Origin of the sequence: Foetidibacter luteolus, assembly GCF_009650435.1 — a bacterium.
GTDB classification, from domain to species: domain Bacteria; phylum Bacteroidota; class Bacteroidia; order Chitinophagales; family Chitinophagaceae; genus Foetidibacter; species Foetidibacter luteolus.
Genome location: NZ_VVIP01000069.1, coordinates 1 through 57,671 on the forward strand (window position 1 = coordinate 1; position 57,671 = coordinate 57,671).

Genomic DNA, 57,671 nt, shown 5'->3' on the forward strand with positions numbered 1-57,671 from the left:
AGGATGATATATAACGGCAAGATGAACGGGCCCTGATGCAAAAGGCTGCTTAACATGCCGCCTCTACGAGCCTTTACAAAATTGGCCGCGATTACCTTTTTGCCACTAACATACCGCTCCTACGGAGCTTTGCAATGGGTTGTGGGGGAGACCCGAAAGGCGGTTACCGGTTACAAGTTGCAGGTTACCGGTCTGTTGAATGTGTAGAAGGCTGATAATTTGTTTCGCTACAGAAGCGCAAAACACTACCCGCTAGTAACAGTAAACTTTAAACAAACGAACATTGAACAGTTGCCGGTTGCCGGTGAAGAGAATTTTTTTGTAAAGCTGCTGAATTTGCAGGTACAAATCGGTTCATTGCATAAACAAAATTGAACAATAGAACATTGAACAATAGTTGCTACGCATTGGTCGCCATCATTTTCACCACCAGCTCTTTCAGCAAATCGGCATCGTCGGTGCCTGCATCATTAATGCCAATGCTGCGCAGGTTGTATTGGTGAAGCAGCAGCAATACCCTTTCCACACCGGCATAACCATAAGCCTGCGTAGCCTGCAGCCCGGTTCGGGCCGCAAAAGGGTTGCGGTTAAACAGCGGAATTAAAGCCTGCTCACTTTTATTATCCATGCCAAAAATGGAGTACACCTTACTAAAAAAGCCGTAGATGGTGGGTAAAATCAATTGTATGGGTGCAGCTTTTGGGTTGGCCTTAAAATATTGTATTATTCGTATGGCTTTGGCAATGTCTTTTTTGGCAATGGCATCCTGCAGCTCAAACACATTAAACTCCTTGCTAACGCCAATATATTCCTCAATATCGTCCTCATTAATATTCTTTCGGTTGCCCAGGTTTACCGCCAGTTTCTCAATTTCGTTCTGCAGCCGGTTAAGATCATTGCCAATATGGTCAACCAGCAGGGCCAGCGCCTTTTGCTGTATCGTTAAGCCATGCCGTTCTACCATACGCTGGGCCCACTCCGGCAATTGGTTTTCGTAAAGCTTTTTGGTGCTTAGTATTTCCCCCTTTTTTTTAACCAGGCCGGCAAATTTGGTGCGGCCATCCAGCTTTTTGTCTTTGTAGCTAACCACAAAAACGGTAGAAGGCAGCGGGTTATCAATGTAACCTTCCAGCTTTTCTATATCCCGCATTTGCTGGGCTTCTTTTAAAAGTACTACCTGCCTCTCGGCAAACATGGGGTACCGCCTGCAGGCATTTACCACCGATGCCCAATCTGCATCCCGGCCATAAAAAACGGTAAGGTTAAAACCGGCTTCGCTTTCGGTAAGAATGCTGTGCTCTGCATAATGCATTACCTGGTCAATAAAGTAGGGCTCCTCTCCTTCCAGCCAGTAAACGGGCTTGTAGGTTTTATTTTTCCAGTCGGTAATAATTTTTTCGGCAGACATGCGGCAAATATAAAAATCCGGTTTAAGGTATGCGCCGTTTATCTTTTGGTGAAGTTTAAAAAATTGAGGGCGGCCCCGGCCTGTTTTTAAAGAAAAATCAGTATTTTCAGGTTACGAACCGGCGCAAAAAGCAATTATCAACCACCAAATCCATGTAAAATACCTAAACTGTTCAATTATCTACCCCCCAAGTACCCTGCAAAACATCAATAATATTCCCGATTGTTTGCAGTGGTTTTGCATCCATCAATTGGTTACAAAACTTTACGGAATGCTTTGGCATTCAAGGCATAGGTACAGCTTTACGGGGCGGTATGGATAAATAAACAGGCTTAAAGAGGAAAAGATTTTGCATTTTTGCAACGGCACATATTAAAATTTTGCATGAAGAATACGCTATACCAACAACTTACAGAAAGAAAAAGGCAGGGGCGTAAATCATTTTCAGTACTGATAGACCCGGATAAAATTGAGGTTTCGGCTATTGATCAACTGGTTTCGCTGGCTGTAAATGCTAATGTGGACTACTTTTTTGTGGGCGGCAGCCTTGTAATTGCCGATAACCTGGATGAAAGCATACAAATTATCAAGTCTTCCTGTAATATACCTGTTATACTTTTTCCCGGATCACCTTCCCAGCTAAGCAAATATGCCGACGCATTGCTGTACCTGTCATTAATCTCCGGCCGCAACCCTGAGTTACTCATTGGCCAGCATGTTATAAGCGCACCTTTTGTAAAACACAGCGGCCTTGAAATTATACCAACAGGTTATATGGTAATTGATGGCGGGGCCCCCACCACGGTTTCTTATATATCCAATGCGGCGCCCATACCGGCTGATAAAAATGAAATTGCCATGTGTACAGCGCTGGCCGGGGAAATGCTGGGCATGAAGCTGATTTATATGGATGCCGGCAGTGGCGCCAAAAGGCCCATTACTGAGCACATGATAGAAAAAGTTGCCCGCCATATAGAAGTGCCCCTGGTAATTGGGGGGGGTATAACAGACCCTGAAAAAGCTTACCTGAATTGTAAGGCCGGTGCAGACATAATTGTAGTAGGCAACGCTATTGAAAAAGACCCTTCCTTAATTGCTGAGATGAGCAATGCCGTACACTCTGTACCGGTAATAGTATAAGCACAAACAATAGTTGTATAAAGCAATAAACCCGGCCATCAAGCCGGGTTTGTTTTTAATAAGCAGTTAGTTTTAGTTTAAGGTGAGTTTTGGGTGCCGCACAGACCTGTATTGAATACCCTTATTTACTTTTTTGTACCCGGAACAAGTCCGGAACAGGCTCGACACAAAAAGGCAACAAAAAAGGTCAAGGAAAGAAACGATATACAGCACGTTTTAAAAGATCCAAAACTTGAGTTAGTTTACTTTCTAATGGTTACTTTGGTACCCACAGGTACCAGCGAAAACAACTCCTGTACATCTTCGTTTTTCATGCTTATGCAGCCCAGTGTCCAGTTTTCATAACGGTCAACAGCATAATCTTCGTGCGGCCAAACGCCATGTATGCCAACGCCGCCCCCAATTTTTGCATTGGCCGGAATAACACCTTGCGCCTTACGCTGGTTAAATTTGGCATAACTGTCTTGTGTAGGATAATCAAGCAGCATAAACCTGTTCCATTTAGTATGCACTTTTTTATTAATAATGGTAAACGTGCCTTCCGGTGTACGGCGGTCTCCCTCCATCATTTTATCGCCCATGTCTTTGCTTCCAAACACCACGGGAAATGTAACCAGCCATCCCTGCCTGTCAAAAACATGCAGCTCAAAATCGCTCTTGTCAATAACAATGTAATAGTTGGATGCTTCCGGTTTACCGGGTATGTAAGAGGTATTGCATAGTAATATTGCGCAAAGTATCACCGTTGTGATAAGCCTGTTCATAACCACAGAATGTTTGTATAAAGTAAACGCAAAACAAAACAGAACAGGTATGTAACAGGGCAAAAAAATTATGCACGATGGTTAATAACCCTTTGCGTATTTATTTGGCAACTATAGGTTTATGCTGGCCGCTAAGATGAACTTTGGACAAAAGAGGATACAACATTCGAAGCCCGCTGCACATTGCTGCATAGCGAACCCAGCCGTACAAGTGAGTGACAGAACGATGCCTCATAGTAGCATTACCGTTAAGTCCATAATAAAAAAACAAAGGCCCCGAAGGGCTTTTGCCTGAAGCATTTATACATTTACCGTTTTCCATTTGCCACGCATAAATAACACGATGGCTATAAGGGTAATAAAGCTTTCCGCGGTTACAATGGCTATGAATACGCCTTTGGGGCCAAGCCCTAACACCATGGCCAGCAGGTAGGCCAGCGGTATTTGCAATGCCCAGAAACCCACCAGGTTAATATAAGTGGGTGTTTTGGTATCGCCGGCACCGTTAAAGGCGCTTACCATTACCATGCCTACTCCATAAAACACGTAACCCATGCTTACTATGCCCAATGCGCTGATGGCAATTTTTTCAGCGGCAGGATCTTTATTAATGAAATTGACAATGGGCGTTGCAAACAGGTAAAACAACACTGTTACCAACGCCATGAATATGGCATTGTACTTGGCCGTTTGCCAAACGCTTTTTTCTGCACGTGCCGGTTGCTGCGCCCCCAGGTTTTGGCCTACCAACGTTGCCGCGGCATTGCTTAAGCCCCAGGCAGGCAACAAAAAGAACAACAAAATGCGTATAGAGACCTGGTAGCCTGCCACGATGGAATCATCTTTAAACTTCGCTATTATCATTGCCAGCACAATCCAGCTTGCAGAACCGATAAGAAACTGTAAGGTACCCGTCCACGCAATGTTTAACAGCGATTTGATTACCGTGAAATCCGGCACAAAATGCTTCTTTTTGATATGCAGCACCCCATTGCCCCTAAACAGGTGAAAACACTGGTACAGCACACCTACAGACCTGCCGGTAGTGGTGGCCACCGCCGCGCCGATAAGCCCCATTTGCGGAAAAGGGCCCCAGCCGTTAATAAGCATGGGGCAAAGAATAATGTTGCAGATGTTGGCTATCCACAGGCTTTTCATGGCCATGGCCGCATCGCCTGCGCCGCGAAAAATACCGTTGATAAGAAACAGCAGCATTACCGCCGCGCTGCCGCCAAAAATGATGCGGGTATAGGATGTTCCTTCGGCAATTACTTTGTCTGTACCGCCCATCAGCCGCAATACATCATCTGCAAAAATCATCCCTGCCAGGCTGATGAGAACTGTAAAAGCAAGCCCTATTAATATGGACTGCATGCCGGCTTTGGACGCTTCTTCAGGATTCTTTTCACCCACACGCCGTGCTACAGTAGCGGTAGCAGCCATGCTTAGGCCTATGGCAACAGAATACACCAGCGTAAGCACAGATTCCGTTAAGCCTACAGTGGCCACGGCGGCATTGCCCAGCCGGCCTACAAAATAAATATCCACCACAGCAAATACCGATTCCATCATCATTTCAAGAATCATGGGTACGGCCAGCAGGAAAACAGCTTTGCTGATGCTGCCCTGCGTAAAATCCTGCGGCGGGCCGCTTACAGACTGTTTAATAAGCGATAGTATATCCCCAATACGTTTGGGTATAGAAGTAGTAGTCATTACTAAAATGAATAAATGTTGAAAAATACAGAACGTGAAAAAATCAGCCGGTGTTGGCTGACAACGAATAATCCGGAAAATGTGCGTTTACATCCGTACGATGATAAACGCGGCAAAGCTTTTCATAAAAAGAAAGTTTGATACTAAATAACGCTTTTTACAGAAGATGTGAAGCGATAAACACGGCAGCAAAAGTAGAGATATTTTTAAACGATGCAAGAGCAGAGGGAATTTAAGCCGCTTTTTTATGATGAGCGGCGAAATGGGGTAACCACGGCCACAGAGGCACGGAAATATTAAGGAGGAAAAAGCAGATTACCAGTGAGGCATGCAAGAGGAAAAGTATTACCAGCGTACTTTTATTTTTCCTCTGTGTTTGCGTGGCAATCTCTCTTTTACAAATTGCGATTGGATGCTAAGCTTTAACGGCTGCATCAAAACACAATCATTTCCACAATAGCTTCCAGGTACTGGCGGTCTGTTTCATTAAATTCCTCCAGGTTTATGCTGTCTGCATCCAGCACGGCTACTACTTCTCCGTGGCGGATAACCGGCACCACAATTTCGCTTTTGGATAAACTGCTGCAGGTTATATGTCCGGGAAATTGCTCTACATCGGGTACAATCAATGTTTGTGCTTTTTCCCAGGCCGTGCCGCATACACCTTTGCCTTTGCGTATACGGGTGCAGGCTACCGGCCCCTGGAACGGGCCGAGTACCAGCTCGTTGTTTTTAACCAGGTAAAAACCAATCCACAGCCAGCCGAATTGTTCCTTTAAAGCGCCGGTAATGTTGGCAAGGTTGGCTATAAGGTCGGGTTCACCTTCAATTAAAGCGTTTATCTGTGGTATTAAAGATTGGTATTGCTCTTCTTTAGTGCCTTGTTGTATCAACAGGTCTTCTGCCATAGTCTGCTCCGTTTATGCTTTAAAAAATTGTTTCCAGTTCTTTAAGGTGTTGCACAGTGTAGGTTGCCTTTATATGAGGCTGTATTTTAAGGTGGTTTACAAAAACCGTTTCAAGGCCTGCATTGGTGGCGCCCTGTATATCCGCATCCAGGTTATCACCAATCATTATGCTGTGTTCTTTCAGGGCATCGGCTTCCCGCAGGGCAAATTCAAAAATGTCTTTATGCGGTTTAAGGCTGTTGCTTCTTTCTGATGTTATCACTTCCCTAAAGTATCCTTTAAGGTTGCTGTGCTGCAGCTTAAGGTGCTGTACAGATTCAAAGCCATTGGTTACCAGGTGCAGCACATATCCCTTACGGGTAAGGTATTCCAGTATTTCGATGGTATAAGGAAAGAGGCTCTTTTTATACGGCAGCCTTTCCAAAAACTGCAGCGACATTTGCCTTGCCAGCGGCTCGTTGGCCACTTTAAAATCCAGCAAAGCCAGCCACATTCTTTTCCAACGCAACTCGTCCTGTTTAATAAAGCCCTTGGTGTACCTGTCCCATAACCGCTCGTTGTGAAAACTATACCGCGAAAAAAACGCTTCAAAATCCTGCACACCCAATGTATGTAAGGCATTAAGCCCGTGTAAATCCAGCAGGGTTTCTTTGGCATTGGCCTCAAAATCCCAAAGGGTATGGTCAAGATCAAAAAAGAGATGGCGGTATTTCATCAGGCAAATGTACGAAGTACTTGTGCCACATTGTGTATCATTGGGCAAGTGGTGAGTGGCGAATGGCGAGGGGGGCGTTGTTATTTACATCGCTCATCCATGATATCTCTAACATAAAAAAGTACTTCGTACTTCAAACTTCGTGTTTGTTTTTGGGGGTGCCCCCAAGCTATCGCAAGGGGTCGGCCTTTCCGCTATTACTCCGGCACAGAAGCCCTGCTGCAATGGCCTCACCGGGGTAACCGCTTCAATCCCTCACCCGAAAGACAGTTGCCGGTTACCAGTTGCCGATTACCGGTCTGTTGAAGTGAAAAAGGCTGATAGCTTTTTTAGCTAATGACGTGCAGTAGCTTCTTGATACCCGTTAAAGATGGTAAGATACGGTTGCCGGACACAATGCTGACATTAAACATTGAACAAACGAACATTGAACAGTTGGCGGTTGCAGGTTACCGGCATCTGTGTGTAACAAATGGTATTCATTACAAATCACCCAACTGTGGCCGTAAAACAATGTCTTCCACACAAGCCTGTGGTGAAAGTGCCGCGGTGGCAAAAACCATTTCTGCTACGTCATTGGCCTGCATAATGCGGTTAGGGTCAACGCCACTGCCGCTCCAGCTATCAGTATATGCCGCACCGGGATACACAGCCGTTACCTTAATGTTATAGGGTTTCATTTCCTCCCTCAGGTTTTTACTAAAACCAGCCAGTGCAAACTTGCTGATGCTGTAAGCGCCACCATTAGCATACGCCTGCAGGGATGCGATAGAGCAGATATTAAAGATGTGGCCGCTGCGTGCCTGCATCATTGGTGGCAGCAGGTAACGTGTAAGGTGGTAAGCGCTGTAGAGGTTTACCTCAATCATTTTTTCCAGCACACCTTGTTTCTCGTTATGCACACTGCCGGGTATAAACTGGCCGGCATTGTTGACAATAATATCGGGGGTGAAGCCACTGTCGAGCACCCATTGTGCAAATGCTTTAACCTCACCAGCAACACTCATATCAACCGGACGAAAGTTGATGGTACAAAACGGGTAGGTGCGCAATAATTCCTCCGAGGTTTGCTTTAGCTGCTGCTCATTGCGGCTGCATATAAAAAGGTTATGGCCCGGGGCGGCAAACTTTTCAGCTATGGCCCTGCCCAGCCCTTTGGAAGCCCCTGTTATAATGATGTTCATGTAGCATTAGAAATTAGGTATCTGCGAAGTAAAGGAATAACAAGCTAAAACTGCCTAAGTACGAGTTACGAAGTACTTTTTTATGTAAGATGTTAGATGTGGGATGTACGATGTAAAACAATGTAAGATGTTAGATGTGGGATGTACGATGTAAAACAATGTAAGATGTTAGGTGGGTGATGTACGATGTAAATAAAATGACCAGCCTGTTACACCTTCGGGTGAGGGATTGAAGCGGTTACCCCGGTGAAGCCATCGCAGCCGGGCCTTGTGCCGGAGTAATAGCGGAAAGCCCGACCCGAGGCACGAGGGACACCCCCTAAAATGTTAGATGTACGATGTGGGATGTACGATGTAAAAAGTACGAGTTACGAAGTACGAAGTACATCTAACATCGTACACCTTACATCACACATTTTTAAGTGCCTGCATTACTTCTTCCTTACGGCGGCGGGAGACTTCTACCACAGAATTATCTTTCATAATAAGCCCGCTTTCGTTTTTATAGCTTATTACATGCTGGCAGTTTACCATGTGTGATTTATGGATGCGGATGAAATTGTGGCCTGACAAAATTTCCTCGTACTCTTTTAATGTTTTGGAAGTAAGCAACGGCTTGCGGTTAATAAAGAAAAATTTGGTGTAATTGCCTTCGCCTTCCAGGCGTATTATGTCATCGGGCTGCAGAAAATAGGTGCCTTCTGTAGTAGATACAGCCAGCCTGAAATCTTTTTTCTGCGCCTGAATGTTGTGAAGAAAATTGTCGTAAAGCGCCTTCCTGTCCTGCTGGGTTTGCTGTTTTTGAATGAACCTTTCTATCGTAGCCCTTAGTTCATCCGCATCAATAGGCTTCAGCAGGTAATCAAGTGCGCTGAAGCGGATGGCCTGAACGGCGTATTGATCGTGGGCAGTGGTAAATACCACTTCAAAGTTAATGGCAGGTAATTTTCTAAGCAGTTCAAAACCGTTGATAACGGGCATTTGTATATCCAGGAACAAAATATCCGGCTGGTATTCGGCAACTAAAGCATTCACGCAGTCAAAGTCTGCGCCGTTGCTTGCCTTTACCGATGTAATTTCCGGAACATACCGTTCCAGCAACAGTTGCATGGTGGTTATGGCAGAAGGTTCATCATCAATTACCAGTGCCTTAATCATGCAACTAATTTAATGATACATTTTGGGAGTTGAATTTAAATTTTGAAGAATGCGTTGCCGCATCAATGGCAACAGGTTGGGGTAGTTTTAGTTGCCCGTATGCATAACAAGCTTTACGGAAGTGCCCAGGGTGTTGCCGCCAATATCCCGCATGTCTGATATAGAGGCTTCAAAGGTTTGGCGGTAATGTTTTTGCAGTACATCCAGCCTTTCCAATACCAGTGCAAGGCCTTTGGACTTATGGATGCTGCCGTTGTGGCCGGGTATAAGCTGCTTAAGTTTTGCCGAAGCTTCGCGGCCAATACCATTGTCTTTAATGGTGCAAACAACCAGGTCATCTTCCTGCAGCATAAAGTCAATAGCAATTTCCTTGTCGCCCTTTTTGGGCATAAGGCCGTGCCAGATGGCATTTTCCACAAAAGGCTGCAGCATCATGGGCGGTATCTTTATTTCGGATGGGTCAATATCATCGCTGAACCTAATGTTGTAAACAAAGTTGTCATTAAAGCGCAGTTGCTCCAGTTGCAGGTACAGGTTCAGCATTTCAATTTCTTTTTCCAGCGAAATAAAGTTCTGGTCGCAATGTTGCAGCACCTCTCTTTGCAGGCGGGAGAATTTGGAGAGGTAACGGTTGGCTTCGTCCACATCGCCTTTTAAAATGTATTGCTGCACAGAGTTAAGGGCATTAAAAATAAAATGCGGGTTCATCTGGCTGCGCAGGGCGGTAAGCCGGCTGGTGGCCAGGTCCTGGCTAAGTTTAATCAGTTCTATTTCTTTTTGGTGGGTTTGTTCTTCCGCTATCAGTTTGTCAATCTTATCAGCGCAGAGCGATGCGATGGTAGACAAAATTTGCTGGTGGCGCTGGGTGTAAAAATTCTTTTTAGGGTGCTCACTGTCTATAACGCCCAGTATTTTGCCGTTAATAACAATGGGCAGCGTTATTTCAGATAGTCTTCTTTTGTCATCAATGATGTAGCGTTTATCCGTTGAGGTATCGTTGATGATTTCTGGTTTTCCCGTTACGGCCACAGTGCCAACAATGCCCTTGCCTGCGGGTATTTCAATAGGGTTTACTATTTTGTTTTGTTCCGTTGTTTTGGGGCCCCATGCTGCTTTTTGTACCAGTACCCGGCGCTGTTCGTCCAGCATATAAATAACACAGTCTTCAAAGCCCAGTTTCGAAATGCAGTTTTTGGCTACGCCCCATAAAATGCCGTCAATGGTTTTCTGTTCCGAAATGTTGGAAACAAAGTAATTGATGACCTGTTCAATTTCCAACTGGTGCTGGTAACCGAGAGCTTTCAGTTTTTCAATTTCTGTTTTTTGTGCTTCCCGCAGTTTTATTTCATTCACAATACGCCGCAACAGAAAATAGATGATCAGGGCTAATATCAGTACCACCGCCACAATCAATAACAATTCTTCCCCGAAATCAATTTTCAGTAATGTACAGGCTAAGGGGATATTTGTAGTAGTGCTTGCCAATCTGCGTGAGTTATATGCCGTAAAAAAAGTAAACCTAATTTATACCCCGTTATCATAAAAAAATAAACCGATTACTTAACGGTTATTTTGCTTTATCTATAAAAGTAAATTCTGGGTGCAAAGGGCTGGCTGTACAACGTAACCACATTTGCTTATCTTCGCCGCATGGAACAATTGCTGCAAAGAATACAGGAGTTAAAACAGGAAATAAGCGGCTTTGAAGCAACAGATGCAGCGGCTGCAGAGAACTTCAGGATTAAATACCTGGGCACAAAAGGTGTAGTTAAGGCCATGATGGGCGAAATGAAGAATGTGCCTGCGGAACAACGTAAGGAGTTTGGCCTGGTGCTGAATGATTTTAAGCAGTTTGCCGAAGCACGGTACGAATCGTTTGCACAACGCAACGGTACTCAAAAAGCGGCTTCTGCAGGTATAGACCTTAGCCTGCCCGGCGATGCCATACCTGTAGGTTCCCGCCACCCCTTAAGCCTGGTACGTAACCAGGTGGTTTCCATCTTTAAACGCCTGGGTTTTGCCGTGGCTGAAGGCCCTGAAATAGAAGACGACTGGCACAACTTTGGCGCCATGAATTTGCCCGAAGACCACCCTGCACGTGATATGCAGGATACATTCTATATCAATCAAAACCCTTCCTGGTTGTTGCGCACACATACCAGCAGCGTGCAGGCAAGGGTAATGGAAAAGCAAAAGCCGCCTATACGCGTTATATGCCCCGGCCGTGTGTACCGCAACGAAACGGTAAGTGCCAGGGCGCATTGCTTTTTTCACCAGGTAGAAGGTTTATATGTAGATGAAAATGTAAGCTTTGCGGATCTTAAACAAACCCTGTACTTTTTTGTGCAGGAAATGTTTGGCAAAGAGGTAAAAGTGCGTTTCCGCCCCTCCTATTTTCCTTTTACAGAGCCCAGTGCCGAAATGGATATCAGTTGCCTTATCTGTGGCGGCGATGGCTGCACGGTTTGCAAACATACCGGCTGGGTAGAAATACTTGGCAGCGGAATGGTACACCCCAAAGTGCTGGACAACTTTGGTATAGACAGCAACAAGTACACAGGCTTTGCGTTTGGTATGGGTGTTGAACGCATTACCCAGCTAAAATACCAGGTGAACGACCTGCGTCTCTATTCCCAAAACGATATCCGGTTTCTTAAGCAATTTACTGGTGCTGTATAATCCTTGTTGCTATAAGGGTATAATTAGCTACGCTAATTATACGAGCATTTTTATGGCCCCGGCTTTAGAACAAGCATGAGGCTTCCGTTGCGTCGCACTCTTGTACTGCTGTAATTCTCTTCAACAATTGCAGCAGTAGCCTGCCCTGAGCAATGCGAAGGGTTCTGTACATTATTCGGCTTTTCAGCCCGGGTAGGTTTTAGCCCGCTATCACCAATAGCTCATAACTCATAGCTCATAGCTAAAGGCTCACAGCTCGTTACCTGTTGCTTCACTGCTAATTCTTGGCTTTCCTCTGCCAACCCTTTACCTTCGCCGCTTTATTTTTTAAATTTTCTTATATGGTCAAAAAAATCACCTGGGTACTTGCCGCGCTTGCGTGGTATGGTACGGATGCCGCAGCGCAGGACAACCTTGTAAATTCCCTTAGTAAAAACAACAGCGACAGTGCCAAAGCCAAGTTCACCTTTACGCCTGTCATCAATATTGAAACCACCTCCATTAAAAACCAGGGCAGCAGCGGTACCTGCTGGAGTTATTCCGGCAACTCTTTCCTGGAAACAGAAATGATACGCACCGGCAAACAACCTGTTGACATTAGTGAAATTTACACTGCCCGTTGTGTGTACATTGAAAAAGCCAAAAATTATGTGCGTATGCATGGCGCTGTAAGCTGGGGCGATGGCGGCGAACTGCATGATGTTATCAATATCTATAAAACTTACGGAGCATTACCACAATCTGTGTACAGCGGCTTAAACTATGGTACCAGCATTAATAAGTTTGGAGAAATGCAGGACGCTTTAAAAGGTATGCTGGATGGCATTATTAAAAATGCCAATGGCAAACTTACCCCCAACTGGATTAATGCCTTTACCGCCGCGCTGGATGCTTACCTGGGCAAAGTGCCGGAAACATTTGAATACAAAGGCAAAACATACACGCCGCAAAGCTTTGCCAAAGAAGTGGTGGGGCTTAACCCGGCCGATTATGTAGAAATGACTTCACTTACAGACCAGCCTTATTACAGCAAAGTGTTTTTGCCCGTACCGGATAACTGGAGTTTTGACTATGCCTGGAACATACCGTTGAACGATATTATTACTGTTATAGACAACGCTTTGCAAAAGGGATATTCCGTTGGCTGGGCTACCGATGTAAGTGAAAAATACTTTAGCTGGAAGAATGGCGTGGCTTATGTGCCGGAAAAAGATTTTGATGACATGACGGAGGAAGAAAAAAAGGATATGTTTAATGGCCCCAAACCCGAAAGAGCTATTACACCGGAACTAAGGCAACAAGGGCTTGACAACTACAGCACTACCGACGACCATGGCATGCAGATAGTTGGCCTTGCCAAAGACCAGGGCGGAAGAGAGTATTACATCATCAAAAATTCCTGGGGCGAAAAGAACGATTACAAAGGCTACCTGTATGTAACAAAAAATTTTGTGCTGTACAAAACGACCGGGTTAATGGTTCATAAAAATGCTCTGCCTACATCAGTAAAGCTCAATTCCTGATTCAGTATACAAGCTTATAAAAATAAAACCGTGGAGCCATCCGCGGTTTTATTTTTTATAGTTAGCCGGCAATACAATTGTTGGTGCTTTAGTGTAACACTACTCACCAAAAAGTTTACGGTAAATAGTCTTTTCCGGCAACTCAATCATGTCGCCTGGCTGCATGTTGTCAAGCGTAATTTGCCCGATGCGGTAACGTATAAGCCTTAGTGTTGCAAAGCCAACTTTAGCGGTCATTTTTCTCACCTGCCTGTTCTTACCTTCAGTAAGTACCAGCTTTATCCATGGCGCAGGTATATTGGCCCTGTAACGTATTGGCGGCACCCTTAACGCTACTGCCGGCTCTGCCTGAAAAAGCGATGCTTTACACGGCCTTGTTTTGTAAGCTTTGCCTTCAATATTTATGTCAACACCTTTGCTTAATGCATTAATAGCGGCGGCAGTAATGTTGCCGTCAACCTGTGCCCAATACTCCCGCTCATGTGCAAAAGATGGGTTTAGTAAACGATGATTAAGCCTGCTGTCATTGGTTAATATCAGCAGGCCTTCACTATCGTTATCCAGCCTGCCAACAGGATATACATCCACCGGCACGGTAAAGAAATCTTTTAGCGTTGGCTTACCTTCCTGCGATGTAAACTGTGATAAAACAAGATATGGTTTGTAGATAATAAAGTAGCGATGCATAACAATCAAAAATCCCGCCGAAGCGGGACTTTGTTATATGGATGGGTTAGTAAGTACCGGGAAACAAAATTCCCGACACAATATTAAAAAGAGTTTTCACCAATACAAAAAAAAATTCAAACATTTTTATTCACATTTTTTGTGCTGATGTGAATTAGCTGATGACAACAACAGCAAACGCTTAATGCGCATTGCTCAATTGCATAGCGTACAGTTTGTGCAGCCTGTTGGCAAGCATGGCTGAAACATTGATGAATAAAGGGTTTCAGGCGTTATGGTCAGAAGCGCCTTGTATGTACAGTGCATCAGCGTGTTTGCCAATGTAGCGATTGTGCTACATGCATGCATGGAATGCAAGGCTATATTAAATTTTACAAAGCATGTATGCACTTGTTAACTTTGACCGCGAAAAAATCTGAATCGTTATGCAGTTCACGTCTCCTGTAACGTTGCAAACAATAGCTGAAATGATAGGCGCTGAAGTTATTGGTGATAAGCATGCGCTTGCCCGTGGTATTAATGAGCTGCATAAAGTGCAGGAGTATGACCTTTGCTTTGTTGACCACCCCAAATATTACGATACCTGTTTAAACAGCGCGGCTACACACATCATCATCAATACAAAAGATGTTACTGTTCCTGCGGGTAAAAACCTGTTGTATGTAGACGACCCTTTTGAAGCTTACCTGGCTATCGTTAAGCACTACCGTCCTTTTACCCCCGCTGTTAAGCCTGTAAATGATTCAGCCATTATCGGCAGTGGCACTGTTGTTATGCCGAATGTGTTTATCGGGAAAGATGTTGTTATTGGGGATAACTGCATCATTTACCCTAACGTAAGCATTATGGACTATACGCAGATTGGCAACAATGTAGTTATACAGGCCGGGAGCGTAATAGGCAGCGATGCTTTTTACTACAATACCAAAAAGAACCGTGATGTATGGTACAAACGTATGCAAAGCTGCGGCAATGTTATTATTGAAGATGATGTGGAAATAGGTGCAGGATGTACGATAGACAGGGGCGTTACGGCCTCAACCTTTATAGGCCGCGGTACCAAGATGGATAACATGGTACATATTGGTCATGATACGCATGTAGGCCGCAACTGTTTGTTTGCGGCGCAGGTGGGTATTGCCGGCGCCTGTGTAATTGAAGATGGCGTTACGCTATGGGGCCAGGTAGGTGTAAGCAAAACATTGACGATTGGTGAGAATGCCGTTGTACTGGCGCAAAGCGGTGTGCCTTCTACGCTTAAAGGCGGCAAAACATATTTTGGCTACCCGGCGGAAGATGCTTCTGTTAAGAGAAGGGAGCTTGTGTGGGTTAAGCGCATCCCTGAAATGTGGGAGAAGTTGAAGAAGATGTGAGTGGCCTGATGGCTTAAGTAGGTAGTTCATTAGAGCTTTAATATTTTATAACATGCAATGTGTTGTAAAATTATTGAAGCTCATTTTTTTGGGTTAAGCTTTAATTCCATGTTTTTATGCTCAAGCCGCATGGCTTCGTCCTTGCAGCGGCGCTGTACCGGCTTCTTTGCTCCGATAACGCTGCGCTATCGTCGCAATTCCACCTTACGGTGGAACCGAAACCGCTAAGGCGCCTTCCCGCAACAAGTGCGGGACAAGTTATGCAAGGACTGGTGTAAAACGTACGAGACACAGGAACTGGTAAAAGCTTTTGTCTATTTTGTGCTGTTGTTATGTAATTTTTGTACCTATTCTTTATAGCATGATGCAATGCGTGTTCCGGCGGAACACATGGTGGGTAGAACATTTCAGGATGCTGCCAGCGTTCCAGGGGAACGCCTTGTGACTGTATTATGAGCATGGGCACAAAATGTTCCTCCGGAACATAGCAGAACGTACATGCCTGTTCTACCCATAACATGTCCCTCAGGGACATATCCTTGTTCAATATTCTCTATCCGGGTCTGAAAAGACGCCCAATGAACCGAACGATGAACGTAGTGCGACGCAACAGGCGATGCCACGAAGCATCTGCAGCCGGCCACCAAAAAATGTTCAGTTGTTGGATGTTCAATTGTTTAATGCTGGTTATTGCCTGCATTAGATTTTTTCCATATCCATTTAAATATTTCCATTACCAGCAATATACCTGCGGCGGCAGGCAACAATACCAGCCATTCATTGAATGTTATAGGCTCTAACTGCAATGTGTTATTGAGGCCGGGTATAAACGCGGCGGATATATGCACCAGTTGCGCCAACACAATGCCCACCAGCAACACATAATTGTTTTTAAGTGGCAGCTTAAAAAGACTTTTTGTTTCTGACCGGCAATTGAGCACATGAAAATTTTGCAGTAACACCATTAACATCATTACCACGGTACGTGCATGTTTTTCGTTGTAACCCGCGTGGTTAATAAGGTAATACCAAACACCAAAAGCCGCGGCCGCGATAAATACGCCTGACACAATTATCTGGCTGTTCATCAGTTTATCAAAGATGCTTTCATCGGGTTTGCGGGGCGGTTTTTGCATTACCGCTTTATCGCCTTTTTCAAATGCAAGGGCTATATCCTGTATGCCGTTGGTTACCAGGTTTAGCCATAACAACTGAACAGCCAGGAAAGGTTGCGCCACATTTAAAATAATGGCCAGCGCTACAGCCAGCAGTTCAGCCACGCCGGTTGATATGAGCAGGTAGATAATCTTGCGCAGGTTATCGAAAGTAAAGCGGCCCTCTTCAACACCGGCGGCGATGGATGCGAAATTGTTATCGGTAATAATAATAGAGGAAGCCTCTTTGGCAAGATCTGTACCGGCGCCCATAGCTACGCCGATATGTGCAGACTTTAAGGCAGGCGCATCGTTGGCGCCATCCCCTGTTACCGCTACAAAATGCCCCAGCGATTTCATGGCTTCTACAATGCGTTGCTTTTGCAGCGGCGCCACACGGGCAAATACCCTCTTGTCTTTAATGTTGGCTGCGAGGCTCTTAACGTCCAGCTCTTCCATGCCGGAAAGCTGAGTGCCGGTAATAATTTCTTCTTTTGTTTTTGCAATGCCTAACGAGGTAGCGATAGCCAGCGCCGTTGCCGGATGATCGCCGGTTACCATTACCACCCGTATGCCCGCCCGCTGGCATTCCTGCACGGCATCCTTAGCTTCTGGCCGTAAAGGGTCAATCATTCCTATTAACCCGAACAATTGCAGTGGCGGTAATTTATCTATGCCTGTGGCTTCAACATCCACACCTGCAAGGGCCAGTACCCTAAAACCTTCTGCCGCCATTTGCTCTGATACTTCATTTACTTTTTCCCGCTCATTTTCCGGTAAATGCTTCAATACAACTTCCACAGCACCCTTCATGGCAAACTGAAGCCGGCCATCCTGTTTGAAATACACGGCGGAATATTTTCTTTCCGATTCATAAGGTATCATCTCCACCACTTCGGCCTGCTCTTTAAAAAACTTTGGCTCCTTGCCAATTTTATACGCCAGTGCCCTGAAAGCTACATCCACAGCATCGCCGGAATGCTCCCATCCGTCAGCCGTTTTGCGCAGTATGCCCTCGTTGCTAAGTATGCTGGCCAGCATAAAGCGCTGCATTTGCCCATTCATTTCAGTAATCCTGGCGCCGCCGTCTAAAATATCACCTTCGCCATTGTAACCCTGGCCGGTAACCTCATAAAACTTGCCATCGGGCAGGTAAAGCTTTTGAACAGACTGCTGGTCCATGGTAAGCGTGCCCGTTTTGTCAGACGCTACCAGCGTACAGCTTCCCAATCCTTCCACGGCCGGCAGCTTGCGTACAATTACATTGCGTTTGGCCATGCGCCGGGTACCTATGGATAAGGCCACTGTTAACGCCACGGGCAAGCCTTCCGGGATGGCGGATACGCCTACGGCCACCATTAGAAAAAATATTTCACCAGCGGGCATGCCTTCCAGGTATCCTATTATGCCCAACACCACGCAAACGCCCAATACGATGATGCTTATTTTTTTGGAGAATGATTCCATACGGCGTACAAGCGGTGGCTTTTCAGACTCCGTGGTACGCAGCGAATCTGCAATGCGGCCTATTTGTGTGTTTTGCGCTGTAGCAGTAACAACGCCAATACCACGGCCTTTTTGTACGGTAGTTGCCGCAAACACCATATTCAGCCTGTCGCCAAGAGATAGCTCATTGCCGCCCTGCAGCGGATTTGTATTCTTGTTAACAGCTACAGATTCCCCGGTAAGCAGCGCTTCTTCCACAGAAAGTTCGTTTACTTCAATAAGACGTAAATCGGCGGGCACTTTAAAGCCAGATTCCAGCAACACTATATCGCCGGGCACCAGTTCTTCCGAGTCAATTTCGTTAATGTGGTTACCACGCTTTACACGGCATTTAACCTTTACCATATTGCGCAAGGCCTGGGCGCTGTTTTCGGCACGCCACTCCTGGTAGGTGCCCAGCACAGCATTAATAACAATAATGGCGGTAATAAAAATAGCATCCTTTACATCGCCGGTGGCAACAGATATAGCCGCTGCGGCTATCAGTACATAAATGAGGGGGTTTAAAAACTGTTGAAAAAATATAACTGCCAGCGATTTTGACCTGGGCTGTGGTATGCTGTTCTTTCCATATTGCTGCAACCGCTTCTGCACTTCTTCGCCGCTTAAGCCCTGCCTGCTGGTTTGCAGTTGCGCAATTACTTCCTCAACCGGCAACTGGTGGTAGATTGCATCCATAGATTATGTTGTGTGGTTAAACATACTGCCAACAAAAGAAAGGCCAGATAGTTGGCAGGTTGTATGTTTACGAATGTAAACATTTAACGGGCAGGAGGGACAGTGGGTAGCTATTACCCGGGTTTTATTTTTATGGGCCGGGCAGTGGTGCTACTATGAGGCCCAGTTGTGTCACTCACTTGTACGTTCGGGAATACTATGGAGCAAAGCGAAGGGTATTTGCAAATGTGGTTGTATGCTACGATTTCCAATCTTTAAAAGGCAGGATTGTCAAATTAGAATTATAATATTTTTCTTCTCCGGTAACTTCTTTACCCACCCAAACGGGAACGTAAAACTGTTCATCTTCACTTGTTAATTCAATTTCAGCTATAATAAGCCCAGTGTTATTCCCGAGAAATTCGTCAACCTCCCAAACTTTGTTGTCAACCTCAAGTTTGTACCTGATTTTTGATAATTCAGTAGCTGAAAAATTATCTATTAACTCCTTTGCTTCATCAACAGGAATTTCATATTCGTATTCTGGTCGTGTAGCGCCGATTGAAAGTCCTTTGATAGTGAGGAAGCCCTTTGTTGGCGTAATTCTTACCCGAATTGCTTTGTTAGGATCTGTCAACAAATATCCTTGCCTGTAAAGCTGTCCTTCGGGCTTACTTAGTTGTTGCCATCTATAGTGGTCAACTAAATATCTTCTTTCTATTTCCTGTGCCATAATAAGGTTGTTATGTATTTACTCGATTCAGCATAAGCTCAACACCAAGATAAGACCTTAAACATTTTTTCACAATCTACCGGGGCCTGAAAAGCCGCCCAATGAGCCAAACGATGAAGTGCTTGCGACGCAACAGACGATGCCATAGAATACCATCGCTGGTATCAAAAATATCTGTAAAAAACAAAGGCTGCCACCGGCAGCCTTTGTTGCAAGTAATAGTTAATAGTTGTATGCTTTATTCTTTTACAAATTTGATGGTTTTAGCGCCATCGTCTGTTACTACCTGCAGGTAGTAAACACCTTTGGACAGGCCGGCTACGTTGATGCGTTGCTGGTTGCCAGCATTGTTAAGTTTTTGCAGGTAAACGGGCTTGCCGGAAATATCGGTAATGCGTAGTGACAGGCTTTTTGCACCGGCGTTGCTTAATGAAATATTGAGTACATCTTTTGCCGGGTTGGGCGACAGCCTTGCCTCTACCACCAGGTTGTTAAGCCGTACATCCGCAATTGGGGATAGCTTGCTGCTGCCGTCTTTATCAACCATCAGCAAGCGGTAGTACAACCTGTTAACGCCTGTTTGCAGGGCTTTGCCATCAGTAAATGTATAGTGGCGGGCTATGGTGCTGTTGCCGGCGGCGGTTACTTTGCCAATGGTTTCGAAACTTTGTCCATCGGTACTGCGCTGAACAGTAAAGTGGCTGCTGTTTATTTCGGTGCTGGTGCTCCAGCCGAGGTTTACAGATTTACCTTCGAGAGTGGCCTTGAAGGAGAGGAGGGTGATGGGTAGTGTTTCTTCATCGCCATCGGTGCGAAAGAGGTCGCCATCGGTATCTGTTACATTATCTGCATCGCGGGCCATAAAGTAGAGTTTGCTGTTGTAGATAAACAGAAACTGGGGTCCGGAATCTTCCGCACCGGTATGAATATCTTTTACAATCTGGGTGCCTGCAGAAGTACCGTCAGACTTCCAGGGTTCTACACCGGTAGTGCCGTTGGTGGCGGAAAAATACAGCCCGGATTTAGTATAGAAATAACTCAGGCTGCTCATGCCATCTTCCGTACCTGGATTAATATCTTTTACCAATACAGTACCTGCGCTGGTGCCATCGGTAATCCAAAGTTCCTGGCCATTAGCAGCGGTGGTTGCCTGTATAAACATTTTGCCATTAAAGAGGGTTTGATGCTGCTGATCCTGGAAGAAGCTGGAAAAGTTAGGTAATACAAATGCGTCAGAAGATTGTGTGCCGGGGTTGATGTCTTTCAACAGCGTGGTACCGGCGGCAGTACCGTCTGAACACCATAATTCAGCGCCATGGTCTGCATCTGTTGCGGTAAAGAAAAACTTGCCATTGATTACAGGTGGAAAAAGCAGGTATGGCATGGAAGATTCACCATCTGGATTTATGTCTTTAAGCAGGTTAGTGCCAGCGGTTGTACCATCCGTTACCCAAAGTTCGCTGCCATTGATGCCATCATCGTAAGAGTAATAAATTTTATTGTTGAATTTGTACATGAGGTTCGGGAAGAAGGAAGGTATAAGTGAAGTGTTTGCATCTTTCACCATACTGGTGCCTGCATTGCTGCCATCAGACTTCCATAACTCAAGCCCATTGGTGCCGTTGTCTGCAAAAAAGAAAACGTTATTGGCCAGCGATTCAAACGAGAAATAAGAGGAAATAAGAGATGTAGAACCTGCCGGGCCGGGGTTAATATCTTTTACTAAAGCCGTACCGGCCGTGGTGCCGTCTGTCTTCCAAAGCTCAATACCGTTGGCGCCATTGTCAGCGGTAAAAAAAGCAATACCGTTTAATTTATAAGTCTGCAGGCCAGAATTGGAAATACTGCTGGGGGCGCCTGGGTTAATGTCCTTGACTAACGTAGTGCCAGCGTTGGTTCCGTCAGTTTTCCATAACTCTTTGCCGTTTGCGCCGTTATCCGCCCAAAAGAACAATGTACCGTTTAATTCAAAAAAGCTTTCGGGGGAAGAGCTGGCAGCACCCGCGTTGATGTTTTTAATAAGGGCGGTACCGGCATCAGTGCCATCGGTAACCCAAAGTTCATTGCCCTCGGCAACGGTAGAACCACCAAAGAAAAGTTTGTTTTGAAAAAGGTAGCTTTCCGGTGAATCGCCATCTGGTGAAACCACTTTGGTAGTGTACCTGGCAGTGCCGCCGGGTGTGCCGTCGGTAGTCCAGAACTCGCCGGTTAACTGGGTTACCAAAATGGGCTTGCCATTAACCACCACGCCTGAAAGGCCTGTATTGTTGGAGAGCTTGGTAACCTGTGCCCCCGCCTGTAAAGCGCCTGTTGTAAATAAAGCAAACAAGGGAAGTAAATGTTTTTTCATATAAGGTGTTTTTGGTGTTTATATCAAATGCGGCTGTTAAAGTACAAAATAGAACCTTTGAGAGGTAGCGGTTAAATTTTTTTCCGGATGAATTGCAGAAAACCGTGGTTGAATTGTAGGCCCGGTGCATAGCGGCCAACCTTGATGTTTTGCTGTTAAGATGCAGAAAGTCAGTTACTTGTTTTGGTTAGGGTGGCTGCCCGGGGTTAATAAAAGAAAAAAACGGTGATTAGAAAATCACCGTCGTGTGTCAGCATATAACCCCCAATGAAAAAATTGTTATTGTTATACAAGCATATCGCTTGCTATAACAGTACAAAATTGCGGCAAGGCAAAAGCGTAAACAATGTGAAAAAGAACGGGGTGGGGTGTGATTTTTCACGGAGGGGTTATTTACTTTTGAAAATGTTATAGGTAAGGCCGATAAAGAAGTGTGATTTATATAAATTGTCATAATTAATAGTGTTGTTGCCGGTGTTGCTGAAGGCAAATTGATATGGCCCATTATCAGAGTCGGGAATAGGCTTTAAATTACCTGTATTAAGTGTTTTTGTCTGGATAAAGGATATGCCTGCGGAAAAAGCAAGCCGGTTTTTTTCAAGGAAGAGAAGGCTGGGGCCAAAATAAAATCCAACAGTGCCGGTATTGGTGATGCTTATGCCCCCGGATAATGCCACATTAACGTCTTTGTCAGACCTAACATATACATGCCCCAATGCGCCTATGGCATGTGTTATTTTGTTGGTGGCCTGTTTTTTTACGCCTAATACTGTATCGCCATCTGTGTATATGGCGTAATTATCATCGCCCGCAAAAGACATCAGGTAGCCGGAAGAGAAGTTTACCTTGATGCCTCCTTGGGAACGAAATGTTACCTTGTTAAACTCCTTTACGGTTTTTCCGTTGCTGTCTTTCAACACGGGTGACAGCTCCATAAAGTCATCGTTTATCTGTTCGGCATCAGTATATACTTCAAAATGGCTGTTGCAGATAAGTGTGTAAAGGTTTACAGCCAGGTTGGCCTTGTTTATCAGTTCTGTGCGTGTCTTGGGCTCCGATAATTCTTTCTGAAGTTTGCTGGCAAAAGCAAATTCCTCTTCAAAGAATTTCTTCCGTTTAAACTCAAGTTTGGCGTCGGTTATTTTTATGGATATTTCCCCGCCTTTTGTTTTTAACTCACCGGAAACTGTACTGTTTTCATTGTCAACAAGTTTTGAAAGCGTTTCGTACGTTTCTTTGAGGATGGTGTATGAACTGTTGACCCTGTTAAAAACATCTATTACCTCTTTAGCACATGCAGAATCATCAGGGCTACCAAAAACAGCATCTATATAATTTTTGACGCTACGCTTTAATGCGGCAGTGTCAGCAATAAAAAGCGGGGGTACCATGCTGTCAATATGCTCCTCTGCTTTTACGTATAACGATATCTTCTGAATATCAGCTATAAAAGCGCTGAACTCTTTTTTGAATACCTGCCGCAATGAATCCTCCTTTTTTTCTTTCTGTTGCTGCTCAATAGCTTTTGTGAGTTGTTCTATTTTTTTATTGATGGCATCTATAGCCTCTATAACTGTATTGAGCTTTTTTTGAAGGGCCGTAATGGCAGATGACTGTTTGTTGGATTTTTTAGCAAGCTCGTTTATTTTTTGCACCAGTGAATCTTCCTCTTGTCTAACGCCTTCGGCCTCATTTATAGCAGCTTTTTTTTGTTCTTCCAAAAGTTTAGTATCAGCCCAGGCGGATACCGCGTTTTTGGAAATACCGGATGTTTTTTTTTCGGCATCTTCCTTTCCGGCTGTTTCTTGTTGTCCTGCTTCTGAAAACTGAGTAGGAATAGTAAAATCTATGGTAATAGGTTTGCTTGTAACATAGCCACCCAGTTTCAGGCTGTTTACATTTTTGATGCGGAATTTTACTGTTTCCCCAAACCGGACACTTGTTTTATTGTTTTTTTCTTCGCCCACCGGGTTAATGTTATAAACAGTTTGTGAGTAGCCAGCAAGACTCAAAACGGCCGCCAGAATGATAAAGGTTGCTTTTTTCATAGTAAGAGTTGTTTGATAGCGAAGTTTGGAAATTGCTCCATCAGGGGCAAGCGTTGTTTGACTGGGAAGTGGCTTGTGTAAAGAAGGATTGGCATACCGTGTTTTTCACGTATTTGGTGAGGGAAACACCAAACTTACATCTTAGTAAAAAGATGCAAACCCCTTGACTGCGAAGGTTTAATGCAAACAAGCATAGTTTAATTTTGCTTCATCTGCTGTTGACCATATTGCAAATGACAGTATCGCATCCTACATTGTATGAGATAACCATTTTTAATTTAAAAAAATAACAATGTCAATCAACAAAAAATTTGCTGAAGTTAACAGCTTGCAAGGCTGCGATATTGAGTATCTATCGTCACAAAACCTTGCTTATGTCAAGGATTTGAAGCAAGCCCGAAAGGAAATTGAGGACTACCGGACTACTATCAAAGATATTTCCGATTTTCCTTTTTCTAAGGATCAAAAAGGGTATTTTATTCCTAAGGATTCTATTGATGAATTATTTGCTCAGGATCAAGGAGTGGGATTTACTGGCCTAAAGGTTTACTTTGGAAAGTCTGATGATACAGGCGATGATGGAAAAGCTTTGTTAGACATTATCGTAATAGCCACAATTAAAGAGGAGCAATACGAGGCAACTGACTATAAAGTTCCAGGAGAGTTGCCTGAAAATCCTGGCGCCAATGAGCCCAAAATTGCTAAAGCACGCCCATGCCCCTCTCAATGCGGTAAAGAAAATGCGCTAAACAAGCCTATATCAATTTAGCTTATCGAGGAATGAATATTCAATTAATCCTTGACTACTCAGATACATATGCTCCAGGAATTACATTGGTAATGTATGTATGGCGGAGAAGTTACGTGCCAAAAAAATTCAATTTTTTATATAGTTATTTTATCATAGCATTACTAACATTTGCCTATAGTAATTATTTAGCAGAAAAAAAATGCTACAATTTGTTTTTGTATCATTTTTTTATAGTCTTTGATTTTTATGCATATTCATTCCTTGTTTTTCATATTCTGGAAAGTAATAAAAAAAGGAGATATATTATCTATGGGGCATGTTTTTTCTTGGTCTTTTTAATTTTTGATTATACTTTTTGGGAAAATTTAAGCAGGATTAACAGGATAGGTTTTGTGACAAGCGGGTTATTACTGTCTCTTTATAGTATTCTTTTTTTTATAGAGTTAATCGAAAGTGATTTACCCATTGATATTAAATCGAATTTTTCTTTCTGGCTCGTAGCAGGTTTTTTTGTGTATGCCACAAGCTGTTTTTTTGTTTTTTATTTTTATGATCAAGGATACTTTAAGTCACAGAAGATAAAAAACATACTCTGGTTAATTCAGGACGTTGCTTTAATCATAAAATATACATTCATTGTTAAAGCCTTACTATGCCAGCGGAAGAACTTGAGACCTCCTGGTTAGCGATATCGCTGATACTCTTAATGATACTCTTCGCTTGGGGCATCATCTCTTTATTCATGCGCTATCAAATCAAAAAGAATCAATTAATACAGAAGAATGCCCTCCTCCAATCCCAATATCAACAGGAACTCCTCAAAACCCAACTCGAAATACAGGAACAAACCTTCAAAAACATCAGCCAGGAAATTCACGACAATATAGGACAGGCCCTCAGTTTTGTTAAGCTCAACATCAACACCATCAACGTTTATCAGCCCGAAGACACCAAAGAAAAACTGCTGGAATCAAAAAAACTCATCACCAAAACCATACAAGACCTGCGGGACCTTTCCAAAACCCTCAACACAGATTTCATTGGCGATATCGGCCTCGTGGCCGCCATAGAGCAGCAACTCTTCTTCCTGCAAAAAACCGGCCTTTACCAAACACGCTTCCTGGTAGATGGGGAGGCATCTAAGCAACCCATGCAAACACAAATTGTGCTCTTCCGCATTGTGCAGGAGCTGCTCAACAATACCGTAAAACATGCTGAAGCTACCGAAGTAGCTGTAGAAATTCGTTTTCTGCCGCAGAAAATGAGTATATTGGTTAGCGATAACGGTAAAGGCTTCCATGTGGCAGAAACCACTAACGGCAATAATACCCCGGGCCTGGGCTTCCGCAACATGCAAAACCGTATGGCAATGGTGCGTGGCTTTATCACAATCAATAGCGAACCTGGCAAAGGCACCCTTGCCCTTATCGAATTACACAAATAATCCCATTCATAAATGAAACCCTTTTCTGTTGCGCTTGCAGACGATCATGTTCTTATCCGTAACGGGCTGGCCGGCCTTATCAACACCTTCGATGGGTACCATGTATCCATGCAGGCAATAAACGGCCAGGAACTGGCTGATAAAATAAAAGCCGGCCAGGTGCCCGATGTTATCCTGCTGGACATCAACATGCCCAAAAAAGACGGCTACGAAACCGCCCACTGGCTTAAAAACAATTACCCGGATGTTAAGGTGCTGGCCCTAAGCATGTACGATAACGAAACCGCCATCATACGCATGCTTAAAAACGGCGCCCGGGGCTACGTGCTTAAAGATGCGGAACCGTCAGACCTTAAAAGGGCGCTTGACGATGTGGTGCACAAAGGCTTTTATTATTCCGAGTTGGTTACCGGCCACCTCATCAATACCATCCACAAAATGGGCGATGACAATGGCAACGGCAAAAACATACTGCAGCTTAACGACCGGGAGGTGGATTTTCTCAAGTATGCCTGCACCGAGCTTACGTATAAGGAAATAGCCGATAAAATGTACCTGAGCCCCCGCACCATAGACGGCTACCGCGATGCGCTGTTTGAAAAGCTTAATATCAAAACCCGTGTAGGCCTGGCCATCTACGCCATCAAAAACGGCATCGTAAATATTGACGACATGAACTGAAGCTTTGCTTCAGTTTTTTATGCTGGGGGCGGACTGCAGCCTTTCATGGCATCGCCTGTTGTGTCACTCACTTGTACAGATGGTTTTTCATGGCATCTTTTCAGACCCGGGTAGAAAGCAAATAAAAAGAGGCTGCCCGTTACTTTTGAGACAGCCTCTTCTGTGCAAATAAAAATATATTAAAGCTTAAAAAACAACTTGCTCTTACTGCCGTAAATAGTGGTTACACGCAAGTAATAAGTGGCCGTGGTAAGCCCGGTGGCGGTCATATCCAGGATGTTCACCCCTTCGGTTAAACGTACGCTCTTGTTACGGCGTATGCCGCCAAACGCATCCACAACAGATACTTCGCACTTAATATTATTTATTTTGCTCCATACTACTGCCTTAAATGGCCCGGCTACAGGGTTGGGAAATACTTTCAACAGTTTAACCCAATCGCTGTTGTCGGTGGTACTGTCCCTAATATTCAACACCTGGCAGTATTGCTTTGTGCACCCCTGTGCAGTTCTGATAGTTAAGCAAACATTGTAAGTGCCATTGATAGGCAATTCCTTTACAGGGTTTATGTTGTTACCATCCAGGTAGCTGCTGTCGCCAAAATTCCAATAGCGCTTAACAATTTGGTCTCCGGGTGCTGTTGTGCTGCCGGCGCTGTTAAAGCGGTATTTACCAGGGCCAAGTTTTTCTACAGTAAACACCGGAACACAAGCTATGGAATCAGACACATTAATGTCTATTGTAGTGCAGGTTGTATGGGTACAACCACTGGCCGTGTAAATGGTAAGGCAAACCTTGTAAGTTCCCGGGTAAGCATAATGGTGCACGGGGTTTGCTACGCTTATCTCTGTTAACGCGGTGCTGCTGTCACCAAAATTCCATTTATACATAATGATGCTGTCCCCCAGTGCGGCTGAACTATTGCCGCTGTTAAACCAGGCTGTATCGCTGCGCTGGTAACTGGTAAACGCTGCAACACACTGCGCCTGCCCCGGACGAATAGTGAGGTTAATACAGGTACTGTCTTTACAGCCGCCGGAAGTTTCAATAAATAAACATACCGTATAGTTGCCTGCCTTATAGTAATGGTATGGTTGCGCATCATTGCCGCCAAGTACCGCACCATCCCCAAAATACCAGGTGCGGTATAGGATAGAATCGCCGGAAGGGGGCTGACTGCCATTGCTGTTGAATTGTATTTTTTGCCCTTCTCCATCTGTTAACACCGTATCATAGTACAATGTCGCATCACAATAGGTTTGCGGTATGCTGTCGGCAGCTACCCAACCGCAAACAGTACTTTCACAGCCGCTTGTGGTTTTGATGGACAAGCAGACATAATATGTGCCCGCATGTTTGTACACATGCAAGGGGTTAGGGTCGCCGGTTAGTATGGTACTGTCGCCAAAGCTCCAGGATACATGAACGATGCTGTCACCGGCTCCTGCATAAGAACTGTCGGCGCTATAAAACTGTATAGAGGTACCCCTGGCTTTGTAAGAGAATGCTGCCCTGCAGTTTACCTGTATCGGCGGTATAGTAATAATCCTGCAAATGCTATCCACACAACCACCGGAAGATTGTATGGCCAGGCAAACATTGTATTGCCCCGGCTGGTTATAGTAATGCACAGGCTCAATAGTATTGCCGTAACCGGCAGTGCCATCTCCAAAGTGCCAGGTGCGGTAAATAACAGAATCTCCATTATAAGCATAGCTGTAGCTGCTGTTGAATTTAACAGCGTAACCTTGCTGTGATTGCTGCCACAGCGTATCAGTGAAGGCTGCATGGCATTCGCCGGGGGTTTGCTGATGATTAACCCTTACAACATTGCAAAAGGTATTGGTGCAGCCTGATGCGGTTGTAATAGTAATGCATGTATTATACCAGCCTGTATCGATATAATGATGTGAGGGAGTAACAATATTACCATCAAGATAGCTGCTGTCGCCAAAGCTCCATTGCCGGTTAATGATACTGTCGTAAGTGCCTCCATGGCTCGCCGAACTGTTGAAGTACACCATACTGCTATCAGCGGTATAAACAAAGTTAGCGTAGCACTGAAAACCGTTTACAGGTACTGGTACATCCATGCGTGCAGTATCACTGCATCCTCTCTTTGTTTTTATAACCAGTGCTATATTATAAGTGCCTGTTTTGTTGTAATAGTGCGTGGCATTGATGCTGTCTTTGCTTTCGCTTTTAGTTCCATCGCCCCATAGCCATATTCTCTTTACAATGCCGTCGCCCGGCGGGGCAAAACTTTGCTGGCTAAATGTTCTGACGCCGTAACCATTTGACGAATCGGCCAATGAAGTATAATAAAATTTGGCCCTGCATTTTGAATAAATCTCTACAGAATCACAGGCATAGCTGCTACAACCTTTTACAGTTTTTATTCTCAGGCATACGGAATAGCTGCCATCCTGCTTATATGTGTGCGATGCCTGTGCAGCCTGGGTTTTGGTGCTATCGCCATCACCCCATATCCACAGGTATTGCTTGATGGAGTCACCGACGGAGGTGTTTGCAACAGCATGTGCAACAATACGTTTTGGTTTAGAAGAATCCTTAGTCATATAGAATGCTGCATAGCACACAGGGGCAGCAACACATATTGTAAAATTACTTTGAACAACATTATTGCCGTTTGGTTTTTCAACATGAAAAAGTGATTGATAGTTACAGTCATAAGTAGAGATGAAGACCTGCTGAATAGTATTACTGCAGCTTATAGTATCCGCATAGTGTCCGGAAGAATCGGTATAAACCGTATGATGGCCGATGCAGTTGGCGTTAAGGGTTGAGTCTACAGAAATGGTTACAGGCCACCAGGCTTTTGCGGCGCCTTCTTTGTCTTTTATACGGCCCTTTACAATAACGGTATTGGCGAATAGCTGCAGGCAAAATAATAGCAATGAAAGCAGCATCAAAGGTTTCGGCAAATGTTTCACAATACAGATTTTAGGTACAGTTAATTAGAGATGACAATAACTGCAACCGTTGCCTGTATGCAAAAAATTATTTTTTGTTGTTGCTGTCTTCCAACATCCGCATTTGCTTGGCATCCTGCAAAAACTCTGATGCGAAGATGAAGTCGTTAAGCTTTTCGTCTTTGCTGTAGATGATTTCTTTATTGTTGCCTTCCCACTGCTTATAGCCCTGGTGCATGAAGAGAATGTTATCGCCGATTTCCATTACACTGTTCATATCGTGGGTTACCACGATGGTAGTAATGTTGTATTCTGTAGTTATCTCCTTGATGAGTTTATCTATAAGAAGAGATGTTTGCGGATCAAGGCCGGAGTTGGGTTCATCGCAAAACAGGTATTTGGGGTTTAATACAATAGCCCGTGCAATGCCCACACGTTTTTTCATGCCGCCGCTTATTTCGGCGGGAAATTTTTTGTTGGCATCCTTCAGGTTTACTTTTTCCAGCACTTCATTTACCCGCTCTTTGCGCTCTCTGTAACTGAGTTTTGAAAACATATCCAGTGGAAACATCACGTTTTCTTCCACAGTCATAGAATCGAATAAGGCAGAGCCCTGGAACAGCATGCCAATTTGCTGCCGCAGTTCTTTGCGATGGTCTTCATCCATGTTCAGCATGCTTTCGCCTTCGTAAAGTATATCGCCCTCGTCTGGCTGAAAAAGACCAACCATGCATTTGGTGAGCACGGTTTTACCACTGCCGCTGGCGCCAATAATGAGGTTGCACTTGCCGGTTTCCATCACCGCGCTGATATCGTGCAGGATGGTTTTTTCGCCAAACGATTTTTTGATATTCTTTATTTCAATCATGAATGCTCGGTTCTAAATGTGATGATTCGATGTTCAAAGTAGCACAAATCTTTTGTAACACTAATTAAACCAGGTTTGATGTTTGTTAAAAGGTTGCCCCTGATCAAGAGGCGGTAAGGTGTGCCCCATAATGTTGCGGGACAATGTGGCTAAGTTAAGCTCTGAATGTCAGGTTGAGCTTGTCGAAACCGGGTTATGCAAGTCGCTTTTTCATGAATCCGCCTTCGACAGGCTCAGGCTGACAGCTTAACTTGATGCTTTATGCTGCCGGATGCTGTATTTGCTGCTCAGTAAAGTGATACAGTACAAGTGAGTGACACAACGAAGTTCAATAGTAGCAGTGGACGATCGTCCCATAACCTTGAACATTAACTTTTGTGCAGCTCAACTTTACTACAACACTTCCACCTGGTTTTTTAGCAAATCTTCAAACACATCACGTTTCCTTATCAGGTGTGCTTCGCCTTCTTTTATCAAAACCTCGGCGGGTTTTAGCCGTGAGTTAAAATTGCTGCTCATTTCAAAACCATAGGCGCCGGCATTATAGAACACCAGCAAATCACCTTCACGTACTTCATTAAGCTTACGGTCCCACGCAAACGTATCGGTTTCGCAAATGTTACCAACAACGGTGTAAATACGTTCAGCACCATTGGGGTTGCTGATGTTTTCTATACGGTGATACGCCTCATAAAACATGGGGCGTATCAGGTGGTTGAAACCGCTGTTAACACCCACAAAAACAGTGGCTGTTGTTTGCTTGATAACATTGGCTTTTACAATAAAATAACCGCATTCGCTTACCAGGTATTTACCTGGCTCAAACCACACTTCCAGCGTTTTGCCGGTTTCTTTTTCGTAAGCGGCAAATGCTTCGCAAACTTTTTTACCCAGGGCATGCACATCGGTTTTTACATCATCATCCTGGTAAGGCACTTTAAAACCGCTGCCTAAATCTATAAACTCAAGATTGGGAAAATGCGTAGCCATTTCAAACATTACTTCCAGGCCCTGCAGGAATACGTTGATGTCTTTTATTTCGCTGCCGGTATGCATGTGGATGCCGGTAACATTGAGCTTAGTTGACTTTACAATACGCTCTATATGCCGCATCTGGTGTATGGAAATACCGAACTTGCTGTCTATATGGCCTGTTGAAATTTTAAAATTTCCGCCAGCCATAATGTGCGGGTTAAGGCGTATGCAAACAGGATAGCTGTTGCCATACTTATTGCCAAAACGCTCCAGTATGGAGATATTGTCTATGTTGATGTTTACCTCTAAAGACTTGCCCGCTTCAATCTCATCAAAGTCAACACAGTTGGGTGTAAAGAGTATTTGTTTGGGTTCAAAACCCGCTTTGAGTGCCAGCATTACTTCGTTAATGCTCACACAATCCACATTGGCGCCAAGCTGTTTTACCAGCTTAAGTATATTGATATTGGTTAAAGACTTACAGGCATAAAAAAACTTTGACTTACAGCCTGCAAAAGCGCTTTGTAACTCGTTGAGTTGTTCTTCAATTTTTTCGGCATGGTACACATATACCGGTGTGCCGAAACGTTCTGCTGTTTCAATCAGTTGCTCTCTTGTTAATTTTTGCGACATAGCGACGAAGATACGATTTGAATAATGAGAATTTAGGCTGTTTGATAACTGTACTACTCTTCAAAAGGTTTGAATAGCCGGATGCCGTTATACTTTTCAATGGCTTTTCTTACTGGCAGGTCATTGGTCCACAATGGTGCATTCAGTTCAAATGCGAGTGCCACAAATGCAATATCATCCATGTCTGTTTCAGCAATAAGCCTGTGGGCAAGATAATAGCTGCGAAAGGAAATATCAGATTGGGGAACCAGCCGTATGTGAGCAAATATTAATTCAAAATGTTCTTTTTGCTCTTCATCCTTCAGCTTGCTATAGCTCAATAGCCGTTCCTTATGATTGAAAATCTCGTATATGACATAGTTAACACTGGTATATTCAAAACCTGGCTTGAAAAGCTGCTTAACAATCCTGCTGTTTTTATTAAGAAGGGCCGAAAAAATTATGTTAGAGTCAATAATGACTGTCATTCTGAAAGCCCGTTTTGCTGTTTATAATCTTCAATACCCTTGGATATCCACCACTTATTCTTTTCCCACCAGGCCTGTTTTATTTCTTTTTCAAGCGCCATTATCTTTTCTTCGTCGTAATCAGCTTTCTTCGAAAGCTGCTCCACCCTTACCTGGTCAACAAAATTCATGATAGTGCCGGCCTCAACAGAGTCTTTATCTATGCTGATAATATACCTGTTATCCTTTTCTTCCAACAGAATATTTTCCATAAAACCGATTTTTTCAAAATTAATCAAAAAAGAGAGTGTACATAAAAAGAAAGTCCCCCGTGGCGGAGGACCTTCAAATATCTTGTGATGTTGGCGGGTTATTCTTCTTTCTTTTCATCGCCCGTTTCACCGGTATCTGCATGGCCATCCGCAGGAGTTTCTTCTTCCTTTCGCTTCGTTGTTTCATCCTCACCTTCTACGGTAGATTGCGCATCATCTTCTACCACTTCACCCTGCTGTTCAGCAGCTATTTCACCGGAAATTTCTTCATCTTCTTCAATAGAAGACTCAATGGAAAGTTCTTCCTCACTAAATGCAGGTTCACCGGCGGTATTTTCATCCCCGGTAGTATTTTCCGCATCTACAAGCACTCCGCTGCTGTCTACATGTAATAAAGTTTCGTCCGCTGTTTTTTCAACCTCTTCCTCATTAAGGTTAGAGCCTTCACGCATAACGGTAGGTTCAATCAACTGGTCGGCCAGCACTTCTTTTATCTTTGGCAAATCATCGGTTGAGTTAATGCCAAAATAGTCCATAAAAGTTTTGGAAGTAGAATATACCAGTGGCTTTCCGGGTAAGGTTTCACTGCGGCCGGTAATAACAATCAGTTCTTTTTCCAGTAATTTCTGGATGCTGTAATCGCTGTTAACACCACGGATGGATTCAATTTCGCCTTTGGTAATGGGCTGCTTGTATGCAATAATGGATAGTGTTTCCAGTGCCGCTGTGGACAGGCGCTTTAAAAACTTATCGCCATTTAACTGGGCTATGGTTTTATGGAAATCTTTTTTAGTGAGGAACTGCCAGCCGCCGCCGCTTTCTTTAACTTCAAAAGCGTAAAACTCCGCACTGTATTTTTCACGGATGCCGTCAAGGCAGCTTTCTACCTGGTCAAGCGTAATACGCTCTTCCATAAAGCCAAATGCATTGTTTACCAGTTCCACTACATCCAATGCGGTTAGTGGTTTTTCACTGGCAAAAATCAAGGCTTCAATGTGCGGTATAATTTGGGAAAGCTCCATGAAAATTAAGTCATAAAGTCAATGGGCCATAAAGACAATAAGAAGAGAAACTACTTATTGAACAGCTACTGAATTTACTGTTTATTGCCTATTGATTTTATATATGGATTTATCAAAATGAAATAGTAATTAATTTTTGTTTCTAACAGCGATGAATCTGTTTCAGACAGCAATCCTCTTTTTTTTTGCCTTAACAACAGCAGTTTTAGTTTCAAAAGCAGATCCCCGGCTATAATAACAAAAATTACGGTTTTCCGCATAATGAAAGCTTCCATAACCTTCACTAATATTAAAGGCAATCGAATCAGCAGCCCTGGTAAACTGTTTTCCTAAAGTATCTTTTGCAAAGAACTCCCACTTATCCACTATTGCCCACACCAAATCACCTACCTCAAGCGCAGCTTTATACACTTCTAAATCTTCAAGTTTTAACATCGTACGGATATTGAATAAAAATCCCTCTCTTTATCTTACGCCCCATTAACTTATCGCCTTTCTGTCTTTATCGCCTTTCTGACTTTATTGACTTTTTCTTTACCCCTGCAATGCTGCGGCGCCGCTCACAATTTCTGTAAGCTCGGTGGTAATGGCAGCCTGCCTTGCACGGTTATAGGATATTTTGAGTGTTTTGAGCAATTCGTTGGCATTGTCGCTGGCTTTGTCCATAGCCGTCATACGGGCGCCATGTTCGCTGGCGTTGGCATCTAATACCGCCTTGTACAGTTGCGTATTAAGAATTTTTGGCATCAGCTCGCCAATCAGTTCTTCCTTGGCAGGTTCAAAAATAAAGTCGGCTTTTTTGGCGCCTTCTTTTTTGGCCACTTTAGGAATGGGCAAAAACTGCTCCGCACGAAAAACCTGTGTGGCAGCGTTCTTAAATTCGCTGTACACAATTTCCACAGCATCAAACTCCCCGTTTTCAAAAGCCTTCATGGCTGCCTGTGCCGCGGCCTGTACCGATTCAAATTTCAGGTTAAGAAACAGGTCTTTAAACGTATCAGAAGTTTTATAGCCACTGCGGGTTAAGCTTTCCCAGCCCTTTTTACCAATGTTCCAAACGGCAACATTGCCTTTTTGCATTTGAGCCGCGTACCGGGCCGCTATAATAGATTTTGCTGTTTTTACCACGTTGGCATTGTAAGCGCCGGCAAGTCCGCGGTCGCTGGTAATAACAATCAACAATACCTTTTCAATGGTACGTTGCTCGGCCAGTTTAATATTTATATCGCCTTCCACATTGCTTACAATATTGCTCAGCATTTCCTGCAGCTTCTGGGCGTAAGGCCTCATTTGAATAATGGCATCCTGTGCACGGCGCAGTTTGGCGGCACTCACCATCTTCATCGCTTTGGTAATTTGCTGGGTATTCTGAATAGACTTAATGCGGTTACGAACTTCTTTTAACTGACCGGCCATTGTTGTTTAGTTTGTAGTTAGCGGTTCACCTGCAAAAATGGTAAACCATACGCTTTTGGGGTGCAAAAGTAGCGGAAAGCCGCTGAATTTCCATTTGCCGGCGGAAAAAAGATAACCCATCTATCTTTTTGTATTTAAGCAGTTGAAAGCCAGCTACTAATAAAAGATTTCGAAACGTGTTCAGGGGGTGTCCCCAAGCTATCGCAAGGGGTCGGGCTTTCCGCTCATACTCCGGCACAGACCCCAGCACAATACCTTCACCGGGGTATCCGCTGCAATCCCTCACCCGAAAGCACGTTGCCGGTTACAGGTTACAGGTTACCGGTCTGTTGAAATGTAAAAGGCTGTTTTGTTTAGCTGCGTAAGCGCAGAAGCACCTACCCGCTGATAACATTAAACTTTAAACAAACGAACATTGAACATTTATCGGATACCACTTACCGGTTACCAGCCTGTTAATGGGTGTGCTATTGAGGTTATTTTGGGTTGATGAAGTGCAGGTCTTGAATAGCGGCAAAGCCGATAACATTGAACTTTGAACAAAAGAATTTTGAACAAACCGGGATGACATTAGCCGCAGGGCAAAACTATACTGTGGGCAAAGCCGCATAGCGAAATCAACAGTACAAGAGTGCGACGCAAGTAAAGCCCAATTCACGATTCTTCTGCCGGGCCAATAAAATTGTATTTATTCCAACGCTTAAAAAGTACGCTGCTTAGTACCGGCAAGCAGCCCTGCCCGTCTATGCCTGAAACACTTTAGGATGATGAAATTCTTGGCAACCCTGCTGTTTACGCTGGCAGCCTGGGGTGGTTATGCGCAGGACACTTTTACAAACCCTCTTCTGCCATCTGGCGCTGACCCCTGGTGCATTTACAAAAACGGCTGGTATTACTACACAAATACAACTGGCCGTAACATTACCATATGGAAAACAAAAAGCATTGCAACACTGGCTACAGCGGAAAAAAAAGTAGTGTGGACACCGCCTGGAACCGGCCCTTATTCAAAAGAAATATGGGCGCCCGAAATTCACTTTCTGCAGGGTAAATGGTATGTGTACTTTGCGGCAGACAGTGGCCATAATATTGACCACCGCCTGTGGGTATTGGAAAACACATCCGCAGACCCCTTGCAAGGCGAATGGATAATGAAAGGGAAACTGGAAACACCCGATGGCAAATGGGCCATTGATGGTTCTGTTTTTGAAAACAAGGGACAGATGTACCTGATATGGAGCGGCTGGGAAGGCGATACCAACGGGCAACAGAATATTTACATCGCTAAAATGAAAAACCCGTGGACGACAGAGGGCCAGCGGGTACTGCTTTCCGCCCCTACTTATGACTGGGAGAAGAACGGTAAAATTTCCAACGACCCTACCGGCGTTACACAGGTAAATGTTAACGAAGGGCCGGAAGTGCTGAAGCATGGCAACAAACTGTTTTTAATTTATTCAGCCAGCGGCTGCTGGACGGATTTTTATGCGCTGGGCATGTCATCTGCTACCGATGATAAAGACCTGATGAACCCTGCATCCTGGGTAAAGCACCCCCAACCGGTATTTAAGCAGTTGCCGGAAAACGGTGTGTATGCACCGGGGCATAACTGTTTCTTTACCTCGCCAAATGGAAAAGAAGACTGGATATTATACCATGCCAACAGCAAGCCCGGCCAGGGCTGTGGCGGCCACCGCAGCCCCAGGGCACAAAAATTTACCTGGAATGCTGATGGTACACCCAACTTTGGCGTGCCTTTGCCTGCGTGTATAGAACTGGATGTACCATCGGAAAAATAAAAGGCGTTAGCGCTGCATTGCTGCAAAGTGGGATACCAGGCGCAACACCAACAAATACCTAAATAACAATCTACAAGCCGGAAAACCTTTGGCATATAATTACCTGGAAGCTGCTATACTGCCGGGACCTGTTGAATGCAAAAATGTGGCTGGTATCAGTAAAAAAATACCAATACGGAATAAGAGAATGATTATCTTTTCACACTAAAAAAATCACAACCAAAATTGTCGTATGAACGTACTGCACTCTAAAGACTACCTGGTGTTTTTGTTCTATTTTATTGTTGTAGCAGCCTATGGCTTATGGATTTACAGAAGAAAAAAACAAGCCCAAACCAGTACCAAAGATTACTTCCTGGCAGAAGGTTCATTAACATGGTGGGCCATCGGCGCATCGCTCATCGCTTCCAACATTTCCGCGGAACAGTTTATTGGTATGAGTGGCAGCGGCTTTAAAATGGGCCTTGCCATCGCCACCTACGAATGGATGGCCGCAGCCACGTTAATTATCGTGGCTATTTTTTTTATACCCGTTTATCTTAAGAACCACATATACACCATGCCGCAGTTCTTGCACCAGCGGTACAATGGTACGGTGGCCATGATTATGGCGGTTTTCTGGCTTATGCTGTATGTAGTGGTAAACTTAATGTCAATACTATACCTTGGCGCATTGGCCATAAGCGGCATTTCAGGAATTGATATTTACACCTGCATATTCGCATTGGCCGTCTTTGCCATCGTTATTACGTTAGGCGGCATGAAGGTTATTGGCTATACGGATGTTATACAGGTGTTCTTTCTTATTCTCGGCGGCCTGGTTGCTACCTATATCGCACTTAACCTGATTGCAGAGCTGTCTGGCAAACAAGGGATTTTAAATGGCTTTACGCTGCTTAAAAAGGAAGCAGACGACCATTTTCATATGATATTCTCCAAAGACAACCCCAATTATATGGACCTGCCCGGCCTTACCGTTTTAATAGGCGGCATGTGGATTACCAATCTTAATTACTGGGGTTGCAACCAATATATTACACAACGTGCATTGGGCGCCGATTTAAAAACAGCACGTGGCGGGCTCCTGTTCGCGGCGTTTCTTAAAGTACTTATGCCCGTTATAGTGGTTATTCCGGGCATTGCAGCGTATGTATTGCACCAACATGGCTTCTTCCAGGCAGAGATGTTAGATTCCAAGGGCATTGTTGACGTAAATAAGGCTTATCCATCGCTGCTCAATTTACTACCCGTAGGGTTAAAAGGGCTGGCATTTGCCGCATTAACTGCAGCCATTGTAGCATCACTGGCAGGCAAGGCAAACAGTATTGCCACTATCTACACGCTTGATATTTATAAAAAAGCCATCAACCCCGGCGCCGATGAAAAGAAGCTGGTATCGCTTGGCAAAAAAACTGTTATTGTTTCCATGCTAATCGCGGTGGTGCTTTCTCTTATCATTGGTGAAAAATTAATGGGGGAAGGCAAGCAGGGCTTTCAATATATACAGGAATACACCGGCTTTGTATCCCCGGGTATCTTCGCTATGTTTATACTGGGTTTCTTCTGGAAAAAAACAACCTCCAATGCCGCACTGTTTGCTACCATCGGCGGTTTTGCATTATCCATTTTCTTTAAATTTCTGCCCTATTTTGCGAACCTCTCATTCCTTGCGCCCTTTGGTTTTTCTAAAGACAATGGAAAGGGTGTTTACGAAATTCCGTTTCTTGACAGGATGGGTTTCGTTTTTGTTATCTGCATTGCCATGATGTATTTCATTAGTATCAGGGATAACAAAAAAGGCATTAAACCCAATGGTCTTGAGATAGATTCCAAAATGTTTAAGCTCAACCCAGGTTTTGCCATTGGTGCTTTAATTATCTGTGCTTTACTTACGGTGCTATATACCATTTACTGGTAGTTTTTATGGGCCCGGCAGAAGGTGCCCCATCCCCTGAAGGGGAGTTTAGCCCCTGCGGGGTAAACGCTTTTTATGTACCCGGCAGTAAGAACTGTTATGAGGCTTTACTTGCGTCGCACTCTTGTAGAGTTTATTCGCTACGCAGCTTTTCTCACAGGGTAGGCCAGGCATTACCAAACGGCAACTTAAAACAATGGCCCGGGTTTGCAGCAAGCATAACCCGGGCCATTCATTTAAACCTGCTTTTCTACAGGCATTTCCACGCTACATTTATCCCTGCTTCATCATCCTTTGCTTCATGGCTTCGTACAAAATCATTCCGCTGGCAACAGAAACATTCAGCGAATCAAAGTCGCCTTTCATGGGAATGGTAAAATGTGCATCCGCAGCTTTGTTCAGGTACTGTTGAATGCCCTTTTCCTCGTTGCCCATAATAACGCAGCAGGGTTCTGTAAAGTCAAGCTCAAACAGTTTGTTGGCAGCCTTCATTTCGCTGGTAAAAACTTTTATACCATTCAGGTGCAAGGTATCTACGGCTTTCAGCAGGCTGTTCTCCCGGCATACCAGTACTTTTTCCAGGGCGCCGGCACTGCTTTTCATGGCATCTTCGTTTAAGGCGCCCACTCCTTTATCGGGTATTATAATAGCCTGGGCCCCACAGCAAACAGCGCTGCGGGCAATAGCGCCAATATTGCGCACATCAGTAACGCCGTCCAGCATCAGGAAAAGCGGTATTTCCCCCTGGCTGTTTACCCAGTCAATAACCTGCTGCAGGTCCTGATAAAATACAGACGATTTATACGCCACCACACCCTGGTGGCTAATATTGGTAAGGCTGTTCAGTTTTTCATTGGGCACATACTGTATGGGCACATTCATCTGTTTAGCCAGTTGGCGTATTTCATTAACGGCATCGCCACCCGCGTTTTTAAACAGCAAAATCTTATCAATGGTTTGCCCGGCTTTTAAAGCTTCCGTTACCGGGTTACGCCCCGCTATAATATTTTTCTTAGACTGAAACATGGTAATAGTACCCAACAGGTACTGGTTTTATGAACCAGCAAAAATAGCGGGCTTATGGTTATTTGACAATTATCAAAAAAAGATGGTGACGTGTTGCTTAATTTCATTGCAAACATGTAATCCGTAAAAAAGTTTATTGAAGCTAAGCAGTAACACTTTATTTAAGCCTTACAAGATCAAAATCTCAAATAAATGCCCAAAGATTACAAAGCGGTACTCATTTCCATGAGTGGAGTGAGAGTATATAATAAAAACTTGCTGGAACTTGGCTTAACACTTCCGGGTTTTGTAGAAAGAAGCCAGGTTATTGCAAGCCTGCCTAGCCTGGGTTTGTTAACCCTTGCCGCCCACTCCCCTGCTAACTGGGAAATCATCTATCAAGAACTGGATGTTGTTTGCGATGACGATGTTCAGAAAATAATCAACCTGCACCCGGATATCGTTGCATTTTCTTCATTAACTGCAAGAATTAATGAAGCCTATAAGCTTGCTAAAGTTTTCAGGGCATCCGGTATTACCGTTGTTATTGGCGGGCTACATGCTTCCGCTATACCTATGGAAGCCATACTACATGCAGATACTGTAATACAAGGTGAAGGAGAACTTGCATGGCCAGATCTTTTGAAAGATTATGAGCGGGGTAATTGCAAAAAATTATACAGCTCCTTAACCCGCCCGGCTTATAGTTTTAATTTTAGCTTATCCAAAGTGCCCAGGTATAATTTGCTGGATATCTCAAAGTATAACCGCCTTACCATTCAAACTACCAGGGGGTGCCCGCTGAATTGTAATTTTTGTGCCGCTTCACGCACCATCAGCAGGTATAAAAAGAAACCTATTGAACAGGTAAGAAAAGAACTGGATGCAATTTTTGAAGTATGGAACCGGCCTTTTATAGAGTTGGCAGATGACAATACTTTTATTGATAAAACCTGGTCTAAAGAGTTGCTGAAACTTTTTGGCCGCTATAAAATGAAATGGTTTACAGAAACTGATATTTCGGTGGCATACGACGACGAACTCCTGGAACTGTTGGCAGCTTCAAACTGTGCACAGGTTTTAATTGGTTTTGAGGCCTCGCAGGCAGCAACACTGTTGGGTGTAGACCGCAACAACTGGAAACACAGGCAGTTTGATAATTACTTAAAAGCGATAGATAAAATTCAATCTTACGGCATTTCTGTAAATGGGTGTTTTATATTAGGCTTTGACACAGATACCGAACAAACATTCTATGAAACAGAAAAGTTTATTAAAGGAAGTAATCTGTCAGAGGTACAGGTAACCTTGCTAACGCCTTTTCCCGGCACGGATTTATACAGGAAATTAAAACACGAAAACCGTTTGTTAACTGATAACTATTGGGATAAATGCACACTATTCGATGTAAACTTTATGCCCAAAAATTTCTCAGTTCAGCAACTGGAGAATCATTTTGCAAGCCTGATGGCTTCAGTATACGCTGATGATGCGGTAAAAACCAGGAAACTTAAATTTAAACAAACTTTAAAAAACAAATTAAACCAATACCCTCATGAACATCTTTAAAACAATTGCACGTATTTTATTCTTTCGCTTTACCTGTGAAGAAATGGGCCAGTTAAGCACTAAGCACCTTGCAGCCGGTATTGCGGGTACGTGGCTGGTCGGCATGGGGCGTTATTGGGATGACCCTGGGGCAAGTGTTTTGCAGCATCTTGGTTTGGGCTCAGTAATTTACATTTTTGTCTTAGCCTTCCTGGTATGGCTTATTGTTAAACCGCTTAAAGTGAATGGCTGGAATTATACAATAGTCCTGACCTTCATTAGCCTTACATCTTTTCCGGCAATTTTATATGCAATTCCTGTGGAAAGATTTTTTCCAATTACTACCGCCAATACAATTAATGTCTGGTTTTTGGCGGTAGTGGCTGTATGGCGATTGCTGCTGCTATACTTTTTTCTAAAGCGCTTTGCCGGGCTGGTGAGCGGCGAAGTACTAACCATAACCTTAATGCCAATTTGCCTGATCATAGCAACGCTCACTTTCCTAAACCTACACAGAGTTGTTTTCAATATAATGGGCGGCATCCGAACACAAACAGCACATGACGATTCTTATATGGTATTGATTGTGTTAACCGCCGGGTCTGTTATCCTTATAGGCCCGTTACTGATCGCTTACGGGGTTATTATTTATCTCAGGAATAAGAAACTAAAGCATATAGATAAGAAACCTTGCCAACTATTATAGTTTGACACTACGCAAAATCATATTACCCCTTTTACTGGCTGCCCAAACAGTTTATTGCTGGACTTGTTTTTATAAGGCACAGTTCCTACAATATGATGACAACTATGGCCTCCTTATCCATAGCTTTATTATGGCATTGGCTACGCTAACAATTTTGATAATTGTATGGTTTTACAAGCAACAGCTAATCAGGGATAACAAGGTACCAGTCATCATCTGGACTGTAATTGGCTCGCCTGTTACATTTGTTATTGCAGCGTTCTTTTATGAGAAACTTTTTGGGGCAACACTTGCAAATTGACGGACGCAATAGAATAGCATCAGACCTCATCCATTGTCGCATTCAGCCGCTAACATTGTCACATTTACACTGGAGCAGCAAGGCCTTTCCTGGCGAAATTTGTACAATAACAATAGAATTTTAAAAACTTCAAAAAAGTAAAACGGAGGCAAACCAATATGAGAAAAATAGTTGTTTTATCGATGATCACATTGGATGGGGTTATACAGGCGCCCGGTGGGCCTAAGGAAGATACATCCGGAGGTTTTAAATATGGCGGCTGGGTGGCGCCGTATGGCGACAAACTTTACAACAAGGTAGTACAGCAGGAGATGAAACCTGCAGACTATCTTTTGGGACGAACAACCTTTGAAATCTGGGCCCCCTATTGGCCTGAACATGGGGACGTATGGCCGGCTGTTAACGAGGGTACCAAATACGTGTTCTCCAAAAGCATGAAAAAATCTGACCCGCTGATTGCCGGCTGGAAAAACTCGGCAGTGATAAAAAACCTGGCCGCTATCAAAAAACTAAAAAACTCTAACGGCCTTGATCTTCACGTTTGGGGCAGCAGCGGGCTTGTTCAGTTGCTGCTTAAGAATGACCTTGTAGACGAACTAAGGCTTAAAATTCATCCTTTGACGTTGGGTAAGGGCAAAAAGCTTTTTGACAAGGGAACTATTCCTGCCGCGTTTACTTTAGCAAAGAGTATGGTTACAACAACCGGAGTTATTATCGTTCATTACCAACGGGCCGGAAAAGTTAAGACAGGCGCCATCGGCTCCTAAGAAGAAATAACTTTTTTGTTCCCCATAACAGCAGCCTGCTGCACCACGGGTGAGGGATTGAAGCGGCTACCCCGCTGAAGCCTTGTGTGTGGGCTTTGCGGCGGAGTAATAGCGGAAAGCCCGACCCCTTGCGCAGCTTGGGGGCACCCCCAATTGGCTTTAACTTTCATCTCATCAACACAACATCACTCCTTTTTTAACGTACCGGGATGAAATTGCTGCCAGGAATGCCAGAACTCCTGGTAGGCCTGTATGGGCTGCAACTGCTTACCCTGCAAAGGGCCGCTGGTACATGTGCCCTGCAGGCTCCAGGTAGATGCCGTGTTATCCGTAAGGCTGTCAACACCTGCCTGCTTGCTAAAACGCAGCGACTGGCCATCTACTATGCGGCTGAATACATGAAAAGAAGCTGTGTCTTTTTCCAGTGCTATTACCAGGGGCAGGCCGGGCAAAGTGTCCTGTATCAATTCTGTTTTTACCAACTCATTCCAGTCGTAAGCCTTGGCGGTGTTGTTGTGTACCACACCCACCACCCACGATTTAAATTGCCAGGAGCCGGAATCTCTTTTCTCCAGGCTGCTTTCAATAGTGCCTTTGTCAAAACCGGCCAGGTCTTCGTAGTCTTTTTTATATACGGTATCCGGCTGCATTACTGTGGATTGCGGGTACTGCTTTAACCATGCCGCCCAGGTTAGCTGCTGAGATGGTATTTCCGGCAACTGCTGCCCTTTTAATTTACCTGCAATAGCCTGGCCGGTGGCCTGCCGCCACCAGCTTTTGGTGGTAGCATCTTCAAACATGGCATTAAAATGGTCCATGCCCACCAGCCTGAAGGTTTCAGGCTTTCCGTTAACCGTTGGGCTAAACACCCTGCCCGTTCTGCATACAGTACAATAGGTTACCATAACCGGTGTATTGCCAACAGTATCACGCACCTGGTGGTGATAACCGATAATTTGTATGGGATATGCCTTGGCCTGGCCGTTAATGGCCACGCCTATCACCAGTTTGTCGCCGGCTATAGTTGTATCCGCGGCGCCGGCAAAATGCTTGTGACCGGGCTGGTAAAACATTTTGTCTGCCTCAAACCTGTAGTTGAATTTAAAGAACACAAAACCGTAAAACAACAGCAGCAGTGTGGCTACTACCTTTTTCCATTTCGCTGAATGCCTGAACAAATGCAGCAGGCCTGGTATCATCATCGCTATGGCCAGCAGGCGTACCCATACAATATTATTGGCTATCCAGTAAGCGCCATCAATGGTATTGGCCTTTTGGCTGCCGGGAAAAGGCATGATAAAATAAATGCGCAGTATTTCAATGGCAAACAACAGTATAAATCCTGCAAAGAATAAAAATTTTTTCATGTTGACAGGTTTGTCTTATTAAGTTTGAGTGTAGCTGAATTATAACCGGCAAAAGGCAATACTATATTGCACAATCTGTGCTGATAATCATTTACGCACAGGTTCCGGTATTTTAGATTTATCAATAGGCGCCGGTGTTATTACAGGCGGTACAAAGTCACGGTCTATCAATTCGCTCATGGGTATTTTCTTTTTCAGCAGCCCCATCTGCAACCCAATATCCTGTATGCGCTGCAGGTCAATATCAGTAGGCGTAAGCTGCACATAGCTCACCCGCCGGGGATTGGAGGTTAATACAAAATTCAGCACTTTTTCATCCTGGCGGTAGTAAGGTGCGGCCAGTTTTGCGGCTTCGGCCCTATGTGTTTCGGCCCATGCGCCAGACTGTGCAATGCCCCGCACCAGGTCTGCAACCACTTCCCTGTTTTCCTTTATCAAATCTTCATGCACTACCAATGCGCAGGATATAAAATTGGGCCATATATCCCTTGCGTAATACAGCACACGGCCCGTGCCATCCAGTTCGGCCTTGGCGCAAAAAGGCTCTCCTACAAAATAGCCGTCAATAGCGCCGGATGCCAGCGAGGTAGGCATATCCGGTGGCGGCAGTATCACAAAGTTGATGTCGCCCGGCTGCATGCCGTAGTCGCCCATCAGTTTATTCATTACAAAATGCTGGTTGCTGTAGGGGCTGGGTATGGCCACCGTTTTCCCTTTAAGGTCGGTAAGGCTTCTCACTTTGCTGTTTTTGGCCACCACAATCTCCGATCCATCCCTGTGGCCCAGGTAGCATATTTTTACAGGCACGCCCTGCTCACGCAGCTTCATGGCCAACGGTACTATCATAAATGTAGCCTGCACCTGTTTGGCCTGCAATGCGCTTACCACTGTTGGAAAATCTGTAAAAACCCTTGAATTAAAGTTGGTACTAGACCTTGTTGTTTTAGATGCAAAATCTGTTACCGGGCATGTTAAGTGGCAGGTTACCGGCAGGTAGCCCACCGTTAAAGACCGCTCCGCTTTTTTGTTAGCGCCCTCGTGTATAATATCCCGGGCATCAGCCGGGCCATCAGTTTTCCAGGGCTGGTAACGCAACAGGCCCAGTGTTGTAATGATAACCACAATGCCCGCAATAAGCTTTGCTATAGTTAGTTTCATAAAGAATTTTTTATAGGCAACCCAAATGCCAGGTTGAATATTGTCATGCTGAGTTTATCGAAGCATTGTCGAAACCAGTTATGCAAGCCGCCTTTTTACCAAACCGCCTTCGACAGGCTCGGGCTGACAGCCTAAGGGTTCTAATTTTTATGGGCCCGGCAGGAGTAGTACTATTAAGCATCGTTGCGTCGCACTCTTGTACGCCACCGCTTTACTGAACAACAAACCTGCATCCCGCAATATTGCAAACGTGGCAATTCAGCATTCGTCAACCCTACTTTATAATGCCGCATGTGCATTTAACCCCAGCTCCTGCAAAATAAGTTTCATAGCATGTATCACCGCGTCATCGGCCAATTCCCTAGGCTTGGGCGCTTCAATCTTAAATTCACGGCAAATGGTGGCCGGCCTGTTGGATAATACCAGCACCCTGTCTGCCAGTTGTGCCGCCTCTTCAATATCATGCGTAACAAACACTACGGTACGCGGCCTATTTTCCAGCAGCCGCACCAGTTCTGCACGCATTCTTAACCGGGTTTGATAATCCAGTGCTGAGAAAGGTTCATCCATCAGCAATATATCTGAATCGCCGGCCAGCACCCTTGCCAGCTCCACCCTTTGCTTCATACCGCCGGATAGCTGGTGCGGGTAGTGCTTTTCAAAGCCCTGCAGGTATATCAGCTCCAGCAAAGCTGCCAGTTCCTGGTTACGCCGGGTTTTGTCCTGCTCATCCCTTAAGCCCATCAATATGTTTTCAGAAACAGTCAGCCAGGGAAAAAGCCCATCGTACTGGTAAACGGTACGGATAACGCCTTCCCGCTCCACCTTTCCCGATACCGGCAGAACATGGCCGGAGAGCAGGTTAAGCAGCGTTGTTTTGCCGCAGCCCGAAGGCCCCACCAGCACCACAAACTCACCCGGCTGTACTACCAGGTTAAGGTTGCGCAGCACAGCCAGCCCGCTATAGTCATGCGAAACTTTTTCCAGCGTTAACCTGCTTGCAAACGGTTTATCTTTCATAGCCCCAGCGAACATTAGGAAGTTTAGATAACTGCGCCAGCAGGCGGTCCATTGCCATGCCCAGCACACCAATAATAATCATATAACAAACAGCCGAATCAAGGCGCAGGCCATTGCGTGCCTCCCATATACCGTAACCCAGCCCATCCTGGCAGCCTACCATTTCCGCCGCTACTATTACTACCCACGCTATGCCATAACTTACACGCAAGGCCGTTATTACCTGCGGCAGCACTGCCGGCAAGGTTACTTTGTTCAGCAATTCACTGCCTTTGTAATGGTAATCTTTCGCTACGCGAAAGTATATTTTGGGTATCGTGGAAACGGCTGACATGGTAGCCAGCACCAACGGAAAAAAGGTTGCCATAAATATCAGGAAGATGGCCGGCTTATCCCCTATATGAAACCAGAGGATGGCAAACGGTATCCAGGCAAGCGGCGACAGGAACCGGAAGAAATTAAGTACCGGCACAAATGCCTGCCTGCCGGCAAGATGTTGCCCCAGCCACAAACCCAAAGGAATACCCAAAACTGCCGACAGAACGAACCCTACCACCACACGCCACAAAGAAGCAATGATATCGTTTACCATGCGGCCGGCGGTAAATTCTTCTTTAAAACTTTTTGCCACGGCCAACGGCGAGGGCAATGAATAAGCCGGAAATAAATTGAAATAACTTACAGCCCACCACAATAAAAACAAAGCTACTACCACCCCTGCGGGAAGCAGTAGCGCTGCACTACCATTACGCTTTTGCGGTGCAACTGCCTTTAGCAGAGAATTGGGCTGGTTTTCCTTCATCAACGTATGTATTTTCTTACAGCCAAATTAAAACTTATAACCGGCATGGTGAAATTACCGGGCAGTTATGCTGTTAGTGGCTATTACACTCGACCAGCTTGCGAACTTATACCATTACTTCCGTGACACAAAAAAGACGGACAATATTTACTATTTTTGATGAATGAGTATGGACAAAAAAAATTTACAACCTTTAGGCGAAGTTTTCGGATTTCCTATTGAAAACCAAAGCGATAGAGCCAATCGGTATCGGGACAATAAATTATGTCCATATAATAACATTGTTTCAAATTGTACTAAAAACAGCATTGAATTTCCTTTAGGAGTTTGTAGCTTAAACTACAAAGGCAAACAGGTAATTATTTGCCCTATAAGATTTCGTGAAGATTGGACAATTATTAGCGATGCCGCAAACTTCATTTTTGATGGAAAAGCGACATGGACACACGTAGGTGAGGTGCGGCTTAAAGACAAACATAGTAAATCAGCAGGAAATATTGACTATGTTTTAGTTTCGTATGACGACAAAGGCAGAGTTTTAGATTTTGGTTCGCTTGAAGTTCAAGCAGTTTACATATCAGGAAATTTGACAGGGCCTTTCACAACTTATTTGGAGAACCCGACACCAGACTTTAGTTGGACACCAGCTTTTAAATTTCCCAAGCCTGATTATCTTTCTTCGTCACGGAAAAGACTTATTCCTCAAATAATTGCCAAAGGCTCAATCTTGAAGCAATGGAACAAAAAGCAAGTTGTTGCATTACAAACGGGCTTCTACAATACATTGCCAGCACTTCCCGAATTTGACAAAGCAGAATCTGATTTTGCTTTCTTTCTCTACGACCTTGTTCATCACAAAAAAACTAAAGTTCTTTCGCTTAAACTTCAACGAGTAGTGTACACCAAATTCGCAAGCGCCTTAGAACATATCGCAAAATTTGAAGCAGGTTCTATCAACCAGTTCACAGAAATACTACAGAAGAAACTTGATGCTAAAAGAGCAGGCACTTCTGACATTGAAAATATTGAAAACATAGTTGTAGAATGAAAAATCAAATGACTATGTTCGACTTAGGCGAACAGTCCATCGGGCAAGCTATTATAAATGTTGCGTCAGTACCGCAACGTAGCCCTTTTCGTTATCCAGGCGGAAAAACATGGCTAATCCCAACTGTTAGACAATGGCTAAAACAAGAAAACAAAATTGTACAAGAATTAATTGAACCTTTTGCTGGCGGTGGTATTGTAAGCTTGACTGCTGCATTTGAAAAAATGGCTGAAAAAATTACAATGGTTGAAATGGACGAAGAAATTGCAGCGGTTTGGGAAGTTATTCTAAATGGCAAAAATAAGTGGCTTGCAGACAAAATCTATTCTTACAATTTGACACATGCAAACGTAAAAGCTGAATTAGAAAACCCAAACAAAGAACTCCAAGACATTGCATTTTGTACTATTTTAAAAAACAGGGTTTTTCATGGAGGTATTCTTGCTAAGGGTTCGGGCATGATTAAAAATGGCGAAAACGGAAAAGGAATTGCTTCACGCTGGTATCCTAAAACTTTGCGTGACAGAATACTTGCGATTAACTATGTAAAAGATAAAATCAATTTCATATTGGGGGATGCATTTGAAGTTTTAGAACATAACTTAAAGAATACCAGTGCTTACTTTTTTATCGACCCACCGTACACCATTGCAGGTAAACGGCTTTATACATACTTTGACATTGACCACGAAAGACTTTTTGAATTGACTTCGCAGCTCAAAGGGAAATTCATGTTGACATATGACGACACGCCAGAGATACGACAACTTGCTGACAAATATCATTTGCATTACAGAACCATTCCAATGAAGACAACTCTTCATTTTGAGAAGAACGAAATCATCATCTCTGACAACTTTTCATGGTGGTCAGATAGCAACAGCCTCTAGTAAGGCTGTTGGCATTATGTGCAATTGGTTGCTTTACAAAAGCATAAGCTACCTTGCGGGAAAAGCTGAATAGCGTATCCCACCGTACAAGAGTGCGACGCAAGTAAAGCCTCATAATAGCTCCTACTGCCGGGTACATAAAAAGCGTTTGCCATGCAAGGGCTAAACTCCCCTTCAGGGGATGGGGCACCTCCTGCCGGGCCTATAAAAATGTCTTACCCAGGCTAACAGCATGGGCAGCATTTAAAAACATGGCCTGCCGCTGTGCAGCAACAGGCCACATCTTAAGTTCTTAAGCACATTAACGCATTGCTACAAAGGGGTAGGATCTGCCAGGTGTGGTTTTACGGCAGCCTGTATTTCGTTCTTAAGGCCTTCCAGGAATTTATTGGTCTCTTCCTGAGATTCTGCCTCGCCGCCAGCTTTTCTTACAGCATTGAGGATATAACCCTGCGTTTTTGCAATAACATTCAGCAATGCCTGGTTATCAACAATCTGCTTTTGATTATCAATTATGCTGGATTGGTTGCCGGCAATAACAGCCTGGTTGCTTTTAATTTCCTCCTGGTTTTTAAGAATGCCTTCCTGGTTGCTGATAATGGTTGACTGATTTTTTAGAATGGCTTCCTGGTTTTCCAGGATGGACTTTTGATTGTCAAGCGTTGCTTCATCTGACATAGTAACCTCCTTTATTTTTTAATGTTAGGAAATAAATTTAATGCAAAAAAAAGCGTGTTCCTATGCCTAATTCTCACTAACCGGTAAGGGAAATTTTGTCCAGGTATCATCTGCCGGCCTGTCAAGCGGCAGTTGGTTTAACCGGTTGTAGCGGCGCATATCAATCCAGCGGTGCCCTTCGTAAAACAGTGAGTAACGGCGCTGCTTAAGCATTTCCGTAATTAACGCCGCCTGCGTTACGGCCCCGGCATAGTCATTTAGCTTATGGCCTTTCCTGATAACATTAATGGCTGTAACCGCATCTGCCAGGTTGTTTTTTTGAATATTAGCTTCTGCATATATCAGTATCAGCTCTTCGTTACGGATGATGGGCATACTACCCGTGGCAGATGTGTATACCCAAACATCCCTGTTGCTGCTTAACCCGTTGAGAGAGGCATTGGCATTGCGTAAAGTGGCTTTGCCAATCCTGTCGTCACCAGCTTCAATATCCGCAGCGTAAGAAGGATGCGCCACCCTTACTTCACCGGTTTGATTCTGCGGTATGAAGGCCGGGTTAAGCTGGTCCCCGGATCCGGTGCTGAATACATGGTTAACACCTGTTGCAAATGCACCATCCAGGCTAAAGAAGGAAGCATTAAGCGAGGCCAATGCTTCATCCCACTGCTGGCGGTACACCGCCACCCTTGCAGCCAGTGCACGGTTTACTTTCAGCAAACCGCCGGCATCGCTAAAGCCGGCAAAACCAGCCAATGGAAACGCCACGGAAGCACCCGACAAGTCTGCTTTGGCTTCATCAAGCAAAGCCGCAATGGCGGCTAAGGCATCGTTTCTGTTAACGATGGGGCCAAGGTTATCAGGGTCTGCAACGTCTATCCTGATGCCATTGGAGTCTGTAAGGTTAAGGTTGAGCAATAACTGGTAGGCTTTAATTGTTTTTGCAAAACCAGCATAGCCAGCCTTTTCCGCAGCCGTAATAAGGGATGAATTATTGACTGCCTGCAGCAGGATATTACAATTTTTCACTACCCTGTACCTTGATGCCCACGGATTGGTAATATAGAAATTGCTGTTGCTGAGGCCGCCTTCGTTAGCGCCCAATAAATCGGTTACATACCTTGGCTCCGAGCCGGAAAAACGGTAACCTTCCCGGCCGATGGTACCTACATCATCCAGGTAGAGCGCAATATTGTTGCGCATGCCTGATTCGGCGCCGCTTACCAGGTTGTTTAATTCGCTTTTGGTAGCATTGTTTAAAAACTGCTCCACGGTGGGGCTGTTAAGGTTGCCGTAATCTTTTTTGCAGGAAGACAAAAGCAATATGTTAGCAAGCAGCACAGTGAAAAATATATGAATTACTTTTTTCATGTTTGTAGTTTTTAAAAATCAAATGACAGGTGAAAGTCTGCACGCTTGGTTGCGGGATACGGTAATACATCCACACCAGTTGAAAAACCTGTTCCAAAGTTGGATACCTCAGGATCGTAGGATTTGTATTTGGTAATGGTAAGATAATTGTTGAGCGATATACCTACCCTTATACCTTTTACAAAGTTTACAGGCATTTTGGGGATGGAATAATACAACCCTATTTCACGAAGGCGCAGGTAACTGGCATCTTTTACAAACTGGTCTGCGGTTGTACCTACCTGCATAATACGGTAAATGCCATCGGGTACGCCCAGCTTGTTGGTTACCTGGTCAAAGTCGGCACTGGTGCCGCCAAAATCATTTTGTAAAGAAGTAAGGTTAACATTCTGGCCGCCTTTTTTCCAATGCATTAAAAAGCGAAGGCTCAGCCTGTTCCTGAAAGTAATCTCATTGTAAGTACTCATCTGGAAGCGTGGTTCGGCATCGCCCAGCACACCTACGCCCATGCCGTTAAGGCCAACAATCTGCGTGGCAGGCTTACCCTGCTCAACCTGGAATGAACCCAGCACATACCCGAATGAGCCTTGCGGTATGGGTGGTATTACGAATCTTGTTACCAGCGACCGGTTGCGCCAGAAGTTAACAGAACTGTTCCAGCTAATTGTTCTTGACTGGATGATCCTGGCGTTAACCCCAATTTCAATGCCCCTGTTGCGCAGGTCTCCCGCATTAAGCCATTTTGTTGAGAAGCCAGAAGAAGCGGGCAGGCTGCCAAGCATCAAAAAGTCGTTGATTTTTTTAGTGTAGTAAGTAAACTCAAACCCAATCCGGCCTTTTAGTACACTAAAATCCAGGCCCGCTTCAAATTCTTTCTGGCGTTCCGGCCTTATAGAAGGGTCGCCTTTCTGAATATTGATAATAGAACCCGGGTAGCCGGCAATGTTAGATACCACTGCCGAAGTAAACTTACTGCCATAGGCGGGTACGTTGGTGGCTTCGCCATAAGCTGCCCTCAGCTTCAGGTTGTCAAAGAAGCTGTTTTGCAAAAAGCCCATCCTGGTAAGGTTCCATGATACGGCAGCTTTTGGATAAGCATAGTACTTTTTAACATCGCCATTATTGCTGGAGCGGTCAAACCGCATACCGGCAGTTAAGGTAACAGCATCAGCAATAGTGGCTTCTTCCTGCACAAAAATGCCATCGTTCTGGTATTTGGTCCTGAACTGCGTAGCAGTTAAGGAGCCCGCCTGGTCTACGTTAGATTGACCGGAAATAATTTGTGTAGCCACGTTAAGCAGGTTGTTGTAATCGCCTCTTTCCTGCGTAATACCGGCTGAAGTAGTAAGGGATAATTTATCAGAGGGCGTAAAAGCATTTACCAGGGAGAGTATATAGTTTGTGTTAAGGTTTTTGGTAAAGCCTTGTATGGATGTACCCTTGTTAACCGCCTGGAACTGCAGCGTACCGGGGAACAGCGCATTGGTTTGCAGGTTGTAAAAATCAACGCCGCCTTTGCCAATAAACCTGGTATTGCTCTTGCTGCCCTTTTGCAGGGTAATATCTATGTTAGCGCCAGTGATAAAGCGGTTAACAGATTCATTGTTCCGCATCAACGCGATGGTTTGAAGCGGGTTGGAAGCAGCAAAATTATTGTTGGGATAGTTACCGTCCTTATCCGGGTGAAGCTCTGCAAACGAAGGTGTGGAAGACAGGGCGATGCCCAGCGACACACCGGCATTATCGTTGCCGGAAAGCCCCCTGTCTGCAGATGAGTTGATGTAGTTGGAACTTATCCCTATCTTGATATTGTCATTTATCCTGTGGTCAACATTCAGCCTTACGGATGTATTGCTGTAGCCGGTGTTTTTTACAATACCGTTTTCTTTTTTGCTGGAAACAGAAAAGTAAAAACCAGTTTTCTCTCCACCACCGCTCATGCTCAATATGGTATTCCTGGCAAAGCCGGTATTACCGTAAATTTCTTTCTCATAGTCATAAATACGGCCTGCTGATTGTGCATCAATAAACTGTTGCTTCAGGGCCTCGCTGGTAGCCGGGTCTGAGGAAAGGCTGGCAGCCCTGTCTGCAGTAAACTCTCTAACACCAAGCAGCTTCCTGGCACGTATCTGCCCCAGGTCCTGCGAAACAGTAATGCTTGTTTTGCCCTGCCGGCCTTTTTTAGTGGTAATGATAATAACACCTGCAGAGGCTTTGGAACCATAGATTGCCGCAGCGGAAGCTCCCTTCAGTATCTCTATGTTTTCAATGTCTTCCGCACGTATATCAGAAACACGGCTGGAGGGGTTATCCTGGTTAGAGGTGGCTGCACCGCCGGATGCAGCAACAGTAACCGCATTTAGACCAGCGGAGGTAGCCGTATTATCTATAAACACGCCATCCACTACATACAATGGTTGCGTATTGCCATATACAGATGTAACGCCACGCAGTTTTACAGAACTGCCGCCACCCGGCGCACCTGAATTGGAGTTGATAAACGCACCCGGAATTTTACCTGACAGGGCACCATCCAGCGTTTGTGCCGGCGCTATGCCCGATAATTGTTTGCTGGATATGGTGGCCACGGTATTGGCCAGGTTTCTTCGCTTTACGCTGGTGGCAAGGCCTGTAACCACCACTTCATCCAGCCGGGCCGCGTCTTCTTCCAGCTTAATGTCAAGGGCAGCAGTACCGGCTTCCAGCGAAATATTTTGAGATTTGTAGCCTGTGGCATTCACTGTAATGCCAGTGGCGCCTGCCGGCACCGTTAAAGTAAATTTTCCGTCAGCATCTGAAATAGTGCCGAGGTTAGACTGTTTTACCATAATAGTTACACCGGCAACAGGGCCGCCGGTAGCATCGGTAATTTTGCCGGTAATAACCCTGCTTTGGGCAAGTAATGCCAGTGGCATAACCAGCAGCCATAGCAGGCACATTACAATTGGCTTGCATTTTCTCATACAGCAAGTTGTTTGGTTAATAAAAAGGGTAAAAAAATTGTTAATGAACTATCGTTTTCAAATGTGTATGTTACTGTCGTTAAACTTTATGCAGTTAACTTCATTCTCCTCGTAATTCTTAGCCCCGTAAAGCTGTTACAGCAATTTTATGGGGCCGACGCCCCATCCCCTGAAGGGGAGTATTTTTATGGGCCCGGCAGTAGGCTACTAATTAAGCTTTACTTGCGTCGCACTCTTCTGCGGCTGGATTCGCTATGGAGCTTTTCCCGCAGTATAGCCTTGTTTCTGTTGCCTCCGGCAACTGATAAACAGCCTTACACTGCTACCGGCGCAGGCTGCGTGTACACATGGCTGCCATAGCCTTTCTCGGCTATCTGTTTTGCCCTTGCGGGGTAGGTGGAAAGGTCTTTGGGTGTGTTGGCAGCAAGGCCATCCACATACCTGTTAAACATGCAGAACAGTGCCGTTATCAGTACGGTATCGTGTATATCTTTATCCGTAGCGCCTTCGCTTTTTGCGAATGCTACATCTTCTGCTGTTACATACTTACCGCCTTTTTGTGCATGCCCGGCTATGTTCAGTAACGCTTTCAGCTTTGCCGGAATATTGGCCTGCGTATAATCGTTTCTTACCTGGTCAACGGTGGCCCTGTCGCCATCCAGGTAGCAAACAGCTATTTCCCCGTGGGAGTGGTGGCAGTAAAAACAATCGTTGAGGTAAGAAACATAAGTAGCTATCAGTTCACGCTCGGCCATGGAAAGGCCTTCGTTGCTGCGCAGCAACAGGTCTGCAAGTTCACCAATAGGGGCCGCTGTTGAAGGGCTAAAAGCCAGCAGGGCACGTATGCCGGGCAGGTCTTCGTTTACTTTGATATGTGGCATAATCGTTATTTCTCTAAGTAATTGTTTCAAAAACGTTTCTATTGAGCTTATTTGCCCAGCTTTTCTTCTGCCAGCCTGGTACCATCTATACGGGCTTTGATTTTGGCAAACGCAATATCCCTTGCAGTAGAAGTATCATCGGCAAAGGGTGAAAACCCACAGTCGTCGGTGGTTCCAAACTGGCTTACAGGTATGTATTCCAAAGCTTCCAGTATAGTATCCCTTATTTCTTCCGGCGTTTCTATGCGAGGGTTAAGCACATCCGTAACGCCCAGGAAAATGGTTTGCCCGGGTGCAAGGCTTTCTTTGATGGATGCCAGTACAGATAGCTTATCTTTTTCCCCGGCATACTCCAGGTAAAAACTCCCTGCCTTCAATTGGAACAACAGTGGTAAAAGGCCGGCATAAGGTATGTCTGCACTGTGCGTGGAGTCATGGTCCCCACCAGGACAGGTGTGTACACCAATTCGTTTTCTTTCCTCTGGATTAAAGCGTTCCAGCACCAGGTTGTTCAGGTCTATAAAAGATTTGAGCAATCCACCCGAAGGGTCAAGCTTCAGCGATAAACGGGCTTCGGTAAAGTCTACCTGTACATTATATGCGCCGTTGGTTAAGCTCTTCCTGATGTCCGCTTCCGCTTCGTTCAGCAGGTCTTCTGTAAACTGCTGCCGGGTATAGCCTTCAATACCTTCCGCCGGGTACAGCAGGCTGATAGCCGAAACTGAAATAACCGCCTGCTTAACCGGAAGACTTGTAAGTGTTTTTGCTTTTTGCAGGTAGCTGCCCGCATAAGCCTGGTACCTGAACGGGCCGGCAGTTAGCTTAGGTAACTGGCGGGTATGGCCATCCGCAAAAGGAATAACAACGCCGTTGGGGTTAAGGTGTGGATACCCCGCTATAGGATAAGTGGCAAAGCTTGGCTTAGTTTGCTCTCCATCTGTTATTACCGGCGAGCCGGTAGCTTCAAAACGCCGGATGGTATCAACAAGTGCCGCGTTGAACAAGGCATCCAGCTCTTTGTCTTTGATATCGCCTGCCGCATGCGCCTGCATGCCCTGGATTAATTCAACCGGCCGGGGAATGCTGCCTACAGGTTCTGTTTGAATAGTCATAAGGAGTACTTTTAAATTTGTTTAAATGGTTTTGGTTATGATGCTATTTACTTGCTCAGGTCAAAATCCACGTAACCTTCCGCGGCACGGGACGGGGCCCGGTTTACATAAAATTGCCTGTCTTGCGGAGCCCAGGTGGCCAGGCCATCCACGTAACGGTTATACATGCAAAAGGCCGCGGCAATCAATACGGTATCGTGTATTTCTTTATCGGTAGCACCGGCCGTTTTGGCTGCTTCAATTTGCTCCGCAGTAACATGTTTACCGCTTTTTTGCACGCTTGCCGCAATGGGCAACAATGCTTTCATTTTGTCAGACAATTTATCGGCCTGCAGAAAATCGCGTTTAATGCCGTCAATTTGTTCTATGTTACAATCAAGGTAATGACCAGCCAAAGCCCCATGCACATTCTGGCAAAAGAAACAATCGTTCAGGTAAGAAACATACGTGCCGATAAACTCCCTTTCTCCACGGGAAAGACTGTTGTTATCGTCCCGCAGCAGCACTTCGGCCAGTGCATTTAAAGGCTTTGCGGTGGCAGGGCTGTAAAGCATTGGCCCGCGAATACCGGGCAGGTCGTTTTGTAAATCTATGTGTGCCATTTTTGTTGTTTATATTTTTATTAAAAGTTAATACCAGGAATAAGGCTGCCGGGTTGAGCCTGTCGAAACCGGCTTCGACAGGCCTTCGACAGGCTCAGGCTGACAAACCTGGTTAAGAATTTTAATTGCGCCTCACCCCAACCCCTCTCCGCCCGGAGAGGGGCAGGAAGCCGTTGGCTTTATTGTGCTTTCAATCATTTTTATTACTGTCAGCTTGCAACCGGCGTTGGCAATACATAACCTTTCTCCGTCATGCGCTTGCCCATTTCTTTATAAGCCTCAGGATCTGTGGGTGTAAAGCTGGCCAGCCCATCCACATACCTGTTGAACATGGAGAAGGTGGCAGCTATCAACACAGTATCGTGCAGCTCCCGGTCAGTAGCGCCGAGCAGTTTAGCAGCGTCAATATCCTGCTGGGTTACCTCTTTGCCCAGCACCTGTACTTTGCCTGCAATGTTGAGCAATGCTTTCAGTTTATCGCTGATGTGCGCAGTAGTTACGTCTGCCAGTACTTCGTCAACAAGGTTGGCTTCATCGCCGTACAAACACCTTGCCGCAGCAGCATGGCTGTTACGGCAGAACATGCAGTTGTTGCGG

The 57,671-nt window shown here is 44.7% G+C and carries 47 protein-coding genes (1 of these 47 running past the window's edge); 14 read left to right on the forward strand and 33 right to left on the reverse strand.

Annotation, left to right across the window (positions count from 1 at the left end; all coding sequences use genetic code 11):
- Positions 1–400: 400 nt before the first annotated feature.
- The gene (gene holA, locus F0364_RS22735; protein WP_153800120.1) at positions 401–1,408 is read right to left on the reverse strand and encodes a DNA polymerase III subunit delta; all 1,008 of its coding nucleotides are present in this window, start codon (positions 1,406–1,408) and stop codon (positions 401–403) included.
- A 384-nt stretch (positions 1,409–1,792) separates the two neighbouring features.
- Between holA and F0364_RS22740 the strand changes: the two genes are divergently transcribed.
- Positions 1,793–2,548, forward strand: coding sequence for a phosphoglycerol geranylgeranyltransferase (locus F0364_RS22740; RefSeq protein ID WP_153800121.1), 756 nt, complete (start codon positions 1,793–1,795; stop codon positions 2,546–2,548).
- A 242-nt stretch (positions 2,549–2,790) separates the two neighbouring features.
- Here F0364_RS22740 and F0364_RS22745 read toward each other — a convergent pair whose 3' ends face one another.
- The 7 genes from F0364_RS22745 to F0364_RS22775 all read right to left on the reverse strand — a co-directional run bounded on the left by F0364_RS22745 (position 2,791) and on the right by F0364_RS22775 (position 10,478).
- Positions 2,791–3,312: a L,D-transpeptidase family protein gene (locus F0364_RS22745; RefSeq protein ID WP_153800122.1), complete on the reverse strand. Its 522-nt coding sequence runs from the start codon at positions 3,310–3,312 to the stop codon at positions 2,791–2,793.
- Between the two features lie 300 nt (positions 3,313–3,612).
- Positions 3,613–5,028, reverse strand: a complete 1,416-nt coding sequence (locus F0364_RS22750; RefSeq protein ID WP_153800123.1) for an MATE family efflux transporter — start codon at positions 5,026–5,028, stop codon at positions 3,613–3,615.
- 434 nt (positions 5,029–5,462) lie between these two features.
- On the reverse strand, positions 5,463–5,936 hold the full coding sequence (gene msrC, locus F0364_RS22755) for a free L-methionine (R)-S-oxide reductase MsrC (RefSeq protein ID WP_153800124.1): 474 nt from the start codon (positions 5,934–5,936) through the stop codon (positions 5,463–5,465).
- Between the two features lie 19 nt (positions 5,937–5,955).
- Positions 5,956–6,651 carry a YjjG family noncanonical pyrimidine nucleotidase gene (locus tag F0364_RS22760; protein ID WP_153800125.1) on the reverse strand — a complete coding sequence of 232 codons (696 nt, stop codon included), beginning with the start codon at positions 6,649–6,651 and terminating at the stop codon, positions 5,956–5,958.
- Between the two features lie 482 nt (positions 6,652–7,133).
- Positions 7,134–7,835 carry an SDR family oxidoreductase gene (locus F0364_RS22765; protein ID WP_153800126.1) on the reverse strand — a complete coding sequence of 234 codons (702 nt, stop codon included), beginning with the start codon at positions 7,833–7,835 and terminating at the stop codon, positions 7,134–7,136.
- Positions 7,836–8,243: 408 nt separating this feature from the next.
- Positions 8,244–8,993: a LytR/AlgR family response regulator transcription factor gene (locus F0364_RS22770; protein WP_153800127.1), complete on the reverse strand. Its 750-nt coding sequence runs from the start codon at positions 8,991–8,993 to the stop codon at positions 8,244–8,246.
- Between the two features lie 87 nt (positions 8,994–9,080).
- Positions 9,081–10,478, reverse strand: a complete 1,398-nt coding sequence (locus F0364_RS22775; protein WP_153800128.1) for a histidine kinase — start codon at positions 10,476–10,478, stop codon at positions 9,081–9,083.
- 165 nt (positions 10,479–10,643) lie between these two features.
- Between F0364_RS22775 and pheS the strand changes: the two genes are divergently transcribed.
- Together pheS and F0364_RS22785 are read left to right on the forward strand one after the other, a co-directional pair.
- On the forward strand, positions 10,644–11,672 hold the full coding sequence (pheS, locus tag F0364_RS22780; protein ID WP_153800129.1) for a phenylalanine--tRNA ligase subunit alpha: 1,029 nt from the start codon (positions 10,644–10,646) through the stop codon (positions 11,670–11,672).
- A gap of 341 nt (positions 11,673–12,013) precedes the next feature.
- Positions 12,014–13,195, forward strand: coding sequence for a C1 family peptidase (locus F0364_RS22785; protein WP_153800130.1), 1,182 nt, complete (start codon positions 12,014–12,016; stop codon positions 13,193–13,195).
- A gap of 99 nt (positions 13,196–13,294) precedes the next feature.
- On the opposite strand, the gene F0364_RS22790 is transcribed toward F0364_RS22785, so the two are convergent.
- Positions 13,295–13,882 carry a pseudouridine synthase gene (locus F0364_RS22790; RefSeq protein WP_153800131.1) on the reverse strand — a complete coding sequence of 196 codons (588 nt, stop codon included), beginning with the start codon at positions 13,880–13,882 and terminating at the stop codon, positions 13,295–13,297.
- A gap of 425 nt (positions 13,883–14,307) precedes the next feature.
- Between F0364_RS22790 and F0364_RS22795 the strand changes: the two genes are divergently transcribed.
- A complete protein-coding gene (locus tag F0364_RS22795; protein WP_153800132.1) occupies positions 14,308–15,255 on the forward strand; it encodes a UDP-3-O-(3-hydroxymyristoyl)glucosamine N-acyltransferase in 948 nt (315 codons plus the stop codon).
- Positions 15,256–15,932: 677 nt separating this feature from the next.
- Here F0364_RS22795 and F0364_RS22800 read toward each other — a convergent pair.
- The 4 genes from F0364_RS22800 to F0364_RS22815 form a co-directional block, all read right to left on the reverse strand.
- Positions 15,933–18,593 carry a cation-translocating P-type ATPase gene (locus tag F0364_RS22800; RefSeq protein WP_207632835.1) on the reverse strand — a complete coding sequence of 887 codons (2,661 nt, stop codon included), beginning with the start codon at positions 18,591–18,593 and terminating at the stop codon, positions 15,933–15,935.
- A gap of 238 nt (positions 18,594–18,831) precedes the next feature.
- Entirely contained in the window at positions 18,832–19,305 is a 474-nt protein-coding gene (locus F0364_RS22805) for a CYTH domain-containing protein (RefSeq protein ID WP_153800133.1), read from the reverse strand.
- Between the two features lie 238 nt (positions 19,306–19,543).
- On the reverse strand, positions 19,544–21,655 hold the full coding sequence (locus F0364_RS22810; protein ID WP_153800134.1) for an ELWxxDGT repeat protein: 2,112 nt from the start codon (positions 21,653–21,655) through the stop codon (positions 19,544–19,546).
- 389 nt (positions 21,656–22,044) lie between these two features.
- On the reverse strand, positions 22,045–23,703 hold the full coding sequence (locus tag F0364_RS22815; protein ID WP_153800135.1) for a coiled-coil domain-containing protein: 1,659 nt from the start codon (positions 23,701–23,703) through the stop codon (positions 22,045–22,047).
- A gap of 292 nt (positions 23,704–23,995) precedes the next feature.
- Here F0364_RS22815 and F0364_RS22820 point away from each other — a divergent pair, with 292 nt between their 5' ends.
- The 3 genes from F0364_RS22820 to F0364_RS22830 all read left to right on the forward strand — a co-directional run bounded on the left by F0364_RS22820 (position 23,996) and on the right by F0364_RS22830 (position 26,579).
- A complete protein-coding gene (locus tag F0364_RS22820) occupies positions 23,996–24,472 on the forward strand; it encodes a hypothetical protein (RefSeq protein ID WP_153800136.1) in 477 nt (158 codons plus the stop codon).
- Between the two features lie 634 nt (positions 24,473–25,106).
- Positions 25,107–25,898: a sensor histidine kinase gene (locus F0364_RS22825; protein ID WP_153800137.1), complete on the forward strand. Its 792-nt coding sequence runs from the start codon at positions 25,107–25,109 to the stop codon at positions 25,896–25,898.
- A 12-nt stretch (positions 25,899–25,910) separates the two neighbouring features.
- Positions 25,911–26,579, forward strand: coding sequence for a response regulator transcription factor (locus F0364_RS22830; protein ID WP_153800138.1), 669 nt, complete (start codon positions 25,911–25,913; stop codon positions 26,577–26,579).
- Between the two features lie 179 nt (positions 26,580–26,758).
- Here F0364_RS22830 and F0364_RS22835 read toward each other — a convergent pair whose 3' ends face one another.
- The 8 genes from F0364_RS22835 to atpG all read right to left on the reverse strand — a co-directional run bounded on the left by F0364_RS22835 (position 26,759) and on the right by atpG (position 35,144).
- Positions 26,759–29,533 (reverse strand): PKD domain-containing protein, encoded by a 2,775-nt coding sequence (locus F0364_RS22835; protein WP_153800139.1) that lies wholly within the window; start codon positions 29,531–29,533, stop codon positions 26,759–26,761.
- Between the two features lie 67 nt (positions 29,534–29,600).
- Positions 29,601–30,380 (reverse strand): ABC transporter ATP-binding protein, encoded by a 780-nt coding sequence (locus tag F0364_RS22840; RefSeq protein ID WP_153800140.1) that lies wholly within the window; start codon positions 30,378–30,380, stop codon positions 29,601–29,603.
- A gap of 393 nt (positions 30,381–30,773) precedes the next feature.
- On the reverse strand, positions 30,774–31,988 hold the full coding sequence (lysA, locus tag F0364_RS22845) for a diaminopimelate decarboxylase (protein ID WP_153800141.1): 1,215 nt from the start codon (positions 31,986–31,988) through the stop codon (positions 30,774–30,776).
- 53 nt (positions 31,989–32,041) lie between these two features.
- A complete protein-coding gene (locus F0364_RS22850; RefSeq protein ID WP_153800142.1) occupies positions 32,042–32,455 on the reverse strand; it encodes a PIN domain-containing protein in 414 nt (137 codons plus the stop codon).
- Positions 32,452–32,706: a hypothetical protein gene (locus F0364_RS22855; protein ID WP_153800143.1), complete on the reverse strand. Its 255-nt coding sequence runs from the start codon at positions 32,704–32,706 to the stop codon at positions 32,452–32,454. Before F0364_RS22855 ends, F0364_RS22850 begins: the two co-directional genes overlap by 4 nt.
- Positions 32,707–32,804: 98 nt before the next feature.
- Positions 32,805–33,728: an SMC-Scp complex subunit ScpB gene (scpB, locus tag F0364_RS22860; protein ID WP_153800144.1), complete on the reverse strand. Its 924-nt coding sequence runs from the start codon at positions 33,726–33,728 to the stop codon at positions 32,805–32,807.
- 162 nt (positions 33,729–33,890) lie between these two features.
- A complete protein-coding gene (locus F0364_RS22865) occupies positions 33,891–34,163 on the reverse strand; it encodes a four helix bundle protein (RefSeq protein WP_153800145.1) in 273 nt (90 codons plus the stop codon).
- A 99-nt stretch (positions 34,164–34,262) separates the two neighbouring features.
- A complete protein-coding gene (atpG, locus tag F0364_RS22870; protein ID WP_153800146.1) occupies positions 34,263–35,144 on the reverse strand; it encodes an ATP synthase F1 subunit gamma in 882 nt (293 codons plus the stop codon).
- A 764-nt stretch (positions 35,145–35,908) separates the two neighbouring features.
- Here atpG and F0364_RS22875 point away from each other — a divergent pair.
- Both F0364_RS22875 and F0364_RS22880 read left to right on the forward strand, forming a co-directional pair.
- On the forward strand, positions 35,909–36,943 hold the full coding sequence (locus F0364_RS22875) for a glycoside hydrolase family 43 protein (RefSeq protein ID WP_153800147.1): 1,035 nt from the start codon (positions 35,909–35,911) through the stop codon (positions 36,941–36,943).
- A gap of 232 nt (positions 36,944–37,175) precedes the next feature.
- On the forward strand, positions 37,176–38,861 hold the full coding sequence (locus F0364_RS22880) for a sodium/sugar symporter (protein ID WP_153800148.1): 1,686 nt from the start codon (positions 37,176–37,178) through the stop codon (positions 38,859–38,861).
- Positions 38,862–39,131: 270 nt separating this feature from the next.
- Here F0364_RS22880 and rlmB read toward each other — a convergent pair whose 3' ends face one another.
- Positions 39,132–39,899 (reverse strand): 23S rRNA (guanosine(2251)-2'-O)-methyltransferase RlmB, encoded by a 768-nt coding sequence (gene rlmB, locus F0364_RS22885; protein ID WP_235921217.1) that lies wholly within the window; start codon positions 39,897–39,899, stop codon positions 39,132–39,134.
- Positions 39,900–40,076: 177 nt separating this feature from the next.
- Here rlmB and F0364_RS22890 point away from each other — a divergent pair, with 177 nt between their 5' ends.
- The 3 genes from F0364_RS22890 (at position 40,077) to F0364_RS22900 (ending at position 43,185) form a co-directional block, all read left to right on the forward strand.
- Positions 40,077–41,432, forward strand: coding sequence for a B12-binding domain-containing radical SAM protein (locus F0364_RS22890; RefSeq protein WP_153800149.1), 1,356 nt, complete (start codon positions 40,077–40,079; stop codon positions 41,430–41,432).
- Positions 41,419–42,117 carry a hypothetical protein gene (locus F0364_RS22895; protein WP_153800150.1) on the forward strand — a complete coding sequence of 233 codons (699 nt, stop codon included), beginning with the start codon at positions 41,419–41,421 and terminating at the stop codon, positions 42,115–42,117. Before F0364_RS22890 ends, F0364_RS22895 begins: the two co-directional genes overlap by 14 nt.
- 459 nt (positions 42,118–42,576) lie before the next feature.
- On the forward strand, positions 42,577–43,185 hold the full coding sequence (locus F0364_RS22900; RefSeq protein WP_153800151.1) for a dihydrofolate reductase family protein: 609 nt from the start codon (positions 42,577–42,579) through the stop codon (positions 43,183–43,185).
- Positions 43,186–43,370: 185 nt separating this feature from the next.
- Here the strand turns inward: F0364_RS22900 and F0364_RS22905 are convergent, their stop codons facing one another.
- The 4 genes from F0364_RS22905 to F0364_RS22920 all read right to left on the reverse strand — a co-directional run bounded on the left by F0364_RS22905 (position 43,371) and on the right by F0364_RS22920 (position 47,532).
- Positions 43,371–44,552 carry a DUF3179 domain-containing (seleno)protein gene (locus tag F0364_RS22905; protein ID WP_153800152.1) on the reverse strand — a complete coding sequence of 394 codons (1,182 nt, stop codon included), beginning with the start codon at positions 44,550–44,552 and terminating at the stop codon, positions 43,371–43,373.
- A gap of 87 nt (positions 44,553–44,639) precedes the next feature.
- Complete coding sequence (locus tag F0364_RS22910) at positions 44,640–45,710, reverse strand: ABC transporter substrate-binding protein (RefSeq protein ID WP_153800153.1); 1,071 nt, start codon at positions 45,708–45,710, stop codon at positions 44,640–44,642.
- Between the two features lie 279 nt (positions 45,711–45,989).
- Complete coding sequence (locus tag F0364_RS22915) at positions 45,990–46,730, reverse strand: ABC transporter ATP-binding protein (RefSeq protein WP_207632836.1); 741 nt, start codon at positions 46,728–46,730, stop codon at positions 45,990–45,992.
- The gene (locus tag F0364_RS22920) at positions 46,720–47,532 is read right to left on the reverse strand and encodes an ABC transporter permease (RefSeq protein WP_153800155.1); all 813 of its coding nucleotides are present in this window, start codon (positions 47,530–47,532) and stop codon (positions 46,720–46,722) included. Before F0364_RS22920 ends, F0364_RS22915 begins: the two co-directional genes overlap by 11 nt.
- Before the next feature lie 169 nt (positions 47,533–47,701).
- Here F0364_RS22920 and F0364_RS22925 point away from each other — a divergent pair, with 169 nt between their 5' ends.
- Together F0364_RS22925 and F0364_RS22930 are read left to right on the forward strand one after the other, a co-directional pair.
- Entirely contained in the window at positions 47,702–48,580 is an 879-nt protein-coding gene (locus F0364_RS22925; protein WP_153800156.1) for a NotI family restriction endonuclease, read from the forward strand.
- Positions 48,577–49,470: a DNA adenine methylase gene (locus F0364_RS22930; RefSeq protein WP_207632837.1), complete on the forward strand. Its 894-nt coding sequence runs from the start codon at positions 48,577–48,579 to the stop codon at positions 49,468–49,470. Before F0364_RS22925 ends, F0364_RS22930 begins: the two co-directional genes overlap by 4 nt.
- 312 nt (positions 49,471–49,782) lie before the next feature.
- Here F0364_RS22930 and F0364_RS22935 read toward each other — a convergent pair whose 3' ends face one another.
- The 7 genes from F0364_RS22935 to F0364_RS22965 form a co-directional block, all read right to left on the reverse strand.
- Positions 49,783–50,148, reverse strand: coding sequence for a hypothetical protein (locus F0364_RS22935; RefSeq protein WP_153800157.1), 366 nt, complete (start codon positions 50,146–50,148; stop codon positions 49,783–49,785).
- A gap of 66 nt (positions 50,149–50,214) precedes the next feature.
- Positions 50,215–51,516, reverse strand: coding sequence for a RagB/SusD family nutrient uptake outer membrane protein (locus F0364_RS22940; protein WP_153800158.1), 1,302 nt, complete (start codon positions 51,514–51,516; stop codon positions 50,215–50,217).
- A gap of 11 nt (positions 51,517–51,527) precedes the next feature.
- Positions 51,528–54,479: a SusC/RagA family TonB-linked outer membrane protein gene (locus tag F0364_RS22945; RefSeq protein ID WP_153800159.1), complete on the reverse strand. Its 2,952-nt coding sequence runs from the start codon at positions 54,477–54,479 to the stop codon at positions 51,528–51,530.
- Positions 54,480–54,793: 314 nt separating this feature from the next.
- The gene (locus tag F0364_RS22950) at positions 54,794–55,360 is read right to left on the reverse strand and encodes a carboxymuconolactone decarboxylase family protein (RefSeq protein ID WP_153800160.1); all 567 of its coding nucleotides are present in this window, start codon (positions 55,358–55,360) and stop codon (positions 54,794–54,796) included.
- A gap of 47 nt (positions 55,361–55,407) precedes the next feature.
- Positions 55,408–56,472 carry a cobalamin-independent methionine synthase II family protein gene (locus F0364_RS22955; RefSeq protein WP_153800161.1) on the reverse strand — a complete coding sequence of 355 codons (1,065 nt, stop codon included), beginning with the start codon at positions 56,470–56,472 and terminating at the stop codon, positions 55,408–55,410.
- Between the two features lie 47 nt (positions 56,473–56,519).
- Positions 56,520–57,074: a carboxymuconolactone decarboxylase family protein gene (locus F0364_RS22960; protein ID WP_153800162.1), complete on the reverse strand. Its 555-nt coding sequence runs from the start codon at positions 57,072–57,074 to the stop codon at positions 56,520–56,522.
- A 209-nt stretch (positions 57,075–57,283) separates the two neighbouring features.
- Positions 57,284–57,671, reverse strand: partial view of a carboxymuconolactone decarboxylase family protein gene (locus F0364_RS22965; protein WP_153800163.1) — the 3' portion only. Its footprint extends 164 nt past the window's final position; 388 of the gene's 552 nt are visible here — the last part of the coding sequence; the start codon falls outside the window, past its right edge; the stop codon is at positions 57,284–57,286.

Bases quoted from the DNA above. Each gene is read 5' to 3' on its own strand.
- holA (WP_153800120.1), bottom strand. From the start codon at position 1,408: ATGTCTGCCGAAAAAATTATTACCGACTGGAAAAATAAAACCTACAAG.
- F0364_RS22740 (WP_153800121.1), top strand. From the start codon at position 1,793: ATGAAGAATACGCTATACCAACAACTTACAGAAAGAAAAAGGCAGGGG.
- F0364_RS22745 (WP_153800122.1), bottom strand. From the start codon at position 3,312: ATGAACAGGCTTATCACAACGGTGATACTTTGCGCAATATTACTATGC.
- F0364_RS22750 (WP_153800123.1), bottom strand. From the start codon at position 5,028: ATGACTACTACTTCTATACCCAAACGTATTGGGGATATACTATCGCTT.
- msrC (WP_153800124.1), bottom strand. From the start codon at position 5,936: ATGGCAGAAGACCTGTTGATACAACAAGGCACTAAAGAAGAGCAATAC.
- F0364_RS22760 (WP_153800125.1), bottom strand. From the start codon at position 6,651: ATGAAATACCGCCATCTCTTTTTTGATCTTGACCATACCCTTTGGGAT.
- F0364_RS22765 (WP_153800126.1), bottom strand. From the start codon at position 7,835: ATGAACATCATTATAACAGGGGCTTCCAAAGGGCTGGGCAGGGCCATA.
- F0364_RS22770 (WP_153800127.1), bottom strand. From the start codon at position 8,993: ATGATTAAGGCACTGGTAATTGATGATGAACCTTCTGCCATAACCACC.
- pheS (WP_153800129.1), top strand. From the start codon at position 10,644: ATGGAACAATTGCTGCAAAGAATACAGGAGTTAAAACAGGAAATAAGC.
- F0364_RS22785 (WP_153800130.1), top strand. From the start codon at position 12,014: ATGGTCAAAAAAATCACCTGGGTACTTGCCGCGCTTGCGTGGTATGGT.
- F0364_RS22790 (WP_153800131.1), bottom strand. From the start codon at position 13,882: ATGCATCGCTACTTTATTATCTACAAACCATATCTTGTTTTATCACAG.
- F0364_RS22795 (WP_153800132.1), top strand. From the start codon at position 14,308: ATGCAGTTCACGTCTCCTGTAACGTTGCAAACAATAGCTGAAATGATA.
- F0364_RS22800 (WP_207632835.1), bottom strand. From the start codon at position 18,593: ATGGATGCAATCTACCACCAGTTGCCGGTTGAGGAAGTAATTGCGCAA.
- F0364_RS22805 (WP_153800133.1), bottom strand. From the start codon at position 19,305: ATGGCACAGGAAATAGAAAGAAGATATTTAGTTGACCACTATAGATGG.
- F0364_RS22810 (WP_153800134.1), bottom strand. From the start codon at position 21,655: ATGAAAAAACATTTACTTCCCTTGTTTGCTTTATTTACAACAGGCGCT.
- F0364_RS22815 (WP_153800135.1), bottom strand. From the start codon at position 23,703: ATGAAAAAAGCAACCTTTATCATTCTGGCGGCCGTTTTGAGTCTTGCT.
- F0364_RS22820 (WP_153800136.1), top strand. From the start codon at position 23,996: ATGTCAATCAACAAAAAATTTGCTGAAGTTAACAGCTTGCAAGGCTGC.
- F0364_RS22825 (WP_153800137.1), top strand. From the start codon at position 25,107: ATGCCAGCGGAAGAACTTGAGACCTCCTGGTTAGCGATATCGCTGATA.
- F0364_RS22830 (WP_153800138.1), top strand. From the start codon at position 25,911: ATGAAACCCTTTTCTGTTGCGCTTGCAGACGATCATGTTCTTATCCGT.
- F0364_RS22840 (WP_153800140.1), bottom strand. From the start codon at position 30,380: ATGATTGAAATAAAGAATATCAAAAAATCGTTTGGCGAAAAAACCATC.
- lysA (WP_153800141.1), bottom strand. From the start codon at position 31,988: ATGTCGCAAAAATTAACAAGAGAGCAACTGATTGAAACAGCAGAACGT.
- F0364_RS22850 (WP_153800142.1), bottom strand. From the start codon at position 32,455: ATGACAGTCATTATTGACTCTAACATAATTTTTTCGGCCCTTCTTAAT.
- F0364_RS22855 (WP_153800143.1), bottom strand. From the start codon at position 32,706: ATGGAAAATATTCTGTTGGAAGAAAAGGATAACAGGTATATTATCAGC.
- scpB (WP_153800144.1), bottom strand. From the start codon at position 33,728: ATGGAGCTTTCCCAAATTATACCGCACATTGAAGCCTTGATTTTTGCC.
- F0364_RS22865 (WP_153800145.1), bottom strand. From the start codon at position 34,163: ATGTTAAAACTTGAAGATTTAGAAGTGTATAAAGCTGCGCTTGAGGTA.
- atpG (WP_153800146.1), bottom strand. From the start codon at position 35,144: ATGGCCGGTCAGTTAAAAGAAGTTCGTAACCGCATTAAGTCTATTCAG.
- F0364_RS22875 (WP_153800147.1), top strand. From the start codon at position 35,909: ATGATGAAATTCTTGGCAACCCTGCTGTTTACGCTGGCAGCCTGGGGT.
- F0364_RS22880 (WP_153800148.1), top strand. From the start codon at position 37,176: ATGAACGTACTGCACTCTAAAGACTACCTGGTGTTTTTGTTCTATTTT.
- F0364_RS22890 (WP_153800149.1), top strand. From the start codon at position 40,077: ATGCCCAAAGATTACAAAGCGGTACTCATTTCCATGAGTGGAGTGAGA.
- F0364_RS22895 (WP_153800150.1), top strand. From the start codon at position 41,419: ATGAACATCTTTAAAACAATTGCACGTATTTTATTCTTTCGCTTTACC.
- F0364_RS22900 (WP_153800151.1), top strand. From the start codon at position 42,577: ATGAGAAAAATAGTTGTTTTATCGATGATCACATTGGATGGGGTTATA.
- F0364_RS22905 (WP_153800152.1), bottom strand. From the start codon at position 44,552: ATGAAAAAATTTTTATTCTTTGCAGGATTTATACTGTTGTTTGCCATT.
- F0364_RS22910 (WP_153800153.1), bottom strand. From the start codon at position 45,710: ATGAAACTAACTATAGCAAAGCTTATTGCGGGCATTGTGGTTATCATT.
- F0364_RS22915 (WP_207632836.1), bottom strand. From the start codon at position 46,730: ATGAAAGATAAACCGTTTGCAAGCAGGTTAACGCTGGAAAAAGTTTCG.
- F0364_RS22920 (WP_153800155.1), bottom strand. From the start codon at position 47,532: ATGAAGGAAAACCAGCCCAATTCTCTGCTAAAGGCAGTTGCACCGCAA.
- F0364_RS22925 (WP_153800156.1), top strand. From the start codon at position 47,702: ATGGACAAAAAAAATTTACAACCTTTAGGCGAAGTTTTCGGATTTCCT.
- F0364_RS22930 (WP_207632837.1), top strand. From the start codon at position 48,577: ATGAAAAATCAAATGACTATGTTCGACTTAGGCGAACAGTCCATCGGG.
- F0364_RS22935 (WP_153800157.1), bottom strand. From the start codon at position 50,148: ATGTCAGATGAAGCAACGCTTGACAATCAAAAGTCCATCCTGGAAAAC.
- F0364_RS22940 (WP_153800158.1), bottom strand. From the start codon at position 51,516: ATGAAAAAAGTAATTCATATATTTTTCACTGTGCTGCTTGCTAACATA.
- F0364_RS22945 (WP_153800159.1), bottom strand. From the start codon at position 54,479: ATGAGAAAATGCAAGCCAATTGTAATGTGCCTGCTATGGCTGCTGGTT.
- F0364_RS22950 (WP_153800160.1), bottom strand. From the start codon at position 55,360: ATGCCACATATCAAAGTAAACGAAGACCTGCCCGGCATACGTGCCCTG.
- F0364_RS22955 (WP_153800161.1), bottom strand. From the start codon at position 56,472: ATGACTATTCAAACAGAACCTGTAGGCAGCATTCCCCGGCCGGTTGAA.
- F0364_RS22960 (WP_153800162.1), bottom strand. From the start codon at position 57,074: ATGGCACACATAGATTTACAAAACGACCTGCCCGGTATTCGCGGGCCA.